This window comes from Streptococcus sp. P25B114, from assembly GCF_053010325.1.
Genome location: NZ_JBRKNW010000013.1, coordinates 1 through 56,152 on the forward strand (window position 1 = coordinate 1; position 56,152 = coordinate 56,152).

Below are 56,152 nucleotides of genomic sequence, written 5' to 3' on the forward strand. Positions count from 1 at the left end.
GTATTTAGGACGTTAAATGAGGTAATCGATAAACTTGAAGAGGTTATTCAAACCTTAACTGCTTATCAACTAAAATCAATTGTACATAGAGACTGGACTTCCGCTATTTTTGATTTTAACTGAGTATTAGTATTCTGATAGTCAGAAAATCTAATCTTGATCGCTTTTTATTCTTTATATGATTGAGACAGGCTCTTTTTCAGCCGAGGTTTGCCAATAATTATAAATTTATAATCTCTTCTTCTGGAATTCCGTAGTCTTCTAGCATCTGCAACATCTTCTCGAAGCCCAGTTGAAAATGTTCCAAGACATGTCCGTCGGAGCCCAGAGAATAGCGGTGGCAACCTAGTTCTTTGACCAATTGAAGAGCGTAACGGTACAGTTCTTCGTGGTGATAGAGGTAGATGCTCTTGGCATTGAGTTCAAAGGCTAAATCATGCGCTATCATTTTCTTGAAAATGCGGATGAGCTGAGGCTCAAAAGTCTCTAGTTCTTGAACAGTCACATCAAAGAGGCGGAAACCGTAGTCAAAATGCGCCAAGACGTCAGCTGGAACCCGTCCGACGGCATATTCCAAGCGGTCCAAATAATCGGTCATGACCGCCATCTTGTCCATATCTGCCACTTCTTCGTCTAGATAATCGTTAACTCCGTTGTGATGGACGGATAATAATTTGAGGTCGAAGTCTTTGTCTGCTAAGTAGGCTAGAATATCGGTTTCCCGCGGTTGGAAATAGCCGATTTCAATGCCTTTCTTGATGCGCTTACCATAGTCTTCATTAAGCACAGCAATTTCTTGGGAATAGGCCTCATAATCAGGAATATCATCCTGCTTGCTATAGGGATTGGACAAATCAAAATGCTCCGTCGTCACGATTTCGCCGCTGTAATGCTCGAGATAATCTTGAAATCGCGCCTTGGAATCGTAGGAGTGGTGGGTATGCAGGTGGTTGTCTCTCATGGTAATTCTCCTTTCTTTCTATTGTAACAAAATCGCTTTTGAGCGACAAGTTCGGAAATCAAGGGAAATGGAATAAAAAAATCTGATAATTCTTGCAATTTATCAAAAATTTGGTAAAATAGTACAAAATATAAAGCGATGAGAGAAACAATCCCAGACCATTTTTCAGAGAGTATCTAGTTGCTGAAAGGGTACATCGGTTTGGGTACACATTCTTGAGTGCAATTGCCAACGGTGTTGAACCTAGTAGTGATTGACGTCTGTCTACGTTACGGGCTGAAGTCTTTGACTTCCTGAGGGATATACGGCGACGTATGTCTGAATGAAGGTGGAACCACGTGTAAGCGTCCTGAAACAAGGATCTTGCGCGTGTTTTTTTTTATCGTTTGAGAGGTAATGACATGGAAATAAAAGGGCTTAGAAAGATTACACCTTATGTGGCTGGAGCGCAACCACAGGTGGCCAATATGATTAAACTCAATACCAACGAGAATGCCTATGGACCAAATCCAGCGGTAGTTGCGGCTTTGGCTGCTTTTGATGCGACAAACCTACGTCGCTATTCGAGTCTGGATCAGGCGGAACTACGTCAGGCCTTGGCGGAGCAACACGGTTTGGAGGCGGACCAATTTGTCATTGGCAATGGTTCGGATGACGTCTTGTCTATGGCTTTTCTGTCCTTCTTTCAAACGGAGCAACCGATTTTGTTTCCAGATTTGACCTACGGCTTTTACAAGGTCTGGGCTAATTTGTATCAGGTACCTTTTAAAGAGATACCGCTGGCGGAGGATTTTAGCTGGCGAGTGGCAGATTATCAGAGAGAATGTGGGGGAGTGATTTTGACCAATCCCAACGCTCCGACGGGATGCTTCCAGTCTCTGGGCGATATTGAGGAGGTTCTGAAGGCTAATCCGCAGGTCGTTGTCATCGTTGATGAGGCTTATGTCAATTTCGGCGGGCAGACAGCTATTCCGCTTTTGGACAAATACCCCAATCTCTTCATTACGCGGACCTTCTCCAAGGATGCATCACTAGCGGGTTTGCGTGTCGGATACGGCATAGGTTCCAAGGAGCTGATAGGTGTTATTCAAGCGGTGCGCAATGCCATCAATCCTTACAATGTGGATGCCATTTCGGAAGCTTTGGCTTTGGCTGCGGTCAAGGATTGGGCCTATTATGAAGAAACCTGCCGGAAGATTATGGCAACGCGCGATTGGTTTGCGGAAGAATTGACCAGACTTGGCTTTGACGTTTTGCCGTCAGCAACCAATTTCCTCCTAGTGCGACCATCTCGTGTTAGTGCGGGAGAACTGTTCAAGCACTTGGAAGAGGAGCAGATTTATGTCCGGTATTTTCCAAACCAAGAACGCATAAAAGATAGACTACGCATCTCCATCGGCACACAAGAGGAGATGGAGCAGGTCTTAGCAAGGATAAAGGAAGGGTGCCTATGAACAATCGAACATTGCCACAAGGACTGCACGACAAGCTTTTCAAACGCGCCCGTGCTACTTATGAAATTGAGCGGACGGTCAGTGACCTTTTGATAGAGCGCGGTTTTCATCGGATTGAAACGCCGACCTTGGAGCATTTTGAAGTCTTTTCAGATACTGTCGATACCAATAATTATCACCTTTTTGACAAGAGAGGCCATCTTCTGAGCTTGCGGCCGGATATTACTAGCCAAGTAGCCCGTGTCATTGCTTCAACTCGGGTGCAGACGCCTATTAAATTTTCTTATTCGGGCAAGGTCTTTCGCAGTCAAGAAGCCATGCGGGGCTTGGAAAATGAACGCACTCAAGCCGGGATTGAAATCATTGGCTACCCTGTACAGGAGGCCTATGCTGAAGCTATTTCTAGTGCCAAACAAGCTTTAGAACGTTCGGGTTTGAAAGACTACAAATTTGAGTTTTCGCATGCAGCCATCCTCAAGACGATTTTTCAGCAATTGGAACTAACTTCTGAGGTGGCGGATGATTTGTCCCTCCATATTCGGGATAAAAATATTACCAAGCTCCACGAATTTACCAAGCAGCATCCGAGTGAATTTGATGGTTTCATCAGTCGTTTGCCTTACTTGTTTGGAGAGGTAGAGGCGGTCTTGGCAGAAGCCCGGCAGGTGTCGCAGAATGCGCAATTATTGCAGGCTTTTGACCAATTAGAAGCATTTATCGCCATGGCAGAAATTGATTTGGGGCCTGTCACAGTGGATTTGGCCCAACTTCCGACGGTTCCATACTATACAGGCATGATGTTCAAGGTTTTTGACCAGCAATTGCCAGACGCCTTTTTATCGGGTGGGCGGTATGACAAGCTCTTTGAGCGGTTTGGAGCCAAGGAGCTGACAGCTATCGGTTGGGCCTTGGAAATTGATGCCATTTACCAAGCCATTCGACAGGATTTAGACTATCAAGGAGGGAAGTAAATGGGTGATCAGATTACCATTGCCTTGACCAAGGGGCGGATTGAGAAGGAAACCTTGGCTCTTCTGGAAAAGGCGGGTTTTGATATGTCTTTCATGGCCGATAAGGGGCGGAATTTGATTTTTGAAAGCCCTGATGGGCAGTTTCGCTTTTTACTGGTCAAGGCTCCGGATGTAACGACCTATGTTCGCCACGGAGTGGCAGATATGGGCGTTGTCGGCAAGGATGTCTTGATTGAGCATCCTGCAGGATTTTTGGAAATGCTGGATTTGAACTTTGGCTTGTGTAAATTCTCGGTTGCCTCTGTTCCAACTTACAATCCCAGTGATCACAAGCGGAAGCGGATTGCGACCAAGTATCCAACAGTTGCCCTGGAACATTTTAAGCAAAAGGGCGAGGATGTCGAGATTATTTCTATTCAAGGTAGTGTGGAAATTGCTCCTGTTCTGGGACTGGCCGATGCCATCGTCGATATTGTGGAGACGGGCAATACCTTGGTGGCCAATGGTTTAGTGGTCTTTGAAGATATTTGTCGGATTTCCTCGCGTTTGATTGTCAATAAAGCCAGCATCAAGAATAAGCCTCAAGTGCTATCATTTATCAAGAAATTAGAAGACATTGTCGGAAATGAGGAGGTACCTTTTAGATGAAACGCTTAAGTGGAACAAGTCATGACATTGCGGCCTTGCTCTATCAAGAACAAGTGGCGCTGAATGCAGAAACGGTCTCCGTAGAAGAGACCGTCAAGAAAATCATGGCACGGGTCGCTCGTGAAGGAGATGCAGCTCTGAAAGCCTACAATCTCCAGTTTGACGGGATCGAGCTCGATGACTTAGAAGTCAGTCAAGCGCAAATAGATGCAGCTTTTGAGCAGATTGAACCAGACACTCTCTCAGCCTTAGAAGGTGCCAAAGCCAATATCGCTTCCTACCACCAACAACAGGTGGAAGTGGGTTTTGAGGACCAACCGTCTGAAGGCGTCCTTCGTGGGCAACTCATTCGTCCCCTAGAGCGAGTGGGCGTCTATGTTCCGGGAGGAACAGCCGCCTATCCTTCTTCGGTCTTGATGAATGTCATCCCAGCAAAAATTGCTGGTGTAGAGGAAATCATCATGATTACCCCGCCACAAGAGACCTACAATCCAGCGATTTTGGTGGCGGCAAGATTGGCTGGAGTGGATAAGATTTATCAGGTTGGCGGAGCCTACGGGATTGCCGCGCTAGCTTATGGAACGCAGTCCATTCCCAAGGTGGATAAAATTACCGGTCCGGGCAATATTTATGTCGCAACGGCTAAAAAATTGGTCTACGGCTTGGTTGGAATTGATATGGTTGCCGGTCCATCTGAAATTGGCGTTATCGCAGACGAGACGGCAAATCCTGTTTTTGTAGCGGCGGATTTGTTGTCACAGGCGGAGCACGATCGCTTGGCGCGTGCGATTTTGGTGACCAATTCGGAAGTCTTGGCTGAGCAAGTCGAGCTAGAAATCGAGCGGCAATTGCAGACCTTGCCGCGTGAGGAAATTGCGCGGGCATCCATTGAGCAGAACGGACGCATTATCGTGACAGACACGGTAGAAGCCATGTTTGACTTGATGAATTTGGTGGCGCCTGAACATTTGGAAATTGCTATGGAAGATGCCTATGATTATCTTCCCTTGGTCAAGCATGCGGGGTCGATTTTCTTGGGTCATTATACCAGTGAGCCGATTGGGGATTATTATGCAGGGACCAATCATGTTCTGCCAACTTCAGGCACCAGCCGTTTCTATTCAGCGTTGGGTGTCCATGATTTTATCAAACGAATACAATACACACAATATAGTAAGAAAGCCGTGCAAGAGGCTAGTCAGGCTATTACAAATTTAGCCTATTCAGAAGGGTTGGCTGCCCATGCACGGGCCATTGAGGTGAGAAATGAAGGAAGTTAAGGGATTATTGGTCATGGATGTGGACAGCACCCTAATCATGGAAGAAGGCATTGACCTGCTGGGCGAAGAAGCTGGTCTCGGTCAGCGAGTCGCGGACATTACCGAGCGCGCCATGCGAGGGGAATTGGATTTTGAAGAAGCCTTGCGTGAACGCGTTGCCTTGCTGGCGGGCTTGCCCGAAACGGTTTTGGACCGCATTTTAGGGCGCATTCATTTCACACCGGGAGCAGAAGAATTGGTGGCAGAACTTCACAAGCGTGGCTATAAGGTAGCCGTCGTGTCGGGTGGTTTTCATCAGACGGTCAATGTGTTGGCGGAACGGCTCAATTTGGACTATGTTAAGGCTAATACGCTAGAAATTGTCAACGGAGTTTTGACAGGACGTGTGACCGGGGACATTGTGACCAAGGATGTTAAGGAAACCATGCTCAGAACTTGGGCGGCGGAAAATGGTCTCGACATGCAAGATACGATTGCAGTGGGCGATGGTGCCAACGATCTGCCCATGATTCAGGCAGCTGGTATCGGCATCGCCTTCTGCGCCAAACCCATTGTGCAGGAACAGGCTCCTTATCAAATCAATGAGAAAAATTTGTATCAGGTGATTGAGATTTTGGATAGGGTGAAGAAATAAGAGACAGTATTCACACGTCAGGTACCGATCTGCGAATACAGCTTCTAATTAGTAAAGAAAGAAGAACATCATGAGAACAGCAAGCATTGAACGCAATACCTTTGAAACAAAAATTAAGTTGGCGGTTAATTTGGATGTGCAGGATCCGGTTGAGATTGTGACAGGTGTGGGCTTTTTTGACCACATGTTGACCCTTTTTGCCCGCCACAGCCGCATGTCTCTAGTTGTCCATGTAGATGGTGATACGTGGGTGGACAGTCATCATACGGTTGAGGATGTCGGGATTGTTCTTGGACAAGCCATCAAGGAAGCTCTGGGCGACAAGGTCGGTATCAATCGTTACGGAACTTCTTTTGTGCCTATGGATGAGACGCTGGGCATGTCCAGTCTGGACTTGTCTGGACGCTCTTATTTGGTCTTTGATGCGACTTTTGACAATCCAAAATTAGGCGATTTTGATACGGAATTGGTAGAGGAATTCTTCCAAGCCTTGGCTTTCAACCTGCAGATGAACCTGCATTTGAAGATTTTGCACGGGAAAAATAGTCACCATAAGGCTGAAAGTCTCTTCAAGGCAACAGGTCGAGCTCTTCGCGAAGCCATTACCATCAACCCTGACATTAAGGGTGTCAATTCAACAAAAGGACTCTTGTAATATGATACGAGTGATTGATTATGATGCAGGAAACACAGCTAATGTCCTGCGGGCCTTGGAAAAAATCGGTGTAGCTGCGGAATTGACAGCGGATCCTGAGAAGATTTTGTCGGCTACAGGCTTGATTTTACCGGGGGTTGGTGCCTTTCCGTCTGCCATGGCTGAATTAGAAAAACGCCAACTGCTCCCAGCTATTCAGACAGCTGTGGCGGCTGGCAAGCCTTTTTTGGGTATTTGTCTAGGCATGCAGTTGCTTTTGGACCAAGGTCTGGAACACCAGCCGACCAAGGGTTTGGGCCTCATTCCCGGTGTTTGTCGTCCTATTCCAGCTAAAGACGGCTATCCTGTGCCCCACATGGGCTGGAATCAGTTGGAAGTCAAGCAGAAAAATCAACTGACAGATGGACTTGATGATCAGTCGGTTTACTTTGTTCACAGTTATTTTACCGATGTAGCGCCTGAATATATCGACGCAACAGCGGATTATAGCAGGGAAATTCCAGCAATGATTTCAAAAGGAAATGTCTTTGGGGCGCAGTTTCACCCTGAAAAATCAGGTCAGGTTGGGCTTGGTATTTTGACAAAGTTTGCGGCATTATGTCAGAAATAGTGAGGGAAGATATGCAGATTTATCCAGCGATTGATATTCGAAATGGGAAGGCAGTGCGTCTCTTTAAAGGAGACTTTAATCAGGAGACCGTTGTTAACCCAGATGTATTAGACCAAGCCAAAACATTTGCGGCTGCGGGGATTGGCTTTATTCATGTGGTGGATTTGGACGGTGCTTTAGAGGGACGAGCGACCAATAGGGATTTGATTGCCAGTTTGAAAAGAGAGACCGGTCTCCATATTCAAGTTGGGGGCGGCATTCGCACCTTAGACCAGATTGCGGATTATCTGGATGCGGGCATTGACCGTGTCATTATTGGGTCTATGGCTGTTAAAAACCCAGATTTTGTCAAGCAAGCCTTGGAGCGTTTTGGAAGTCAGGCCATTGTCGTAGGCATCGATGCCAAAAATGGCTTTGTCGCAACAGAAGGCTGGCTAGAAACCAGTCAAGTAGATTATCTGAGCTTGGCCAAGGAGATGGAAAAGATTGGTGTGCAGCTTTTTGTCTACACCGATGTGGACCGCGACGGTACCTTGACAGGTCCTAATTTTGACCATTACAGAAAATTGAAGGCGACCTTGACAGAGGCAGATGTCATTGCTTCTGGTGGTATCCATTCCATGAGCGACTTAGTGGAGCTGGCGCAAATCGGTGTTTCTGGAACCATTGTCGGCAAGGCTTATTACAGCGGCAAGGTCAGCTTGGACGAATTGCAGCAATTTGGAGGTTGAACATGTTAGCAAAACGCATTATTCCCTGTCTGGACGTCAAGAACGGTCGGGTAGTCAAGGGGGTCAATTTTGTCAACTTGACGGATGTGGGAGACCCTGTGGACACAGCAAAAGCCTACTACGAGGCAGGCTGCGATGAATTGGTTTTTCTTGATATTACTGCGACGCATGAAGAACGCGAAACGACTGTGGACATGGTGCGGCGCGTGGCAGACCAAGTCTTTATTCCTTTTACCGTTGGCGGTGGCATTCGTTCAGTCGATGATATGAATAAGATGCTCAAGGCAGGGGCTGACAAGGTATCGGTCAATTCATCGGCGGTGGCCAATCCATCCTTGATCAAAGAATGTGCTGAAAAATTCGGCAGCCAATGTGTTGTGGTCGCTATTGATGCGCGAAAGGAGGTAGATGGAACTTGGCATGTCTACGTGGCTGGCGGTCGCAAGGATACCGGTCTAGATTTATTAGATTGGGCAAAGAAGGTCGTCGAGCTCGGAGCTGGCGAAATCCTTTTGACCAGCATGGACAAAGACGGGACTAAGTCAGGCTTTGATGTGGACATGCTCAATGCTGTGGCGAGCGTGGTGACGATTCCCATCATTGCATCGGGTGGCGCTGGTAATACGAACCATATCCTTGAGGTATTTGATCAGACACCGGCGACTGGAGCATTGGCAGCATCCATCTTTCATTATGGTCAAGTCAGCATTGCAGAAACCAAATCAGCTATGCGCCAGAATGGAATTGAGGTGCGATAAAATGATTAGTATTGATTTTGCCAAGCAAGACGGATTGGTGCCTGTGATTGTCACTGACCATGAGACAGGTCTGGTCTTGATGCTGGCTTATATGAATGAAGAATCCTATCAAAAGACCTTGGAAACCAAACAGATGCATTACTGGAGCCGGTCGCGTCAGGAATTGTGGCACAAGGGTGCAACCAGTGGGCATTTTCAGACGGTTAAATCCATCAAAACAGATTGTGACCGCGACACCCTGCTCATTTCCGTCGAGCAAGTAGGGGCTGCCTGCCATACGGGCGCCTATAGTTGCTTTTTTGAAAACATACTCTAAGAAAGGAGCAGATATGCTAGAAACCTTGTACCATGAAGCCCTGAACCGTAAGCGTAATCCAAAAGAAGGGTCCTATACTAACTACTTGTACGGCAAAGGCTTGGATAAAATTCTCAAGAAAGTTGGGGAAGAGGCAACAGAAGTCGTGATTGCCGCCAAAAACGCTGACAAGGAAGAAATTGCCAATGAAACAGCTGATTTGCTCTATCATTTGGCTGTTCTGCTGGTGGAAACAGGCGTGAGCTTAGAAGAAATCGAAGTTATTCTACAGGCCCGTCAAGGAAAAGTCAGTAAGACCAGCGACCGCCGAGAAATTAGTGACTACTAAAAAAGCTCATCACGAGCTTTTTAGTTTGTGAAAAAATCCGAAAAAAGTATCTACCCCAACAAATCTCCCAGTTCTTCCACCGTTTGGACAATGTGGCTGGCACCAGCAGTTGTCAATTCCTCTCGGTCACCATAGCCATACAGGACACCGATACTGTCGAGCTGGTGTTGCTTGGCACCGATGACATCATGTTTACGGTCACCAATCATGACAGCTTTGCCATTGATTTTTTCCAGTTGGTCCAGCGCATAGGTAATAATCTGCCCCTTCTTGGTGCGCGTGTCATCCAAACTTGCGCCTGCAATGACTGTAAAATAGCGGTCCAATTCAAAATGAGCCAATATTTGTTTGGCAAAGATTTCTGGTTTTGAAGTGGCTATGAGGAGTGTTTTCCCTTGCTCTTGCAATTTGCCCAACAATTCCGGAATACCGGGATAGGGATGGTTTTCAAACATTCCCTTGCTGGTAAAATATTCCCGAAAATAATCGACTGCCTGCTGGGTTTCTGCCGCATTCAGTCCATAAAACTGGGCAAACGATTCGTAGAGAGGTGGTCCGATAAAGCGAGACAAGTGACTGGAATTGTCATCAGCAATGCCCATTTTTTCCAAGGCATAGGCAGCCGAATGGATAATGCCGGGACCAGAATCGGTCAATGTTCCGTCTAAGTCGAAGAGAAGCGTTTGGTACATAGGAACCTCCATTTTTATTGGTCCGTAAGACAAGTGTTATCCCTGTATATAGTCAGTCAATTCCTGATCCTTCAGACCTGCATTTAAGGCAATCAAGAGCTTGATTCTGGCTTTTTGAGCATTCAGCTCCTTGACAAAGAGGATACCTTCTTGCTCTAGTTGGATACCGCCTCCCTGGTAGGCGTAGACAGGCTCGGCAATACCGTTAAAGCAACGAGAAACCAGCACAATCGGAATTCCTGCTGCCAGCAAGCGGTGGATTGCTGGCAAGATAGATGGAGGCAGATTTCCAGCTCCAAGGGCCTCAATCACAAGGCCGGAAAGTTTACCAGGGTCTAGAGAATCAAGGAGAATGGTCTCCATATCTGCATAAGCTTTGATGATAGGAATGGTTCCTGCAATTTCTGACAAATCAAAGCGAACACGTGGCTCAGCAGTTTTGAAAAAGAGGATTTCCCGTTTGGTTACAAGCCCCAGAGGACCGTGGGTCGGAGTCTGGAAAGTAGAAACATTTGTCGTATGGGTCTTGGTCACATATTTTGCGGCATGGATTTCATCGTTCATGACCAGCAAAACCCCCTTATCTGCCGCCTTTTCATCTGCGGCGACACGCAGGGCTGTCAGATAATTATAGACACCATCACTACCCAAATCATTGGAAGAGCGCATGGCTCCTGTGATAACAATTGGCTTTTGAGGAATGGCCATGGTATCCAAGAAATAGGCTGTCTCTTCCAAGGTATCGGTGCCATGAGTGATGACAAAGCCGTCAAATTCATCCGCCTGTCGCTTGATTTCTTGGTAGAGCGCCATCATGTGTTCCAATCGAATATGGGGACTTGGCAGATTCAAAAAATCAACAGACACTACCTGAATAGTGTCCAAGGGAGTAGAAAGACTGGCCATAGGATTGTGGGAACTAGAAGAGACGCTCCCCTGATTGTCGGTCTGCATAGAAATGGTTCCTCCAGTGTGGAGGGCCAGAATTTTTTTCATAAGTTTTCAGTTTCTTTCAAATCTGTGATATACTAATTGTAACATAATTTCAGGGAAGTAGGTGAGCTAGATGGCGGTAAAGGCAGTGTTTTTTGATATTGACGGAACCCTTCTGACCGATAATCGAACAGTCAGCAAATCCACCATCCAGGCCATCAATGCCCTCAAGAAAAATGGCATTTTCGTGGGCTTGGCAACAGGCAGAGACCCCAACTTTGTCCTGAAATACATGGCCGGCCTATCGCTGGATCTGGCCATCACCTACAATGGCCAATATATTTTTTCAAGAGACCAAGTCCACTTTGCCCAAGCCTTGGATAGGGGAACATTGGAGACCTTTCTTGAGTTGGTGGAGAGCAATCAGTGGGACTACTCACTTGGGATGGGGACAGGAGTTGTAGGCAGTGGTATTATGAACGTAGGCACTGGTCACCTGGTCTACAGATTAACACGCATGATACCGATCTCCTGGGCTAGTGGCATCAACTTCCTGATTAACCGCCTGGTTCGCAAATTCCGTCCTAAGGACACAGACAAGATTCGTTCCTATCTGGATCAACCGGTTTATCAAGTCTTATTGTTGGCTACTGAGTCAGTGACCCAGCGCCTGGCCCTTCAATTCCCAACTCTTGGTTTTACCAGGTCCAGTGCCTATGCGGCAGATGTCATCAGCAAGGGCAATTCCAAACTGCAAGGCATCCAAAAATTGGGAGAAATCTATGGCTTTAATACGGAAGAAGTGATGGTTTTTGGGGATTCAAACAATGATTTGGAAATGTTAGCCGGTGTTCAGTATGCCATTGCCATGGGAAATGCTACCCAACAGGCCAAAGGGACGGCGACCTATGTGACAGATACCAATAATAAGGATGGTATTTATAAGGCCTTGGTGCACTTTGGTCTCGTGGAGGAGAAGAATGTTGACTAGTAAGGATGCCAATGTTAATGCTGTTCGTGACTTTCACAAGGCTATGGATGGCACACTTCAGGAAATTCCCCAGGCATTTGATGGGAATACGGCCTTTTACAGGGCTAGTTTCAAGTTGGAGGAGCTGGTCGAATTTTTACAGGCAGCCTCATCGGACCAGGCAGATTTTGACCGTAAGGTCCAGGGCCTGCACCAGCAACTCGACAAGGCAGTGGCAAAAGTTACCAGTAAAGGCAGTCCAGGTCTCTCCTTGGTTGGTCAGGTCGATGCCCTGATGGACTTGCTCTATTTTACTTACGGTTCCTTTGTTTTGGTAGGAGTTGACCCCAAACCCATTTTCGATATTGTCCACCAGGCTAATATGGGTAAGCTTTTTCCGGATGGTAAGGCCCATTACGACCCTGTTTCCCACAAAATATTGAAGCCAGAGGGCTGGGAGGAGCGTTTTGCACCAGAAGGGAAAATTCAAGACGAACTAGACAGACAAAAAGGCAGAAAATCCTAATGCGATTCTCTGCCTTTCAATTTATCTAGATGTTTATAGACTTTTTTCTGGATTGCGCACAATCAAGATGTCAATGTCTGTGTGGCGCATGATGTATTCAGAAGAAGAGCCGATGAGCAGTCGCTCGAAGGTGTTGAGACCAGTCGCTCCCAGTAGCATCAAATCGGCACCAGCCTCTTGTGGAATGTTTGTGGAGAGTAAGGTCTTGGGATTGCCAAACTCAACGATAGTGGCAATGTCTGTCAAGCCTGCATCGGTAGCCCACTTTTTATAATTTCCTAAAAGAGTTTCGGCCTCTTTTTCAAGAGATTCGTAGATGGATGCGTCAAAAGCTACGACATTATGTAGGGCTCTGGTGTCGATGACATGGGCAATGGTCATTTTTGCCTGATTGCGCTTAGCAACTTGAATGGCTTTTTGCAAAGCAACTTCGGCATTTGTTGAACCATCAACAGCAACTAAAATAGATTGATAGGTTTGTGACATGATCCTTACCTCCTTTTAGACAATTTTTGTAAGGGAATATTATACATTTATATTATAAGGTATTTTGCAAAAAATGTAAAGTATTTATTGATAGATGGAGAAAAATAATATAAGCAACCGTAATGATAGTCAGATTGCAGTGTCCAGAGACAGATAGAGTGTTCATGTCATTCTAGTAGTATCATTTCCCTACATTTCCTGCGATTTATAACATTTAGTGATAGATTTACTATGAAAATGATTGCTAAAATGACCAAATTCCATTATGATAGTAGTATTCATAGACTCAAGAAAGTTGAGGAGGTATAGTTATGAGACAATTTGAAAAGTCAACAAAGCTCGAACATGTTGCATACGATATCCGTGGTCCAGTCTTGGAGGAAGCTATGCGCATGCGGGCAAATGGTGAGAAGATTCTCCGCTTGAACACAGGAAATCCAGCTGAATTTGGTTTTACGGCGCCAGATGAGGTTATTCACGACTTGATTCACAATGCCCGTAAATCAGAAGGCTATTCCGACAGTAAGGGGATTTTTTCTGCCCGTAAGGCCATCATGCAGTATTGCCAGGTCAAGAAGTTTCCAAATGTTGACATCGATGACATTTACATCGGAAATGGAGTTAGTGAACTGATTACCATGTCTATGCAGGGCTTGCTAGACAATGGAGACCAGGTCCTGGTGCCAATGCCCGACTATCCACTTTGGACAGCGGCAGTTAGCCTGGCAGGTGGCGATGCGGTCCATTATCTCTGTGACGAGGGGGCAGATTGGTATCCAGATTTGGATGATATTCGTTCAAAAATCACCAGCCGCACCAAGGCGATTGTCCTGATTAACCCCAATAACCCAACAGGTGCTCTTTATCCTAAAGAATTATTGTTGGAGATTGTAGAGATTGCCCGCCAGCATGAGCTCATCATTTTCTCGGATGAAATCTATGACCGCATGGTTTTTGACGGCGCAGTCCATATCCCAATTGCTTCATTGGCCCCAGATGTTTTTGTCGTGACTATGAATGGTCTGTCCAAATCCCATCGTATCTGTGGCTTCCGTGTGGGCTGGATGGTCCTATCAGGTCCTAAAAAGCATGTGAAAGGCTATATCGAGGGGCTCAATATGTTGTCCAACATGCGGCTCTGTTCCAATGTCCTGGCTCAGCAAGTTGTCCAAACTTCGCTTGGAGGCTACCAATCAGTCGATGAATTGTTGATACCTGGTGGCCGACTTTATGAGCAGAGAGAATTCATCACCAAGGCTATCCAAGATATTCCAGGGCTTTCAGCTATCAAGCCTAAGGCAGGCCTCTATATCTTCCCGAAAATTGATCGTGAAATGTACCGGATTGATGATGACGAGCAGTTTGTGTTGGACTTCCTCAAGCAAGAAAAGGTTCTCTTGGTCCATGGTCGTGGATTTAACTGGAAGGATCCAGACCACTTCCGTATTGTCTACCTTCCACGTGTAGACGAACTAGCAGAAATCCAAGAAAAAATGACCCGCTTCTTGGCCCAATATCGTAGATAAAAAATAAGCTCAAACCGTTTAGGTGAGAGCTTATTTTTGTGGGATGATGTGAGAGGGATTAGGTAGAATCCTTGCGGTGACTAAAATAAATTTGATTCATACACTATCTGTTTCATTTGTATGTCCAGTATGGAACTGAAAAAATTCTTATTTACCCTCAAAAAATGCTGTGTAAAGTGCCTGTAGGGCCTGCTCTTTTTGTTCTGTTTTGACAACAAACATGACAGAAACTTCGCTGGCACCTTGTGAAATCATGGCCAGGTTGACATTCTGGTTAGATAGGGCAGTCGTTGCTGTGGCTGTTACACCGACATGGCTCTTCATGTTCTCACCAACAATCATGATGGTGGATAGGCCACGCTCGATTTCAGCCTTATCAACCTCCAGCTGCGTTTTGAGCTGGCGAAGGATTTCAGCTTCCTTGATAGGGGTCAATTCGCGGCCACGGAGTACGATGGACAGGTCGTCGATACCAGTCGGCATGTGCTCGAAACGAATATTCAAGTCTTCTAAAATTTGTAGGACCTTGCGACCAAAACCAACTTCACGGTTCATCAGGTACTTGGAAATGTTGATACTTGTGAAATCATCATCTGCTGCAATTCCGACAACAGGCAGGGTCTGGTCAGTATGCTCCAGGACGATTTGGGTGCCTGGGTGGCTAGGGTTATTCGTGTTTTTGATAACCAAAGGAATACGTCCACGGTAGGCAGGTAGGAGGGCTTCGTCATGAAGGACGGAGAAACCTGCATAGGCCAATTCACGCATCTCACGGTAAGTTAATTCCTTGATAGAATGTGGATTTTTGATGATACCAGGATGGGCAGCAAAAATGCCGTCAACATCGGTAAAGTTCTCGTAGAGGTCGGCTTTGACACCGGCCGCTACGATAGAGCCTGTAATGTCCGAACCACCACGGGAGAAGGTACAGATTTGATTGTCGATGGTCACACCGAAAAAGCCAGGGATAATCAAGACCTCATCCGCATCGCGCAATTCTTCAATCTTATCATAGCTAGACGGTAGGATACGGGCATTTCCAGGTTCTGAGCTGACAATGATACCAGCTTTCTTAGGGTGGACATAGCGGGCAGGCAGTCCTTTTTGGGTAAAATATTCTGCAATCAGCTTGGCATTGTTGTCCTCGCCGGCCGCTAGGAATGCGTCGTAAAGAAATTCATTATTTTCAATCGGCAGGGTCGCCAGAGCCTTGATGCTGTCAGCAATCTTCGCCATGCTTTTAGCTATAAAACCAAGCTCGTCAACCATAGCCTGGTAACGATTGATAATCCATTCTTGGCTGGCTGTCACATCCTTGCCGCTTGTATATTCCTTGTAGTATTTAATCAGAGCGTCTGTCACTTTCGTATCTTCGGCATTGCGTTTACCTGGTGCTGATACGACAACAAAACGGCGCTCAGGGTCCGATTGAACGATGCTAAATACTTTTTCTAATTGGCTGGCAGACGCGAGCGAGCTACCTCCAAATTTGGTTACTTTCATAAGAATCTCCTCAGATATTTTTTACTATTATAGCAGAAGATGGGGGCTTTGTCAGTATTTTCTGGGAAATTTTCAGAATTTATTGAAAATTACATTTATGAAACTTTCTGGGAATTGTGGTAAACTGGAGGAAAGAGGAGAAAGCATGGCAAAAGCAATTATTTTTGATATGGATGGAGTCCTGTTTGATACAGAGACCTTTTATTTCCAGAGACGCATCGATTTTTTAGCGACCAAGGGACTGTCGGTTGATCACCTGGACCCAAGTATTTTTGTGGGTGGCAGGGCCAGTCAAATGTGGCGTTGGATTTTGGCGAATGACTTTGACAAGTGGGATGTGCCTGCCTTGGAAAAGGAGTACCGTATATATAAGGAAAACCGGCCGACACCCTATGGTCAGCGGCTTTTTCCTGATGTCAAACAAGTCTTGCAGGCTTTGACAGACAAGAGCTTGCCTCTGGTATTGGCCTCCAATACGGACAGGGAAGAAATCGAACGTGCCTTGGAAGAAGCTGGAATTAGACCTTATTTTAAACAGGTCTTTTCAGCCATGGAATGCGGAGCGCCCAAGCCAGCTCCGGATGTCTACAATCTCGCAGCCCAGGCGACTGGGGTGGACAAATCAGAGATTGTGGTCTTTGAAGACAGCGCAAAAGGCATCGCGGCAGCAAAAGCAGCAGGCTTGACGGTCTGGGCCATCCGAGACCAGCATTATGGCATTGACCAGAGTCAAGCAGATCGCTTGGTGGACAATTTGAGCCAAGGATTGAGAGAATTGTACAAGATGTAAGAGGGTTGGCGAGAGCCAGCCTTTTTCCGATGTCACACTTCTTTTCTGGTAAGGACGTGACAAAATGATTTTCTGTGCTAGAATGGATAACAAGAAAGATGTGGTTTGCTTTTCAAACTATTTCATCTTCAAATGAAGTGGAGCAGGCGATGACCTATCAAACAATTACCTATGATGTTCGGGACGGAATAGCACTTCTGACCCTCAATCGTCCAGATGTGGCCAATGGCTTTAACATTCCCATGTGTGAGGAAATTTTGGCAGCGATTGACGCAGTTGATCGAGATGCTACTGTGAAAATCCTACAAATTCAGGCCCAGGGCTCTGTTTTCTCGGTCGGTGGCGACTTGGTCGAGATGAAGCGGGCAGTGGATGAGGATGATATTCCTTCTCTTGTAAAAATAGCAGAGCTGGTCAATGATATCTCATTCGCTATCAAGAAATTGCCAAAGATTGTCATCATGGTGACCGATGGAGCTGTCGCTGGTGCGGCGGCCAATGTGGCAGTGGCAGCTGATTTTGTGATTTCTTCGACAAAAACAAAATTCATCCAAGCCTTTGTGGGTGTTGGTTTGGCCCCAGACGCTGGAGGAATCTTCCTGCTCAGTCGTGCCATTGGAGCCAATCGTGCCAGTCACTTGGCCATGACAGGAGAAGGATTGACCGCTGAGAAAGCCTTGGAATACGGCATTGTATACAAATTGGTCGAGCCAGAAAAGTTGGAAAAGACTGTACAACAGGTTATCAAAAAACTGTTACGAGGCTCTGTTAACTCTTACGCCGCCATCAAGCAGCTGGTCTGGGAAAGTCAGTTCAAGGACTGGGAAACCTATCGCAAGTTAGAATTGCAGTTGCAGGAGGAATTGGCCTTCAAGGAAGATTTCAAGGAAGGTGTCCGAGCCCATGCCGAACGCCGAAGACCAGTATTTACCGGTCAATGAGCTAAAATTTATTACCGAATACGTCTATTTGTTTTCTTTTAGTACTAGGTAACGAGTCAAAGGCGTAACTGAAGTTAGGCGAGGTGAGCTCAAATAATATTAATTGTTTGAGGTTCGAAATTCAGAAACGAAGTTTCCTCGGTCGTCGAAACAATAAAAGAAAAACAAAATAACGAAAAATATTTGACAATCAAAGTTTTTTGCTCTATACTTTGACTATCAAAGTTAAGGAGGCCTGTTTTGGAAGATCCAAAAATCAATGAATATCTAACGGCAATTTTTAACAATGTCCTGGTCATTCAGGAAAACAGCCTTCGTAAGAGTCGTTTCAATGACATTTCCATTAAGGAAATGCACACCATCGATGAGATTGGTGACAAAAAGGGAGCGACACCGAGCGATATCGCTCGGGCTTTGATGGTCACGCTTGGAACGGTGACAACCAGTCTCAACAACTTGGAGCGCAAGGGCTATATCGAACGTGTCCGCTCTACTAAGGATAGACGAGTTGTTCATCTCTTTCTGACCAAGAAAGGTCGGCTGGTCTATCGTTTGCACCAACGGTTCCACAATGAAATGGTCAAGCAGATTACAGACGGGATGGACGAGGCAGAATATCAAGTGATGAAAAAAGGGCTCTACAAACTCTATAATTTCTTGGAGGATCTGAAATGAGAACCTTCACTAAAATCAGTCAGGTTGCCCACTATGTTCCGAAGCAGATCGTGAGCAATGATGATTTAGCACAGATTATGGACACCAGTGATGATTGGATTTCCTCACGGACAGGTATTTGTCAAAGACGCATTTCTCTGGATGAGGACACCAGTGACTTGGCCAGTCGGGTTGCCCAAGACCTGCTAGACAAGTCAGGTGTAACTGCTGATGAGATAGACTTTATCATCGTCGCAACCATTACACCGGATTCGGCTATGCCGTCAACGGCAGCTCGGGTTCAGGCGGCAGTCGGTGCTAAGAAGGCATTTGCCTATGACCTAGTCGCAGCATGTTCGGGCTTCGTTTTCGCCCTATCCACCGCAGACAAACTGATTTCCTCTGGGATTTACCAAAAGGGAATTGTGATTGGAGCAGAGGTCTTGTCCAAGACGGTTGACTGGACAGATCGTGGAACGGCAGTCTTGTTTGGAGATGGTGCTGGTGGGGTTTTGCTTGAAGCTAGTCCTGAGCAGCATTTTCTAGCGGAAATCAACCGAACAGATGGCAGTCGTGGCCTTAGTTTAACTTCTGGTCAGACAGGTCTGCATTCTCCCTTTTCGAAAGAGGGAGGCAACCAGCCTTATTTGCAGATGGACGGCAGAGCGATTTTCGAGTTTGCTGTTCGCGATGTGACCAAGACCATCGCAGAGTTGCTAGAAGGTCAAGGTTTGACTGGTGATGAGGTGGATTACTTCCTGCTTCATCAGGCAAATAGTCGGATTTTGGACAAGATGGCACGAAAGCTGGGTCTTGGCATTGAGAAATTTCCAGCCAATATGATGCACTATGGCAATACCAGTGCGGCTAGTATCCCTATTCTCTTATCAGAATGTGTCGAGGCAGGTAGTCTGCGCTTGGACGGTAGCCAAACGGTTGTATTGGCAGGATTTGGTGGCGGTCTGACTTGGGGAACGCTACTACTTAAACTTTAGTTAATTCCTTGCCTCTGGCAAGATTAAAAATATTTTTATATAAAAAGGAGCACTATCATGGCAGTATTTGAAAAAGTACAAGAAATCATCGTTGAAGAATTGGGTAAGGACGCTGAAGAAGTAACCCTTACAACAACATTTGAAGATTTGGACGCAGATTCATTGGATCTTTTCCAAGTTATCTCTGAAATCGAAGATGCGTTTGACATCCAAATCGATACAGAAGAAGGATTGACAACAGTAGCTGATTTGGTTGCGTACGTTGAAGAAAAAACAAAATAAATGTTGTTAGAAAGATGCGATAAGCATTTTTCTTAGAGTCAATACTTTGATAATCAAAACATTGAAGTGTCAAACTAATTTTCAAGTGAGGGCTTTGCCCTCTCTTGTTTAGCTAATTGTTTGATGTTCAAATGATTAGCTAAGCAAATAAAGATTGAGGGAACTATGAAAACAAAGATTACAGAATTATTGAACATTGATTATCCGATTTTCCAAGGTGGTATGGCCTGGGTGGCTGACGGTGACTTGGCTGGTGCGGTTTCAAATGCTGGTGGTTTAGGCATCATTGGTGGGGGTAATGCTCCCAAGGAAGTTGTCAAGGCAAATATTGATAAAGTCAAGTCCATCACAGACAAGCCTTTCGGTGTCAATATCATGCTCCTATCGCCGTTTGCAGATGACATTGTTGACCTAGTTATCGAAGAAGGTGTCAAGGTGGTGACAACGGGTGCGGGCAACCCTGGAAAATACATGGAACGCTTGCACGCAGCTGGTATTACGGTTATTCCAGTGGTTCCAAGTGTCGCTTTGGCTAAACGCATGGAAAAATTAGGAGTGGATGCCGTCATCGCTGAAGGGATGGAAGCAGGTGGTCACATCGGTAAATTGACAACCATGACCTTGGTTCGTCAGGTTGTGGATGCCGTATCCATTCCTGTGATTGCTGCAGGTGGTATTGCAGATGGTGCAGGTGCTGCAGCTGCCTTCATGTTGGGAGCAGAAGCAATTCAGGTGGGAACACGTTTTGTTGTTGCCAAGGAGTCAAATGCTCATCCAGCCTACAAGGAAAAGGTTCTCAAGGCTAAGGATATTGACACAACAGTATCGGCATCCGTTGTAGGTCACTCGGTGCGTGCGATTAAGAACAAGCTTTCGACAGCCTATGCGGCTGCGGAAAAAGACTTCCTTGCTGGGAAAATTTCTGCAGAATCCATTGAGGAATTAGGTGCAGGTGCCCTTCGAAATGCCGTTGTAGATGGTGATGTGGTCAATGGTTCGGTCATGGCAGGTCAGATTGCTGGTTTGGTGACCAAGGAAGAAACTTGTGAAGAAATTTTGAAAGATTTATATTTTGGAGCTGCCAAGGTGATTCGTGAAGAGGCAAATCGCTGGGCTTCCGTTGGAGAATAAGATGACAAAAACAGCCTTTCTATTTGCAGGTCAAGGGGCTCAGACACTTGGTATGGCCCGTGACCTCTATGATACCTATCCCATTGTCAAGGAAACTTACGACCAGGCTAGTCAAATTCTGGGCTATGATGTGCGGGACTTGATTGACCATCAGGAAGACAAGCTCAACCAGACCCGCTATACCCAGCCTGCGATTTTGACAACCTCCCTTGCCATTTATCGTTTATTGGCAGAAAAAGGGATTAAACCTGACATGGTGGCTGGTTTGTCCTTGGGAGAATATGCCGCTTTGGTTGCTTCTGGTGCTCTGGCCTTTGAAGAAGCCGTTGCCTTGATTGCCAAACGAGGGGAGTTTATGGAAACGGCCGCACCAGCAGGGACTGGTAAGATGGTCGCTGTCCTCAATGCAGATGTCAGCTTGATCGAAGAAGTCTGTTCGTCAGTTACCTCTGGGATTGTTTCCCCAGCCAACTATAATACACCCGCCCAAATCGTCATCGGAGGCGAGGTGGCAGCTGTGGATGAGGCGGTGGAAGCCTTGAAGGCGGCGGGTGTCAAACGCATGATTCCCCTCAACGTGTCGGGGCCTTTCCACACAGCTCTCTTGTGTCCAGCTTCGGAGCAATTGGCTCAAGCTCTGGAAGAGGTAGAGTTTGCAGACTTCCAAGTAGAATTAGTTGGCAATACGGAAGCCAAGGTCATGAGAAAAGAGGACATCAAGTCCCTCTTGACCCGTCAGGTTATGGAGCCTGTCCGTTTTTACGAGTCCATTGCAACCATGCAGGCGGCTGGTGTGACCAAGTTTATCGAAATTGGTCCAGGTAAGGTCTTAGCAGGCTTTATCAAGAAAATTGATAAGACAGCCGAGGTGGTGACAGTAGAAGATGTGGCAAGTCTAGAAGGCTTGTTGACTAGCCAATAAGGAGAAAACATGGAACTTACCAATAAAAATGTGTTTGTGACAGGTTCAAGTCGTGGAATCGGCTTGGCCATTGCCCATAAGTTTGCTAGCCTTGGTGCCAATGTGGTGCTAAATGGTCGTGGTCAGCTGGGGCAGGACTTGCTGGATAGCTTTTCAAGCTACGGTGTTAAAGTTGTGCCGATTTCAGGTGATATTTCCAGTTCGGCAGATGCCAAACGGATGGTAGCTGAGGCAGTTGAGGCTCTCGGAAGTGTTGATATCTTGGTCAACAATGCAGGGATTACAAAAGACGGTATGGCATTGCGAATGACGGAAGAGGATTTCGAGAGCGTTTTGAGTATCAATCTAACAGGGACCTTTAATATGACCCAGGCTGTTTTGAAACCGATGACCAAGGCACGTGAAGGGGCTATTATCAACCTTTCTAGTGTGGTCGGTTTGACAGGGAATGCTGGTCAGGCCAACTATGCTGCTTCTAAGGCAGGTGTTATCGGCTTTACAAAATCCATTGCCCGTGAAGCCGCTAGTCGCAATGTCCGTGTCAATGCCATCGCACCAGGCTTTATCCAGTCCGATATGACAGATGTCCTGTCTGATAAGATTAAAGAAGCTATGTTGGGACAAATTCCTATGAAACGCTTTGGACTGACGGAAGAAGTAGCGGATGTAGCTGTGTTCTTGGCCAAGCAAGAGTATCTGACAGGTCAGGTCATCGCCATTGACGGCGGTTTGACCATGCAATAAGAGAGGTTTGAAAATGACAAAATTAAATCGTGTAGTAGTGACAGGCTACGGTCTGACATCTCCAATTGGAAATACGCCAGAAGAATTCTGGGATAGCTTGGTCAATGGCAAGATTGGAATCGGAAAGATTACCAAGTTTGACACTAGCCAGTATACTGTCCATAATGCAGCGGAAATCAAGGATTTTCCTTTTGACAAATACTTTGTTAAAAAAGATACCAACCGCTACGACAACTACTCCCTCTATGCTCTTTATGCGGCTCAAGAGGCAGTAGCTAATGCCAATCTTGATACAGAAGCGGTTGACAGCGACCGTTTCGGTGTTATCTTGTCAACTGGTATCGGTGGGATTTTGGAAATCGAAGAGCAGGTTGCTCGTATGAACGAAAAAGGCCCAAAACGGATTCGTCCTATGGCACTTCCGAAGGCTTTGCCAAACATGGCGGCTGGAAATATTGCTATGCAGGTCGGTGCTAATGGTGTCTGCAAGTGTGTCATCACAGCCTGTGCTTCGTCAAACGATGCCTTGGGTGAAGCCTTCCGTGAAATCAAGTTTGGCTTCCAAGATGTTATGTTGGCAGGTGGTTCAGAAGCGGCTATTACACCTTTTGCAATCGGTGGATTCCAGGCTTTGACAGCTATGTCGACGACTGAGGATCCAAGTCGTGCCTCCATTCCTTTTGACAAGGATCGCAATGGTTTTGTAATGGGAGAAGGGGCTGCGGTCTTGGTCTTGGAAAGTTTGGAACACGCAGAAGCACGTGGGGCAACCATCTTGGCTGAAATCGTCGGCTATGGAAATACCTGCGATGCCCACCACATGACCTCTCCACACCCAGAAGGTTTGGGTGCTATTAAGGCTATGAAGTTGGCCATTTCAGAAGCAGGTTTGGAGCCAGCTGATATTGACTACATCAATGCCCATGGAACTTCGACACCGGCTAATGAAAAAGGAGAAAGCCAAGCTATCGTATCTGTCTTCGGCAAGAACACGCCAGTTTCTTCTACCAAGTCCTTCACTGGTCACTTGTTGGGTGCAGCGGGTGCCGTTGAGGCGGCAGCTGTCATTGAGGCGATGCGTCATTCTCATGCGCCTAAGACAGCGGGTACGACGGAGTTGTCTGATTACATCGAGGCAGATGTCATCTACGGTCAAGGTCGTGACATGGAAATCCGCCATGCCATTTCAAATACATTTGGCTTTGGTGGGCATAATTCAGTCATTGCTTTCAAACGTTGGGAGGCCTAAGTGAATATTACAGAAATTAAGGACCTGATGAGTCAGTTTGACCAGTCAAGTTTGCGAGAATTTTCATATAGCAATGCTGGGGAAACCTTGCATTTCAGTAAAAACCAGCAGGCGACAGTGGCTCCAAGTCCAATCGTAGAAGCTCCGCTTGCTCCAGTAGCTCCTGCAAGCCCAGCCCCTGTGCCAGCAGTTGAAACCAGTGAGCCAGCTCCAGTAGAAGCCAGCTCAGCCCTTGCGGCAGAGGGGGCGGTAGTGGAAAGTCCACTTGTTGGTGTGGCCTATTTGTCACCAGCCCCAGACAAGCCAGCCTTTGTAGCAGTTGGTGATACGGTCAAAAAGGGGCAGACCCTCATGATTATCGAAGCCATGAAGGTCATGAATGAAGTGCCTGCTGATCGTGATGGTGTGGTCACAGAGATTTTGGTGGCCAACCAGGATGTTGTAGAATTTGGACAAGGATTGGTACGCATCAAATGATTGATATTTTGAAAATTAAAGAGGCTCTTCCTCATCGCTACCCTATGCTCCTGGTCGATCGTGTCCTTGAAGTATCAGAAGATGAGATTGTCGCCCTTAAAAATGTGACCATTAACGAGCCCTTCTTCAACGGGCATTTTCCAGACTATCCTGTTATGCCAGGAGTTCTCATCATGGAGGCTTTGGCTCAAACCGCAGGTGTCTTGGAATTGTCCAAGGAAGAAAACAAGGGTAAGCTGGTCTTTTATGCCGGCATGGATAAGGTTAAATTTAAGAAGAAAGTTGTACCTGGTGACCAGTTGATCATGACAGCTAAATTTGTCAAACGCCGTGGAACCATTGCGGTTGTTGAAGCAAAGGCAGAGGTGGACGGAAAACTGGCTGCGTCGGGGGTGTTGACTTTTGCTATTGGAAACTAAATCAGTTCTCCATTTTATCTTTTATTGCGTCGTTAACTCGTTTTGCCGTACCCAAGTACTGTCTACAATTATTGATACGAATTTTATTCGTCTAATTTCCAACCTCCAAAGCTTTCCCAAACCTTTGGAGCAAGCACTAAAAGTAAAATGAAGAACTGCTATTGAAAACCATTATTTAATATTCTCACCTTGAGATTGTTATAACAATTATTCTATGTTAAAAAGGAGATAGGATTCATCATGTTTGATAAGATTTTGATTGCCAATCGTGGTGAGATTGCGGTGCGGATCATTCGTGCGGCCAGAGAGCTAGGAATTGCGACGGTGGCTGTCTATTCAGAAGCGGACAAGGAAGCTCTCCACACCATGTTGGCAGATGAGGCTGTCTGTATCGGCCCGGCCCGTTCGACAGACTCCTATCTCAATATGCAGGCGGTCATCTCGGCGGCTGTTGTGACAGGTGCCCAGGCCATTCATCCTGGCTTTGGATTTTTGAGTGAAAACTCTAAATTCGCCACCCTCTGTGAAGAGGTCGGTATCAAATTTATCGGCCCTTCTGGGACAGTCATGGATACCATGGGCGATAAAATAAATGCACGGGCAGAGATGATGAAGGCCCAAGTACCTGTCATTCCTGGGTCAGACGGAGAAGTTTTGACCAGCCAAGAAGCTCTTGAGATCGCTGAGAAGATTGGCTACCCTGTCATGCTCAAGGCATCGGCAGGTGGTGGTGGCAAGGGGATTCGTAAGGTTGAAAAAGCCGAAGACCTAGTACCAGCCTTCGAATCAGCTTCCAGCGAAGCCAAGGCAGCTTTTGGCAACGGAGCTATGTATATGGAGCGTGTTGTCTATCCAGCCCGGCATATCGAGGTGCAGATTTTAGCGGACCAACACGGCCATGTTATTCATCTGGGAGAACGGGATTGTTCCCTTCAACGCAACAACCAGAAGGTCTTAGAAGAGGCACCATCCATCGCCATTGGTCAGACCATGCGGGACCGTATCGGTCAAGCTGCAGTTCGTGCAGCCCAATCAGTTGGCTATGAAAATGCAGGAACCATTGAGTTTCTCTTGGATGAAGTCAAGGGTGAATTTTACTTCATGGAAATGAATACACGGGTGCAGGTAGAACATCCTGTTACCGAATTTGTTACCGGTGTGGATATTGTCAAGGAGCAAATCAAGATCGCGGCTGGGCAGGAACTCAGTGTCTGCCAAGAAGATGTGAAGATTACAGGTCATGCTATTGAATGCCGCATCAATGCTGAAAATCCAGCCTTTAACTTTGCTCCAAGTCCAGGTAAGATTTCCAATCTCTACCTGCCAAGCGGAGGAGTCGGTCTGCGTGTAGACTCAGCTGTTTACCCAGGCTATACCATTCCGCCTTACTATGATTCCATGATTGCCAAGGTCATCGTGCATGGGGAAAATCGTTTTGAAGCCCTGATGAAGATGCAGCGAGCCCTCTACGAATTGGAAATTGATGGAGTGGTGACCAATACAGACTTCCAGCTGGACTTGATTTCCGACAAGCGAGTGGTGGCAGGTGACTACGATACTGCCTATCTCATGGAAGAATTTTTACCCCGCTATCAGGAAGAATTAAAAAAGTAAACTAGGAGAATGCTATGGCTTTGTTTCGCAAAAAGGACAAATATATCCGCATCAATCCCAATCGTTCGCGGATAGAGTCAGCACCTCAAGCAAAGCCAGAGGTGCCAGATGAACTCTTTTCCAAATGTCCAGCTTGTAAGGTCATCCTCTACAAGAAGGATTTGGGATTAGAGAAAACCTGTCAACACTGTTCCTATAATTTTCGGATTACAGCCCAGGAACGCCTGGATTTGACAGTCGATGACGGCTCGTTTGAGGAATTGTTTACAGGGATTGAAACCAAAAATCCCTTGGACTTTCCAAATTATCTCGAAAAACTGGCAGCCACCCGTCAAAAAACAGGCTTGGATGAAGCTGTTTTGACAGGCAAGGCTATAATCGGCGGACAGCCAGTTGCCCTTGGCATCATGGATTCGCATTTTATCATGGCCTCTATGGGAACGGTAGTTGGTGAGAAAATTACCCGCCTCTTTGAGTTGGCTACTGAAGAGAAACTGCCAGTCGTCCTCTTTACCGCATCTGGTGGTGCTCGTATGCAGGAAGGCATCATGAGCCTGATGCAAATGGCTAAGATTTCGGCAGCTGTAAAACGCCATTCTAACGCTGGCCTCTTTTACCTGACGGTCTTGACAGACCCGACAACAGGAGGTGTGACGGCTAGTTTTGCTATGGAAGGCGATATTATCCTGGCTGAGCCACAGACTTTGGTTGGCTTTGCAGGCCGACGGGTGATTGAGTCAACTGTACGTGAAAATCTACCAGATAATTTCCAGAAGGCTGAATTTTTACAAGAACACGGCTTTGTCGATGCTATTGTCAAACGCCAGGACTTGCCAGCGACCATTAGTCGCTTGTTGAGAATGCATGGAGGTGTCAGATGACCAGTGATGTAGCACGTATGATCCGTTTGGCACGTGACCAGGCTCGCCTGACGACCTTGGACTATGCCACACAGCTCTTTGATGATTTTATCGAATTGCATGGCGATCGCAATTTCCGTGATGACGGTGCTGTAGTGGGTGGCATCGGCTTTCTAGCAGGTCAGCCAGTGACAGTTATCGGTATCCAAAAAGGGAAGAACCTCCAGGACAACCTCAAACGCAACTTCGGTCAGCCCCACCCAGAAGGCTACCGCAAAGCCCTTCGTCTCATGAAGCAGGCGGAGAAGTTTGGTCGTCCAGTTGTCACCTTTATCAATACCGCTGGAGCCTATCCCGGTGTCGGTGCTGAGGAGCGAGGACAGGGTGAGGCCATTGCCCGCAACCTCATGGAGATGAGCGACCTCAAGGTGCCCATTATCGCTATTATCATCGGAGAGGGGGGCTCTGGTGGAGCACTTGCCCTGGCAGTCGCAGACCAGGTCTGGATGCTGGAAAACTCCATGTACGCCGTCCTCAGCCCTGAAGGGTTCGCGTCTATCCTCTGGAAAGACGGCAGTCGGGCCATGGAGGCGGCAGAACTCATGAAGATCACGTCATATGAGTTGGAGAAGCTCCAAGTGGTCGATAAAGTTATTTTGGAAAATGGCAGAGCGACCAAGAAAGTCTTGGCTGACATCAAGGAAAACCTAGTCAGCCAGTTGGCTTCCTTACAAGCCTTGCCACTTGACCAACTACTTGAAAACCGCTATCAACGCTTTAGAAAATACTAGGAAGACCTAGTATTTTTTTGCTAGATTTGATACAATGGATAAAACAGTTTCCAGGAGGTTTTCCATGCTGGTAAAAGCAGATTTATCAAACGCAGTAGAATTGCTACCCATTCAGCACCGAGCCTTTTCAGCCCTCTAAGAAACCTATCAGGACCAGTACAACCTTGCCATTGAAACCATGGACTACTTCCAATCACGCATTGCACGACCAAATTGCACCTACTACAAGATTATCGAGGAAGAGCATACAGTCGGCTTAGTACGGACAACGGTCGCTGAAGACGCTGAACAGGGCTGGCTAGGTCTGATCGGCATTAATCCAGTCCACAGAGGAAAAGGCTATGGTCACAAGGCCATCAAAACAGAGCCTGAACAGGAAGGTATGGACATGGTCTATATGGAGAAGTGGAAAGGAGATTCAGATGCTTGAACAGTGTCGCAGATACCTGGATTATCAAGGGGTTCATTATTGCAAGCCTGAAAAAGCAGGAGCTTTGGCAGGCGATATGATAGCCTTAAGAAATGTAGCACAGGCAGCACGCAAGGAGTTTCAGACATTAAGTTTAGTCTTAGCTGAGCACGTCAGTCCCTTTGTGCCTGAGAGGGTCAGTCAATGGATGAATCAAGCCCAAATTTGCAGACCACATTTTTGGACCTATTACCGTTTGCCCTCTGCCAGTCTAACGGACTCAGCTCTAGCTATTCGTCTGTATGGTAAGGGAGTTGAGGCAGGGATTTCAGTAGAAGTCAGTTTTATTGAGCGAAAGAAAGTGGAGACCTCTCTGCTTCAGCAAAATCGCGTTCTGAACTGCTCGATTGCGGCACCGCTTTATTATTGGGTGCAAGAGGGACAGGTATTTTATCGCCTGGATGGAACGGAGGAGAATAGACAGAGCCTATTACAAGCCGTTGAAGCAGGACGGATTCGTAAAGTATTGGTCAAGTATGATGTACCGTTTAGAACCGTTGCCTCCGAGGAGGAACTGCTGGAACGCTTGATTCAGGGTTTTTCTCTACTAGAACCCTACTTGAAGATGACACACCCCGCTGGATAATCAGTGGGGTGATGGCAACAAACATCGTAAGGGTATTTGTTTTTTTAGTGTATATTGACAAATTCATTGAATTTTTGTAAAATTGCATTACAACAACAGAACAGATTGATTGACATTGCGTGAAATCCTATAATAGATTGAAGGCACTCTATATGATGGAGCGGAAGAGGAGAAGAGTATGGAGAAACTGAGTCAAGGTTTGGAATGGATTGGTCGGAAGATTTGGGTTTTGCTGCGAGTTTTTATATTTTTGGTATTTTGTGTGATTCCAGATATGATTTTGGAAGAGTCCAAGTCACAAACTGCCTTGGTAATGGCTGGACTGGTGACACTGGGTCTTCTGGTCTTCTTCTGGTGGCGGGCTGAGAAAAATAATCTACCTATCTGGGACAAAAACGTTCTTTCTTGGGACGGTCTGGCAATAGTCATACTAGCCTTTGCTACCATGCAACTGACAGACATGCTTGGTTTCTATTTGTTGGAATTGCAGGGGGCTACGACGACAGCTAACGACGCCTTCATTATCGAATCTTTGAAGGGAGTTCCTTTTGGGCTGGCACTCTTGACAACAGCATTTTTGCCAGCAATTGCAGAAGAGGTTATATTGCGGGGTTATTTCTTTAAGAAATTGTTTGGGTCGCAAGCAGTTGTTGGAATCATTGTTTCAAGCTTGCTTTTCGGAGCCCTTCATGGACCGACCGATCTTGCCTCTTGGCTGATTTATGGGGGAGGTGGCCTCATCTTTTGTATCCTCTATCATAAGACAGGCTACTTGATTTATCCTATTGCTGTTCATTTTATCAACAATGCTTGGTCGGTAGTGGCACTCTACTATTTTCAATAAGCAACAGAAAAGACGATTCCAAGTGGAGTCGTCTTTTGCAATGACCAGTACAAGCCTTGTCACGATAGAGATAGGAATGTCAACAAAGTCCTGACAGTGACCGCATAATTAAATCAACATCTTGGTTTTCTAATTCACGAATGATATGAAGATAGGTTTTCTGGGTCGTTGTTATGCTTGCATGACCAAGTCGTCTAGCAACACTTGCGATAGAAACCCCGGCAAATAATAAAATAGATGCATGGGTGTGTCGCAGGGCATGAATGGTGATGACAGGAAGGTTTGCACTTAGGCAACGCTTTTCAAGAATGGTATTGATGGTAGAGTTGTATATCCGCTCTTTCTTCACGAAAAGTAGGTCATCAGGTTGGGTGTGCTTCAATAAGTTGGCGAATTGGGTGCTGGTTTGCCAGTCGAGTTGGATTTTTCGAATTGAAGATTTATTTTTTGTAGGTAAAAATCCGCCATCTCCTTTATAATTCCATGTTTTATCAATGGTCAATAGCTGTCGGTGAAAATCAAAATCTTGAGTAGTGAGAGCAAGGGCTTCGGAGAATCGAATACCTGTTTTAGCAATCAATAAGATGAGCCAATCCCAATTCAGCTCCTCTCCGAGACGTAATTCTTGTATCAACTGATGAAGTTCAAATTGGTTGAGGTATTTTGTCTTTTTCTTTCGAGGAAGTCTTCCTTTGATAATCACCTTACGTGTCGGATCTCGTTCAATAATTCCTTCATCTACAGCATCTAAAATAGCTCCTTTCAACTGGTGATGAAAATCCATGGTTGTCTGTCGTTCATGTGTTTTAGCATAGCTGTTAATCAATTCTTGGTAACGAACCCGATTCAAATCTTCCAACAACAGACTAGGAGCTAGCCTGATAAGCCACTGCAATGTCATTCTATATTTCTTGAGAGTGACTTCTCGAATGGCTCCTTCCTTGTAAATCCGTAGCCAATTTGCATAATAGTGATGGAAAAGCAGTTTTTCTTTTGATAAGTTCATAGCAGAAGCTCCTTTTTTAATTTTTATAAATTACATAATTTATTGACATATTTCTGAGAAGATGCTATATTTAGTTTAACAAAAAATGTAATTATGAAAAATTTCAAGGAAAGGAAAATTATGAAACTAGAAGAATTAGCTCACTTTACGGGAGGTAGTTTACAGGTTCGCTTGGATACTACCAGCTGGGAAGATGCTAGAGACTATATCCTTTACAATCAGCAACATCATCAATTGGATGGTTATGAGGTGATAGAAGAAGTGATAGATAGTCGGACCGTGACGACAGATAGAGAAGTGACCTTGCTAGAGGAGGGAGACTTACTCTTTAGTTTACTATCGGGGAAGGCTGTTTTAGTGAGAGCAGAGCACGCAGGCTTACTCTATACACAAAACTATATCAAAATTGAGCCCAATGCAAAGCTGGATAAGGTCTTCTTGTTGTATCTGATCAATGAATCCTCGGCTATTAGACGGCAGTTTTACCAAAGCTTACAGGGGAGTGAGGTAATGAAATATACAGTCAAGCAACTGAAAAGTTTACAGCTAGGCTCCTTGCCTCCTTTAGATAGTCAGCAGAAACTAGGAAAGATTTATTTAGATGGATTAGCCTTACGGCAGAAGCGGCAAGCTTATGCGCAAGGAGATTTTTTACGACTAACATATTTGTTAAAGGAGGTTTACGCACATGAATGAATTAGCATTTGAAACAGAATTGATTCAATATATTACGACAGGGACTATTACACAACCGGAGCACCTAGAAGGTCTAGAATGGTCTGTTAGTGATTCTTCGACCCTGTATGCAGTCAAATCTAAACTGTGGACTTATGAGCCGGGTATCAAGACAACGGAGCAATTATGGGAAAATTTTCGTAATATTCTCTGGCAACACAACCAACATCGATTGGACAAACCCTTGAGCGATACCGAGTTTGCTCAGGTCAAGCAGATTATTTCAGATCTGAAGACACCTTATGAGGCTGGTCAGTTTTTATATGGGATTAGCGGTGTTTCCGAATTGGAAATTACGCTTGATGATGGACGGCATACATTTTTGACAGTATTCGACCAACGTAAGATAGGCGGTGGGGACACTGTCTACCAAGTGGTGAACCAAATTCGTAGGGCTCCTAAAATCCCTGGACGACGAGAATGTATATTCGATACAACCTTGCTGATTAATGGCTTACCTATTATTCAGATTGAAGAGAAAAAGGATACGGTAGATGTGGACAAGGCATTGAACCAAATGCACCAATATATCCAGGAACGGCAATATACGGATATTTTTTCTACCTTGCAGATTCTAGTCGCTATCGCCCCCAACAATGTTCGCTATATGGCCAATACCACTGCGGAGAAATTTAATAAAGACTTTGCTTTCCACTGGCAGCGTAAATCTAACGGTAGTAAGGTTCGGAATTGGAAAGAATTTGCGGATTCCATGCTCAGCATTCCTATGGCTCATCAGATGGCGACCAACTACATGATCTTAGATGGGACACCGCAGAAACAAATGCTGAAAGTCATGCGTCCCTATCAAGTTTACGCCACTCAGGCGGTCATTGAGGGGATAAAAAAAGTCGATTTTGAACTAGGCTGTAACAAGGTTGGCTACATCTGGCATACTACAGGCTCAGGGAAAACGATCACTAGTTTTAAAACAGCTTGGCTGGCAAGTCGAATGCCCAAGGTAGACAAGGTTGTCTTTCTAGTGGATCGTATCGCTTTGACCAATCAGACCAAGGATGATTATCTGTCTTATGATCCAGAAGCTGGGGAAAATAGTTTTGGCAGTATTCGAGAAACTCAAAATACCACAGCCTTGGCGCGGCAGTTGACTAGTAAGGATAGTGGGATTATCGTTACTTCTGTGCAAAAATTGGATACACTGGTGAAGAGAAAATCTTTCAAATCACCAGATAAGCATATCGTGTTTATCGTTGACGAAGCTCACCGCTCAACTGGTGGAGATAGTTTCGCAGGGATTCAAAAGGCTTTTAAGAAAGCGGCTTGGATTGGCTATACAGGAACACCCAACTTAGATGATACAGGTGCTAGTCTGCGGACGCAAGATATTTTTGGCCCTCTGCTTCATGCCTACACTATTAAAAATGCCATTAGTGACCGCAATGTACTAGGGTTTAAGGTGGATTTTGAGACAACCATCGATCAGGAAAAACTAAAAACAACTTACTTGCCAGATTTTTATCGGCAAAAATACCCGAAGTGGACAAGTGCACAGATTGAAGAAAAGATTGCCAATCTAAGTCCAGATGATATGGATGATGCGGTGACTTCTAGCGTCTATGATGAAAATCCAGAGCATGTTCGATTGGTAGTCGAAGATGTCTTCAAACACTGGGCAAATCGCTCTGGCAATGGCCGTTACAATGCCTTGTTCACCACCCACGTAGGTGGAGGCAGGGCCTCCACACCCATGGCTATGATGTATTTCCGAGAGTTTCAACGAATCAATCAACTGCATCGAGAGCAAGGAGGTCTGGTCTTGAAGGTGGGAGTGACCTTTGCCTTGAATACTCAAAATAATGATAGCATGGTCGAGTCAAATACTGGTTTGCTTGAAGCTATTACGATCTATAACACAGAATTTGGGACGTCCTTTGGCTTGTCAGATGTTGCTGCTTATACAGAGGACCTGGTTAGTCGCCTTAATAGAACAGCCAAGGACAAGAACTACTTAGATTTGGTGATTGTCGTGGATCAGTTATTGACAGGTTTCAATGCTCCTGAGCTCAATACTCTTTATGTTGACCGAACCCTTAAAGGAGCCAGTCTTATTCAGGCCTATTCTCGTACCAATCGTGTGGAGGATATGGATAAAAAACCTTTTGGACGGGTGGTCAATTACCGCTGGCCAGCTCATAATGAGAAATTGATGAATCAGGCCTTGGCCATCTATGCAGATGATAGTGCTGCCAATTTATCAGATGCGGAACAAAAAAATAACAATGAAAAAAATGGACTGGTGGCAAAGCCTTTCAAGAAAGTATTTGCTGAAGTCAAACATACGGTCGACCAATTGAGAGAGTTGACGGGTGATTTCAATGATATTCCGAAGTCTGAGAAAAAGCGTGAGGCTATGTTGGAATTGCTCCGTGCTTACAATCAAGGACTGTCTAAGCTGAAACAGTATCAGCCAGAGGAGGTTGATGGGGTGATTGAAGGATTTGATTACAATCAGCCGGACCGCTTTATTGAAAGTTTGGGAATGTCTGTAGAGGAAGAAAAACGTTTGACGACAGTCTTAGCCAACGAATTGAAACGAACCTTGGCGAAAGAGCAAAAAGTTAGCATTCACCAAATTGAACTCAAGATGACTCACATCAAGGAAGTGACAATTGACTACGATAAATTGACCGAACTGGTTGAGCTCTTGCTGAATCAGGTTCACGAAGAGAAGATGGTAGAAGCCGCAGCTACCAGGGATGAATTGGATAGATTTGCAAGCGGTTTGGAAGACCTCAACTATGCTGATCAGATCCGTCAAACAGGGGATGCAATCTATCGAGGTGATTTTCCGACACAAGATATGAACTTTGCTTATCCAGTCAAGGGGATTGATAGTCAGAAGATTATCCAAGAAGCTTCGCATGTTTACATTGACAAGAAGCTCTTTGCTTTCCGAATCCAATGGGGCTTGACGGAACATATCCGCAACCAAGAACTACGAGAGTTGTTGGCGAGACATCGATATGGTCAGAATGACTTGGATGATACCGGACACTTACGTACCTTGATAAAAGAAGCTAGTCGCGATTACCAGACCTGGGCAGAAGGTGATGCTGTTAAAGGCTTGAGCAAGATTCAGTACCGCAATCAGTTGAGACAAGCACTATATGATTTGGCCGACGACTTGGTTGGTCAATAGGTTGCGATTTTGCTGGATGATAGCGTATAATAGAATGGAAATCGTCCGAAAAATTGCAAAAATAACTTTCAAAAATAAAACAAAAAGAAAGTAGAAAAGGAGGGACTATGACAAAAGAAAAATCAACTGTACCACGATTGCGCTTCCCCGGATTCACGGACGCTTGGAAACAGCGTAAGTTGGGGGAAGTGGCGGACTTTTCCATAAAAACAAACTCACTTTCTAGAGATAAGTTATCATCGTATTTTTATGAAGTTCAAAACATTCATTATGGGGATATTTTAACAAAATATGATGCTATTTTAGATGTATGTAACAAAGAACTTCCATCAATTATTGGAAGTACGATTTCAGACTTTACAGATGCTTTACTTATTGAAGGAGATATTGTTTTCGCGGATGCGGCAGAAGACTCGACTGTTGGGAAAGCTGTTGAAGTTCGAAATTTTAAGGGTAAGAATGTTGTTTCTGGTTTACATACGATAGTTGCTAGGCCGAAAGTTTCTTATGCCCCCTACTATTTAGGTTATCTAATTAATTCAACTGCATACCATAATCAAATTTTACCTTTAATGCAGGGGACAAAAGTGAGCTCAATTAGTAAGGCTAATTTAAAATCCACGATAGTAGTGTTCCCCACCCTCCCCGAACAAGAAGCCATCGGTAACTTCTTCTCCGACCTAAATCGGCTTATTACTCTTCATCAGCGTAAATTAGATGATGTTAAAGAATTGAAGAAGGCTTTGTTACAGAAAATGTTTCCGAAAGGGAATGGAAACGATTTTCCTGAGCTAAGATTCCCAAAATTTACGGACGCTTGGAAACAGCGTAAGTTGGGGGAGGTGACGGTGGTAGTGATGGGACAATCTCCAGATTCAAAAAACTATACTAATAATCCTTTAGACAATATTTTAGTTCAAGGAAATGCCGATTTAAAAAATGGGAATGTTGAACCAAGAGTTTGGACAACGCAAATTACAAAGATTGCAGAAAAAGGAGACATCATTGTATCGGTCAGAGCCCCTGTTGGAGATGTTGCCAAAACTAGATATAAGGTTGTTCTTGGGCGTGGAGTTGCAGGTATTAAGGGAAATGATTTTATCTATCAGACTTTAATAAGAATGAAGCAGTTTGGTTATTGGATGAAGTTGAGTACTGGTTCCACCTTTGAATCAATAAATTCTGGTGATATTAAAAGTTCATTGATTCCTCTCCCCTCCCTCCCCGAACAAGAAGCCATCGGCAGCTTCTTCTCCGACCTAGATCAGCTTATTACTCTTCATCAGCGTCAGTTGGATCATCTGAAACTGTTGAAAAAAGCCTTGTTACAGCAGATGTTTATATAGAAAGAGGTCAGTATGACATATTCGCAGGATTATTTAGATGACCTTCTGGTACGAATGGCCTATCATTCCAGCGGGATTGAGGGGAATACCATTTCTCTGCCTGAGACGGTTTCGATTATTTTGGAAAGCACGCTACCTGGCAAGCACAAGAGTATCCGTGAATTTTACGAGATTGAAAATCACAAACAAGCCTTCCAAGCTCTGCTATTTGCCTTAGATAATGGGGAAGAGCTGAGTTTGGGGCTGGTTAAGGATATTCATGCCTTGTTGATGGACCGCCTTCAGCATGATCGGGGGCAGTTTAAGTCAGTGCAAAACGCTATTATTGGTGCGACCTTCAAGACTGCATCGCCAGAGGAAACACCTTTTCTCATGCAACAGTGGGTGGACAATGCCAACTATCGCTTGGGGTTGCCTTTGGAAATAGCAGAGCTGTTAGAGGTGCTGGCAGATGTGCATATTCAGTTCGAGCGTATTCACCCATTTAGTGATGGGAACGGCCGGACAGGACGGCTGATTTTGATGTTCCAAAGTATGCTCAAGTTGGGAGCGCCTGTACTGATTAGTAAGGAAGATCGAGCTCTTTATATGGAGATGTTAGCGGAACAAGATGTGACTGGATTATCCCAATTACTCAAACGCTCCTTGGAGTTTGAACAAGAACGAAAAAACCAGTTTTAAGTCGAGTTTTCAGAAAGCGACTTTCAATCGGAACTATTATTTTTGCCTGAAAATACAATGAAAGCCCTACTTTCACAACTACTTGGAAACAGCGTAAGTTGGGGGAGGTTGCGATTTCGTTTGACTATGGTTTAAATTCGGCAGCAACTGAGTATGATGGTGAAAATAAATATTTAAGAATTACTGATATAGATGATGATAGCAGAGAGTTCAATATTAGTAACTTAACTTCTCCCGAAATAAACCTATTTGGTCTTGATGAATACAGATTAAGTATTGGAGATATTCTATTTGCACGAACAGGGGCCAGTGTCGGCAAAAGCTATATTTATAGAAGTGTAGATGGAAAAGTTTATTTTGCAGGGTTCTTGATTAGAGTAAAAATCAAAGATACTTTTAATCCTGATTTTGTTTTTCAAAATACCCTTACTTCAAATTATGAGAGATTTATAAGTATCATGTCTATGCGTTCAGGACAACCTGGGGTCAATGCGCAGGAATACTCAAATTATGAAATCATGTTCCCTACCCTCTCCGAACAAGAAGCCATCGGCAGCTTCTTCTCCGACCTAGATCAGCTTATTACTCTTCATCAGCGAAAATGAGATTTTGAGTAAAAAATGAAACAACATGAAAGGATTACAAAAACATGTCAAAAACTATTCAAGCCATTACCAATCAAATTTGGTCTATGGCTAATGAATTGCGAGGAAACATGGATGCTTCGGAATATAAGAACTATATCCTAGCCTTCATGTTTTATCGCTACCTATCTGAGCATCAAGAGCGTTTCTTGGTGGAAGATGAAATTATCAGTCCTGCTCCAGGGGAAACTGTTCAGGATGCCTATGCGCGAGAAGCAGTTGGGAATGACTTGGTAGAGCATTTGGAAAATACAGCTTCTCACCTTGGGTATGCCATCGAGCCTGAAGATACATGGGCAAGACTGGTAGCCAAAATTGATAACAGTGAGATTGTAGCGAGTGATTACCAGACGATTTTCGATCATTTTAATGCCAATGTAGAACTCAATCAGGATGCTATGGAAGATTTCAGAGGCGTCTTTAATGACATCAATCTAGGGGACTCTCGTTTGGGCAATTCAACAGTTGCGCGTGCAAAATCCTTGAACAGTATTGTGAAGCTGATTGACAGCATTGAGTATAAAAATGACGAAGGAAAGGATATTCTGGGAGAAATCTACGAGTACCTTATTGGACAGTTTGCTGCTTCGGCAGGTAAAAAAGGTGGAGAATTTTATACCCCGCATCAAGTGAGTAAGATTTTAGCCAAGATTGTTACTTTAGGTTTGGAAAAATCAGATACTAGCTTCTCTGTTTACGATCCAACCATGGGTTCAGGGTCCTTGCTACTAACAGTGCGTAATGAACTACCTCAGGGCCAGCATATCAAATTCTATGGCCAAGAAATGAACACAACTACTTATAACTTGGCGCGGATGAACCTGATGATGCATCAGGTCGGCTACAGCAATATGATTTTGAATAATGCTGATACCTTAGAAAGTGACTGGCCGGACGGGGTGGATGAACTTGGAATCGATCAGCCACGTAGTTTTGATGCGGTCGTCGCAAACCCACCCTACTCTGCTAAATGGGACAATCGTGAGTCCAAATTGAAGGATCCACGGTTTATGGAATACGGTAAGTTAGCACCAGCCTCTAAAGCGGACTTTGCTTTTATCTTACACAGTCTTTATCATTTAAATAATACAGGGACCATGGCCATTGTTTTACCACACGGAGTGCTCTTTAGGGGAGCAGCAGAAGGTCATATTCGCAAACTGATTATTGAGAAAAATTACCTGGATGCAGTTATTGGCTTGCCAGCTAACCTGTTTTATGGCACAGGTATTCCAACCACTATTCTGGTCTTCAAAAAAAATCGTCAGACCAAGGATGTATTCTTTATCGATGCGAGCAAGGAGTTTGAAAAAGGGAAGAACCAGAATCACCTTTCCGATGATATGGTAGAAAAAATTGTAGAGACCTATCATAATCGTCAGTCTGTTGACAAATATGCTCATTTGGCATCAATAGAAGAAATTGTAGAAAACGACTACAATCTAAATATTCCTCGTTACGTTGATACTTTTGAGGAAGAGGAAGAAATCGATCTCGGGCAAGTAACGCAGCAACTAGAACAAGATAGACTAGAGATTCGGGCTCTAGAAGATAAGATTCGTCAACAATTAAAGACTTTGGGAGTAGATTTTTAGATAAATGAAAAGAGCGAGTAGGAATTCTACTCGCTTTTTGAATATCCACAATTGCAATACAAATCAGAAATTAGCTTACCATTCTGCTGCCGGTTTTTATATAGTCGAATGAATTAGCTTTCAGACAAGGAACTGAGGTGCAGGCAGTACTAGAGTAGAGCAATTCGAAAGTTGCAATGTTTCAAAGCTAATTCAAATGTCTATAGTTTTTTCCGAAACAAAAAAACGCATAAAATTATGTAGTTAAAACTTGCTTTTATGCGTTTTGTTATATCCATTTGTTCTTTGTTAGCTTTAGTTGAGTTCAGACTTGTCTGGTAAAAGTATGGCCAGAATGATATAGGCAGTTAGAAAGGGGAGGTTGGTGACAATGGCCAAGATAATGACCACCAAACGAACATTTTCTAATTTCCAACCGTAGTTCTCATATAGGTCAAAGTAGTCATAAAGACCTGCGATAACGCCAGCCAGTTCACCACGACTTTTGTCCTTATACCATTTCTTGTTCATCTTCCTTACTCCTAAGGTTTAATCACTTCTACCCCACCCATGTATGGACGGAGAACTTCTGGAATGGTCACTGATCCGTCTTCATTTTGGTAGTTTTCAAGGATTGCCGCCACTGTACGACCAACTGCTAGGCCAGAACCGTTAAGGGTGTGGAGCAATTTGACCTTACCGTCAACAGCATCGCGGTAGCGGATTTGGGCACGACGAGCTTGGAAATCCTCGGTATTTGAACAGCTTGAAATTTCACGGTAGGCATTTTGGGCAGGAATCCAGACTTCCAAGTCATAGGTTTTGGCAGCTGAGAAGCCCATGTCCCCTGTACAGAGGGCTAACACGCGGTATGGCAAGCCTAATTTTTGAAGGATATTTTCTGCATTTGCCGTCATTTTTTCCAATTCATCATAAGACTGTTCTGGTGTGGCAAATTTGACCATTTCAACCTTGTGGAATTGGTGGAGGCGGATAAGACCACGGGTGTCACGACCAGCAGAACCAGCTTCAGAACGGAAAGATGGGCTCATTGCTGTGAAGTAGATTGGCAGGTTTTTTTCTTCCAGAATCTCGTTACGGTAGTAGTTGGTCAATGGCACTTCCGCAGTTGGGATGAGGACGAAGTTGGTATCCGCCAACTCGAAAGTATCTTCCTTGAACTTAGGATATTGACCAGTACCAAACATAGAGTCGTGGTTGACCATGTAAGGTGTGATGATTTCCTGGTAGCCTTCTGCGATATGCTCGTCCAACATGAAGTTGTAGAGGGCACGCTCCAAGCGAGCACCCAAGTTTTTGTAGAAGAGGAAGCGGGCACCTGTTACTTTTGCCCCACGTTCCCAGTCCAGAATATCTAGGTCTTCACCCAAGTCCCAGTGTGCTTTTGGCTCGAAAGTGAATTCACGAGGTGTTCCCCAACGGCGAACCTCCACGTTTTCTTCTTCATCTGCACCAACAGGAACAGAGTCATGTGGCGTATTTGGAAGTACAGTGAGAATAGCGTTCAATTTTTCATCGATTTCCAAGAGTTGAGCGTCCAAATTTTTCACGTCCGCAGACAATTTTTGCATAGCCGCAATCTTGTCATCAGCATTTTCCTTGTTGCGTTTCGCTTGGGCAATCTCCGCAGAAACGGTGTTGCGCTCTGCTTTTAATTCTTCTACAGTAACCAAGATTTCACGGCGTTTTGCATCCAATTCCTTGATGTTTGCCAAGGTTTCAGCAGCCACACCACGAGTAGCTAATTTGGCAGCCACTCCGTCAAAATCTGTACGAATACGTTTGATATCTAGCATAGATGTCTCCTTTAGAATAAAAAACACAGAATGAGAGATGCTGGAGCGATATTTACCGCGGTTCCATCCAGCTTCACATTCTGTGCACTTTAAGTATGTCATTTTTAGCCAACGGTAGAATTTCATATCCTTTGTTTATCTGCTCACAGCGACCGCAGACTTTCTGAAAAACGCCTGATACTACTTATCCGTTTGTCTTATTATACTTGATTTTTTATTTTTTTGCAAATAGATTTGAGATTTTCTGTCCTAGAATTTGCAGGAGAGTTGGTAGTTTGACCACCTTATCATTGCCAATATGTTCACGAGCAATTTTTAGGATTTTACCAGAATCTTTAGAAGCAAAAAGGAATTTGCCGCTATCAGTATAGACTTCGAAGTGGCGACTGATTTTCTTGTTGGAAACATTGGCACCGATTTGATCGATAGATGTCCAAGGAATTTGAACATAATTTTCAACGTTGTTATCAGCATAAAATTCCAGAGCTTGATCACCTAGCAGGAACTTGCCAACCGTTCCACCTGCAAGACTGAGATAGGAAACGCCTGTTGTGGATAGTTCGACGTGTTTGTTTAATGATTGTGCCATAGTTACCTCATTTCTTGTTTAATTATACCATAAAACCCCGCATGAGCGGGGTTTCTTAATGGATTACATAATTCCAAGTAGGCGAGCTGCGATACCGAATGCGAACAAACCAACGATGATAGTGATTGGAGAAACTTTTTTCTTCAACAACCACATACATAGGAAGGTAAGAAGCAAGTGCATGAAGCCTGGGATAAGACCGTCCAAGTTTTGTTGGAAAGTAGTAACTTTAGTTGGAGTTTGTGACAAACCTTGACCAACCAATTCAAAGGCTTTTTGGATACCTTCGTAGCCTTCTGGCAATTTATCCCACTCGATGTAAGCACCTTCTGAGAGTGGAACTTCAGAAACCGTGAAGTTGAAGCCGATAGATACCCAACGTTGAGCAAGTACGGCAAGGATGAACATACCGAGGATAGAAGCCCCTTTAGTGATGTCTTGGAGGATACCACCTGACATATCTTTAGTGATTTCTTTACCTGATTTGTAACCAAACTCTTGAGTGTACCATAGGAAGCTCATACGGATAGCGTTCCAAAGACCGAAGAAGAGGATTGGGCCAAGGATGTTACCTGACACAGCAAGTGAAGCACCTAGGGCACCGAGGATAGGACGTACTGTAAACCAGAATACTGGGTCACCGATACCAGCGAGAGGTCCCATCATACCGATTTTCACACCTTGGATAGCAGCATCATCGATGTCAGCACCGTTTGCACGCTCTTCTTCAAGGGCAAGTGTTACACCGACGATAGGTGCAGCAACGTATGGGTGTGTGTTAAAGAATTCCATGTGGCGTTTAAGAGCCGCAATTTGATCTTCTTTCTTAGTGTAAAGTTTTTTGATAGCTGGAACCATTGTGTAAGCCCAACCCAAGTTTTGCATACGCTCAAAGTTCCATGATGCTTGAAGGAAGGTTGAACGCCAGCAAATCGCTTTACGATCTTTTACTGAAAGTTGAATTTTTTCTGTCATGATTGTGTTCTTCCTTTCTTCTTAGTAGTCTTCTAGGATGTCGCCGATTGGATCGTTAGAACCAGCTCCGCCACCGTTTCCACCTTTTTTAGAAAGGTTAAGGTAGATGAAGGCAAGAGATACACCGATAGCACCAAGAGCGATAAGTGTCAACTGGCTAACAGCAGCAAGAGCAAAACCGATAGCGAAGAATGGCCATACTTCACGAGTAGCCATCATGTTGATAACCATAGCGAAACCTACGGCAACAACCATACCACCACCGACGTTCATACCACCTGACAACCAAGCTGGCATAGATTCAAGAGCAGCTTGAACAGCCTCAGTTGGGATAGCAAGAAGAAGGGCAGCAGGAACAGCAATACGAAGACCTTGAAGTGAAAGAGCGATCAAGTGGTAGCGCTCAAGTGCACCGAAATCACCGCGTTCTGCAGCAGCGTCAGCACCGTGTACAAGGGCAACAGATGCAGTACGCACAAGCATTGTAAGGAAAAGACCTGCAACAGCAAGAGGGATAGCAAGACCTTGAGCAACTGAGATAGCAGTTGCTGAGAAGTCACCACCCTTAATCAAGATGATAGCGGCAGCAACAGAAGCAAGGGCAGCGTCTGGTGCAATCGCAGCACCGATGTTTGACCAGCCAAGAGCAACAAGTTGGAGAGTTCCTCCAAGCATAACACCAGCTGTTAGGTTACCGGTAACAAGACCGATGAGGGTACATGCAACGATTGGTTGATGGAATTGGAATTGGTCAAGGACACCTTCCATACCTGCAAGAAAGGCCACAAAAACGACCAAAATTGCAGAAATAATTGAAATATCTGACATAGTTATAATCCTTTCATATTTCTGATAATCACACAGTGTTAATCAGTTATTATTTAACATCTGCCTTGTTAATCAAGTCAAACAAATCTTTTGGTGAATCGTTTGGAACTTTACGGACATCGAATTTGACACCAAGTTCACGCAAGCGTTCAAAGGTTGCAACATCGTCCTTATCCATAGAAAGAACAGTGTTCACCATTGTTTTACCTGTTGAGTGAGCCATAGAACCAACGTTCAATTCCTTGATTTCTACGCCACCTTCAATTGCTTCAAGAGCTTCTTGAGGTGTTTCAAAGAGAATCAAAGCGTGTGTGTTACCGAAGCGAGGATCTTTAGAAACCTCAATCAGTTTCTTGATAGGAACAACGTTTGCTTTAACGTTTCCTGGAGCCGCTTGCTTGATCAATTGCTTACGAAGGTCGTCTTGTGCAACTGTATCTGAAGCGACGATGATACGGTCAGCCTTAGAAGCTGGAGTCCAAGCAGTAGCGACCTGACCATGCAAGAGACGAGTATCGATACGAGCTAAGTTGATTTTCAACTTACCATCACCGATAACAGTTCCTGGTGGGATTGCTCCTTTAGGTGCTTGAGCAGCACTTGCAGCTGGAGCAGCCTCAGCTGGTTGAAGTTCTTCTGGAAGAACCTTGATACCATCTTTGGCTTCCTTGATAATGTTTGCGGCAACCTTTTCAACTCCTGCAGATGCATCCATTAGACGCTCTGTGTAGGCTTGAATTAGCATTGGCAAGTTAAGTCCAGTGATGATGGCAAATTTACGGTCTGGACGTTCGCCAGCAACGCGACTTGCTTGGTTAAATGGAGAACCACTCCAAAGGTCCGCCAATACCAACACTTCATCATCAGCATCGAATGAGTCAACAGCTGCATTGAGCTTAGCATATAAATCATCTGGTCCTTCACTTGGCATAAAAGTTACAACTTGAACTTTTTCTTGTTCGCCAAAAATCATTTGACCAGACTGATGAATGCCAGCTGCAAATTCACCATGACTTGCAATAATGATTCCAATACTCATTATTGTTCCCCCTAAATTTTTTCTAGTTCCTTTGAAATGTAAAACTAATGAATGGGCTTACATTTCCTTGAACTTGTATATTATAAAACGTTTTCATGTAATTTGTCAAGCAAATTTGTGTTAAAAACAGAAAAAATTTCCGAAATTTTACATACTCTTTTCAGAAATCTGTTGCTGGCTATGCAAAACAAAAGAAAAAAACTGCAGACGCAGTTCTTTCTTATAGAAATAATTTTTCTAGTTCTTTGGCAACCCCATCTTCAACATTTGTAAATTCAGTCAAGCGGTCTGCGTGAGGACGAAGGGTATCACTACAGTTTTTCATGGCATAGCTAATGCCAGCCAGTTCCAGCATTTCGACATCATTGTGCTCATCGCCAAACGCAACTAAATCGCTAGGACTGGCCTGGAAGAGGTTTAAGACATAGCTAAGGGCGGTAGCTTTATTAACTCCTTTAGCACAAGTTTCTAGAATATTTAAGGGACCTCCCCAAGTATTGATTTCCAGTTCATCATTGAAGTAGGCCTTCATTTCCTTGGCAAGCTGATACTTATCTGTAGCACGTGTTTGCATGAGGATAGAGTGAGGGTCGCTGGTAATCAGCTCAGGTTTAATGAGTGTGTCTGGTGTAATTTGCTCAACTCCCATGAGGGAAGGGTCGATTTTATCTAAATGTTTTTGCGTAATGAAGAATTTATTTTTGTATTCTCCTGCGATAAAGTCTGCTTCAAACGGCTCCTCTTCTTTCAAAAAATCGAGTAGGTATTTTTTATCAATAAGAATATTCTTTTCCCAGGCCCATTTTTTTCCTGGGAGATGAATGAGAGAACCATTGAAGTTAATCATGGGCGTATCTAGCTCTAATTGGTTGTAAAATTGCTCTGCCATACGATAGGGACGACCTGTAGCAATCAAAACGGTATGTCCAGCCTCTTTTACTTTTTTAATAGTAGAAACTGTGTAATCACTTAGTTGGCTATCTTGATTTAGTAGGGTACCATCTAGGTCAATGGAAATAATTTTTTTCTTCATACCTTGTCTTATCCTTTTTGAAACTAATAAGTTCCAGTATAGCAAAATGCCTGTAGAAAAGCAAAAAGCTAATCGTTTTTAGGATGTGAAGAAAAATCAAGAGGGAATATTCGTGAAAAACGAACATTGTTTTAGAAAATAACGTTTTCATACACGAATTGCTTGAAGTATAAAAACGATTTGTATATAATAGCTATATCGTTCGTAAATAAAAGGAGAATAATTGAAAAATGGAACAGTTTTTTAAACTAAAAGAACATGGAACGACCGTTTCGACTGAAATCATGGCAGGTCTTACGACATTCTTCGCTATGTCTTATATCTTGTTTGTGAACCCTAGCATCCTCAGTGTTGCAGGCATGCCTTCTCAGGCAGTTTTCTTGGCAACCATTATCGCTAGTGCGGTTTCAACTTTGGTTATGGGTCTCTTTGCCAATGTACCTTATGCCTTGGCGCCAGGTATGGGTCTCAACGCCTTCTTTACTTATACTGTTGTTATTGGACTTGGTTTCACCTGGCAGGAAGCTTTGGCAATGGTATTCCTTTGCGGTCTCTTCAACGTCTTTATCACAGTGACCAAGGTTCGTAAGAGCATCATCAAGGCTATTCCAATTAGCTTGCAACATGCTATCGGTGGTGGTATCGGGGTTTTCGTAGCCTACCTTGGCTTCAAAAATTCAAACCTAATTACCTTCCTGACGTCAGCTTCGGATATCATCACAGTTAATGGTGTTGCTCCTGCTGATGCGACAGCTGAAACCTTCTCAAACGGGGTCTTCTCCGTGTTTGCAGGTGGTGGCGTTGTTCCAGCCATCTCAACCTTTACAGATCCAAGCGTTCTCTTGACTGTTTTTGGTCTTCTCTTGACTGCTGTCTTGGTCATTAAAAATGTTCGCGGTGCGATTTTGATTGGTATCATTGCTACGACTCTTGCGGGGATTCCAGCTGGTGTGGTTGATATTTCTGCTATTGATTTTGCCAACAATAATATTGGTTCTGCCTTTGCTGAGCTTGGCACAACCTTCCTAGCAGCCTTTGATGGCATGGCTTCACTCTTTGCGGACTCTAGCCGTTTGCCACTAGTATTGATGACCATTTTTGCCTTTAGCTTGTCAGATACTTTTGATACCTTGGGAACCTTCATCGGTACTGGCCGTAAGACAGGCATCTTCTCTGAGGAAGATGAGAAGGCGCTTGAAAATAGTACAGGCTTTAACTCTAAAATGGACCGTGCTCTCTTTGCAGATGCTATTGGTACGTCAATTGGTGCGATTTTTGGTACGTCAAATACGACAACTTACGTGGAGTCTGCGGCTGGTATTTCTGCAGGCGGACGTACTGGTTTGACAGCTGTGACAACTGCAGTTCTCTTCCTATTGTCTATCCTCATTTTGCCATTCGTTGGTATCGTGCCAGCAGCGGCAACTTCACCAGCTTTGATTATCGTCGGTGTGATGATGGTATCCAGCTTCCTTGATGTGGATTGGCAAAACTTTGAAGATGCGCTTCCTGCTTTCTTCGCTGCCTTCTTCATGGCCCTTTGCTTCTCTATCTCTTACGGCATTGCGGCAGCCTTTATCTTCTATTGCTTGGTAAAAGTTTCGACTGGTAAGGCAAATGAGATTCACCCAATCCTCTGGGGTTCAACAGCACTCTTTATCTTGAACTTCATTATCTTAGCGATTATCTAAAGCAACTTTGAAACTGGGGAGACCCAGTTTTTTTGTTGGGTAGGGCCATGACAAACTAGGGGAAGCTATGCTATAATGCTAGATATGTATAGTCAAAATGAACAAGAATTACAAGCTATTGGAAGAAAACTAGGAGAATTGCTTAGGGCAGGGGACGTCCTTGTTTTATCAGGTCAGCTAGGTGCTGGGAAAACGACCTTGACCAAGGGAATTGCCCTGGGACTGAATATTGAGCAAATGATAAAAAGCCCAACCTATACCATTGTAAGAGAGTATGAGGGTCGTCTGCCACTCTATCATTTAGATGTCTATCGGATTGGTGATGATCCGGATTCCATTGATCTAGATGATTTTTTGTATGGCGATGGGGTGACCGTGATTGAATGGGGAGAGTTGTTAGATGCCGACCTCTTGGACGATGTCTTGACAGTTCGTATTGCCATCGAAAAGGACGGTCGGAGGTTGGAGTTTAATGCGTCAGGACCGCGTAGTGCCCAATTGAAAGAGTTGTTAGATGATTGTTGAGAAGGAAATTTATTTTCAGGAAGCAGAACCAGCTGATGTCCAATCCTTTATTGACTTTATGAACCAGGTCGCAGGTGAAACCGATTTTCTTGTCATGGATGAGACGGGGTTTAGGCTTGGTGTCCAAGATATCGAAGATATTTTTACGGCTTGCATAGAAAATCCTCGGGAGCTGCAGTTGCTGGCCAAGTTAGACGATGAAGTCATCGGAGTAGTGTCGGTCAAGTCCTCCAGTCAGTTTCGTATTAGCCATATCGGAACTATTTTTATTGCGGTTAAAAAAGCCTACTGGGGACAGGGACTGGGTTCCATCTTGCTGGAGGAAGTGATTCATTGGGCTGAGGAAATGGATTTGCTCAAGCGTTTAGAATTGACGGTTCAGGTCCGCAACCAAAGAGCAGTGGCTTTGTATGAAAAATTGGGCTTCAAGATTGAAGGGACTCTGGCAAGGGGAGCTAGAACAGATGAGGGAGATTGGCTAGATTTGTATTCTATGGCCAAGTTAATAGGTGAATAATGAAAATAGGAACTAAAATTTTATTGATGTTCTTGTCCATCCTAGCGTTGACAATCGGGGCAGGAGCAATCTATACCGCGACTTTTTTGAATTACTCGACCGGGGAGATTGCAAAGACTTTTCGCTCTATCGGTAACCGAGAAGATGAAGGGATTATCGAGGCTACTGAGCCCTTGACCATTCTTTTGATGGGGGTGGATACCGACCAGGCAACTCGGGGTCTGGACTGGGAAGAAGGGCGGAGTGACTCCATGATTTTGGTGACGGTCAATCCTCTAACTAAGAAAACGACCATGATGAGCTTGACGCGTGACATTATGGTAGAGATAGCCAATAAGAATGGTCGTTCTAGTGATAAGATTGAGAAGTTGAATCACTCCTATGCCTATGGTCAAGCGGCCATGTCCATTGCGACCATTGAGAAGATGATGGATATTACCATCAATCGCTATGTCGAAATCAATATGGATGGCCTGGTGGAGCTGGTTGATGCCATTGGTGGTATCAAGGTCAACAATACCTTGGGCTTCCCGATTACTATCGATGAGTATGAACCTGCCTACACAGCTGTCGTTCCACCTGGGGAGCAATTGGTCAATGGAGACCAGGCCTTGGTCTATGCCCGGATGCGTTACGATGATCCGGAGGGAGATATTGGTCGGCAGAAGCGGCAGCGCGAGGTTATCCAGGCCCTGGTGACCAAGCTCTTGCAATTGGATGGATTTACGCAGTATAAAAAGATTTTGAAAGCTGTCTCTAAGCACATGCGGACGGATTTTGTGATTTCAAATTCAACCATTCCTAGTCTTCTGGGCTATAAGGATGCTCTGAATCAGGTTGAATCCTACCAATTGGGTGGTGAAGGTCACACAATTGACGAGTTGTCCTACCAGATCCCGACGGCGGCCCATGTTTTGGAAATGCAAAATGTCCTCAAGGAATCCTTGGGCTTGCCAAAAGTTTCTAAAATCAAGACCAACATCAAGGTTTTGGAATATCTCTTTGGACAATCCAGTCCAATCGAGGTCATCAATGCCTATACTAATGATATCGAAGTTGAAGCCAACGGTGAAACCTACGAACCGGAAACAGCGCCAACCTACGATATTGACTATAGCCAAACAGAGACCTCTAAGTCAAGAGATTCGGAGTCCAGTCAGGTCGAAACCTCTTCTAGCTCAGCAGAAGATGGCCAGTGATAGACAATCTCGAGTTTGTACATAGAAAGAAGCCTAGGCAAAAAGTCTAGGCTTGCTTTCTTTCGTTCGTGTCAACATATCAGCGCAGTGGTTGGTCTCTCCCCAGACTATTTTTTGATACGAACAGAGTTCGCTCAATTTCCAACCTCCAAAGGTTCCCCGAACCTTTGAAGCTATGCGGTGTGGAGTTAAAGGCTCCTGTGGAGGTTTTAAGCTCGAGCCAAGAAATAGGAACGCGAGGCGGTCTGGGGATAGACCGTTTTAGGTCAACAACAAGAAATAGAGACTTGTTGACGAACTCTTCTTAGCTTTGACGAGTTCATTCCCGCTCCCAATGTTGAGAATCTTCTGTTTTGTATTTATCAGTAAATTTTTGGATTTCAGTCAGGTTGCCTGCGATACTCTGCTGGTAAACCTTTAGTTGGTACTGTAAATCCTTGCTGAGCTCCTGGACAGGCGCCTTGAATGAATTGAGCAGGGCTAACTGGTCTGTTATTTTCTGCTTATCTGCCTGGATACGTTGGACCAGTTCTTTGGTTTCTTTAGCCTCTGCAGCGATTTCCTTGCGGTGTTTTACAGCCTGGTAGGCCAAATGAGCAGCTCCGACGGCTAGCAGTAGGTGGCGAAGTTTCATGATTATTCTCCTATGTAGAGGTCTTGGGCTAGTTGGGCTAGGGCTGGGAAATCAGGTTCATTTGTTGCAAATCGGATATCCAGGCCATCTTGTCCCTCAAATCGAGGCAGTAGGTGGATATGGGTATGAAAGACCGTTTGACCAGCAACTTCCTCATTATTATTGATAATATTGAGTCCGCTTGCTCCCAGTTTGTCTTTCAAGTGGCTAGCGATAGCTGGAATGGCTGAAAATAGTTGGCTGGCTGTTTCCTGGTCCAAGTCTAAGACATTACGAAAATGTTTTTTAGGGATGACCAAGGTATGGCCTTTAGTTACCTGGGTAATGTCCAAAAAGGCAAGAATATGTTGGTCTTCATAGACCTTGGAAGAAGGGATTTCTCCTGAGACAATTTTACAAAAAATACAATCTGACATAATACAACCTCTTTCTAGGATTTTTGGTATAATAATTATATCAAATAATAGGACGAAATGTATGTTAGAAGTAAAAAATATAACAGGTGGCTATGCCAATATTCCTGTTTTACATGATGTAGATTTTAAGGTGAAGGATGGGGAGCTAGTCGGCTTGATTGGCTTGAATGGTGCCGGGAAATCGACTACTATTAAAGAAATCATTGGTCTCCTAAGCCCTTACAAGGGAGAAATTCTAATTGATGGGCAGGGTATCAACGAAGACATGGCTACCTATCGAAAAAAAATTGGCTTTATACCTGAAACGCCTAGTCTCTATGAGGAACTGACCCTGAAAGAGCATATCGAGTTAGTGATGATGGCCTATGATTTGGAAGCTGAATCTGCCTGGGCGCGTGTTCAAGAACTATTGGCTATTTTTAGGCTGAAAGACCGTTTGGACTGGTTCCCTGTGAATTTTTCAAAAGGCATGAAACAAAAGGTCATGATTATTTGCGCCCTTATGGTTGAGCCGAGTTTGCTGATTGTCGATGAACCTTTCTTGGGTCTGGATCCGATTGCGATTGCGGATTTAATTAACTTGCTCAATCAAGCAAAGGCTCAGGGAAGCTCCATTTTGATGTCCACCCATGTTCTCGATTCCGCTGAAAAAATGTGTGATCGGTTCGTTATTCTACATAAGGGTCGGGTCAAGGCTACGGGCAATCTGACTGACCTACGCCAGGAATTTGCCATGCAGGATGCTAGCCTTAACGAGATTTATCTTAGCTTGACCCAAGAAGGAGGGCAGGGATGAAGGCGCTCTTTGGTCAACGAAAAAATCTATTTTTAAGGCAGTGTGCAACCTATCTTCGTTATGTACTGAATGACCACTTTGTTTTGGTTGTTTTGGTACTTTTTGGCTTTCTGGCGCTACAGTATCGGCAGTTGCTAGAAAACCTGCCCAGTCAGTCCTGGTTGCTGTACGTTATTTTGGCCCTGGTCAGCTTGCTGCTGTTCTTGGCAGGCAATGTTGCTACCTACGTAGAGGAGGCTGATAAGATATTCCTGCTATCAAAAGAAGCTGAAATGCCTGAAATCTTCTTTGCTGCCAATCGCAGGGCCTTTTTGGTATGGGCTAGCCTCCAACTTGTTGGTCAATTGATTCTACTCCCGCTCTACCTCAAATTAAAACTTCCTATTCTACTTTTTATTCCATTGATGTTCATGCTAACCATTGCCAAATATTTCTATTTTCGATGGAAACTCCTGGCCTTTATGGAAGAAGAAAGGGTGGACTGGGTCCGGGCTCTTCAATATGAGAGCAAGAGAAAAACGTCGATATTGAAATTTTTCTCCCTCTTTACCAATGTTAAGGGGCTGACTAGCTTTGTCAAACGTCGTTCCTATTTGGATTGGCTACTGGGTCATATCAAAAAAGAAACTGGCTTTACCTGGGACTATCTCTTCATGAGGGCCTTTTTGCGCAGTGGGGACTACCTTTCACTGGCTCTTAGACTGGTAATCTTATCCATTGTATTTTTTGTTACGGTGAGGGAATCCTGGCTCTCAGTAGGATTAGCCAGTTTATTTCATTATTTGCTCTTGTTCCAATTGCTCCCGCTCTATTACGCCTATGATTATCAACTGATGGCCGAGCTTTTGCCAGTCGGTCCAGACAAACGACTGATTAGCTTTAAACGAGTCCTGCGACAGATTTTGTATCTTTCCTTGATTTTGCAGTCTGTGCTAGGTCTATTGCTGCTGGAGGAAAAGCAGTATTTGCTGGTCTTTATTGGAATCGGAATTCTTTTAAATCAGCTCTACCTGGATAGTAAAGCGAAAAAATTGATTGACTAAATGGCCTAAAACTAGTAAAATAGTAAGGAATTTTTAAAGGAGGAATGGCATGCAGATTGATACCAGCGGGCTACAGTTGCAGTCTATTGCAGGAAACAGCGGAAAAGCATACAAAGGCTTGCGACCAGATGGTACGCCTGTTTTTGTCAAGTATGAAATGCCACCGATTGTCAATGCTCTGGCTCGGGAACAAATCACTCCGCCCATCTTAAGTAGCGATAGGGATTTGGGTGTGGGAGACCGAGCTGTTCAGGAATGGTTGAATGGTCGGACTCTTAATCGTCACGATATGTCTGGGAAACAGGTCCAGCAAATTTTGGTCAGAATGCACTTTTCACGCATTCTGCTCAATCAGGCTCTCCAACTAAGTTATACCTATTTGGAGCCGGCGGAGTTGGTGAAGAAGTGGCAAAAAGAAGCGCCCAAGCAATTAGCTGGTAATTCCTACCTGCAATCTATCTGCAGAGAATTGTTGCAGACCACACCGCGTTTCAGACAGGATTTGGCAACCTTTGTCCATGGGGATCTCCACCATAAAAACTGGGTGGAAACGACAAGTGGACTGATTTATTTGACGGACTGGGAAACAGCCTGTGTGACCGATCGGATGTTAGATGTCGCCTTTATATTGACCCATTACATTCCTAGACAGGAATGGGAAGAGTGGCTCAAGGGCTATGGCTACAAGTACAACAGTACGGTTATCAGTAAGATTTATTGGTATGGCCAACTAGGCTTCCTTAACCAAATTTCTAAACAACTTGAAAGTAACAATACCGAGGCGGCGAATCTAGAAATCTATGCCCTGCGGTTATTTAGACAGAATTTTTATAAGTATCAATGAGAGTAAGAAATCGTAAAGGTGCTAGTGAGCTCCTAGCCAATAATCCCCAGTATGTTATCTCCAATCCGGAAGAGTGCAAGGGGAAGTGGGCTGAAATTTTTGGAAACAGCAACCCTATCCACATTGAAGTTGGTTCAGGGAAAGGGCGTTTTGTAACAGGAATGGCTGCACAAAATCCAGATATTAACTACATCGGTATTGATATTCAGATGACGGTTTTGAGTTACGCCTTGGACCGAGTTTTAGAAGCAGGTTTACCAAATATCAAACTCTTGCAGGTGGATGGTTCTAGTTTGACCAATTATTTTGCCCCTGCGGAAATTGATCAGCTCTATCTAAACTTTTCTGATCCATGGCCCAAGAAACGTCATGAGAAACGCCGCTTGACCTACAAGTCTTTCTTGGATACCTATAAGGAAATTCTGCCTGAAAATGGTGAAATTCATTTCAAGACGGACAACCGTGGTCTATTTGAATATAGTTTGGCTAGCTTTTCCCAATACGGCATGGTCTTGAAGCAGGTCTGGCTAGACCTACATGCAGATGGTTTGGAAGGCAATGTTATGACAGAGTATGAGGAAAAATTCTCAAACAAGGGTCAGGTTATCTATCGTGTGGAAGCACAGTTTTAAACAATAAAAGAGGAGGCAGTTCGTACAGGCTGCCTTTTCGCATCGTTTTTCTTGCTATTTTCTCTGGCATGTGCTAGAATGATAGGAGTAAATAAGAAGTATAGGGGGTTGGCGCAAGTCAACCCTTTACCTGTACCTTAATATAACGAAGGAGGTGTCTATGTCATCGATTGTTGATTTGGTCACAGAGGCGATTGCTCCCACCATCCAGCCCCCTTATGAGCTGGTGGATGTGGAATATGGCAAGATGGGTGGAGAGTATGTCCTGTCCATTTTTGTGGATAAGGAGGGTGGCATTTCCCTGCAAGATACGGCAGACTTATCAGAGGTCATCAGCCCACTCCTGGATGGGATTAAACCAGACCCATTTCCAGACCAATACATGTTGGAAGTGACTAGTCCTGGTTTGGAGCGTCCTTTGAAAACGGCGGCAGCTGTTGAGCAGGCGGTTGGAAAATACATCAATGTCAAGCTCTATCAGGCTATTGACAAGGTAAAAGTTTTTGAGGGGACCCTCTTGTCTTTTGATGGGACTGATTTGGTTCTAGAATATATGGACAAGACCCGTAAAAAAGAAGTAACCATTCCTTATCAGACTGTTGCCAAAGCCCGTTTGGCTGTTAAGATTTAATAGATTGATTTTTTAAGAAAGGACCTTTTGAAGTCAAAAGGAAAACAAGATGAGTAAAGAAATGCTAGAAGCCTTCCGAATTTTAGAGGAAGACATGGGGATTAACAAGGTTGATATTATCGAAGCAGTGACAGAGTCGCTCCGCTCAGCCTACAAACGTCGCTATGGCCAATCAGAGTCAGCTGTTATTGAGTTTGACGAGAAGAAAGGCGATTTCCACGTATTTACGGTTCGTGAAGTCGTAGATGAAGTCTTTGATAGCCGTTTGGAAATCAGCCTCAAGGATGCCTTGGCGATTTCATCTGCCTACGAAATGGGCGATAAAATCAAATTCCCAGAAGATCCTGCTGAATTCGGTCGTGTGGCGGCCCAGTCAGCCAAACAGACCATCATGGAAAAAATGCGCAAGCAAAAGCGTGCTATTACCTACAATACCTACAAGGAACATGAAAATGAAATCATGTCTGGTACGGTGGAACGGTTCGACAACCGCTTCATCTATGTCAACTTGGGAACTATTGAGGCACAATTGTCCAAGCAGGACCAGATTCCTGGTGAGGTTTTCCAATCCCACGACCGCATTGAAGTTTATGTTTATAAGGTCGAGGACAATGGTCGCGGTGTCAACGTTTTTGTGAGCCGTAGTCATCCAGAAATGATCAAACGCCTGATGGAGCAGGAGATTCCTGAAGTCTACGATGGTACCGTTGAAATCATGAGCGTGTCTCGTGAGGCAGGTGACCGGACCAAGGTTGCTGTTCGTAGCCACAATCCAAACGTGGACGCTATCGGTACAATCGTTGGTCGTGGTGGTTCAAATATCAAGAAAATTACGAGCAAGTTTCACCCAGCTCGCTACGATGCTAAGAACGACCGTATGGTGCCTGTTGAGGAAAACATCGACGTTATCGAGTGGGTGCCAGATGAGGCAGAATTCATCTACAATGCTCTCGCGCCTGCTGAAGTAGACCAAGTTCTCTTTGACACAGAAGATGGTAAGCACGCGACAGTCGTTGTACCAGATGATAAATTGTCACTTGCAATCGGTCGTCGTGGTCAAAACGTCCGCCTGGCGGCTCACCTGACTGGTTTCCGTATTGATATCAAGTCAGCTTCAGAGTATGAAGCTATTGAAGCAGCTCAATATGCAGCGGCAGAATTTGAAACAGAAATTGTCGAAGAAACGTCCGAAGAAGTAGAATAAGATTCAAGGAGCAACCATGGCAAAAGCTAGAAAAATACCCTTGCGCAAGTCTGTGGTGTCCGGTGAAATCATCGACAAACGGGATTTGCTCCGCATTGTAAAAAATAAAGAGGGCCAGGTTTTCATTGACCCGACTGGTAAGGCAAATGGCCGTGGTGCCTACATCAAGCTGGATAATGATGAGGCGGCCCAGGCTAAGAAACGTCAGGTTTTCAACCGTTCCTTCAGTATGGAAGTGTCAGAAGAATTTTATGATGAATTGATTGCCTATGTCGACCACAAGGTCAAGAGGAGAGAGCTTGGACTCGAATAAGAAGCAAAAAATCTTAAATTTACTGGGCTTGGCCCAACGGGCAGGTCGCCTGATTTCAGGGGAAGAATTGGTCGTTGATGCCATTCGCAAGCAGCAGGCAAAATTGGTCTTTTTAGCCAATGATGCTGCCGGAAATTTAAGCAAAAAAATAACAGATAAAAGTCATACCTATCAAGTAGAAGTTGTAACCGCGTTTTCAACGCTGGAATTGAGTGCAGCTGTCGGCAAGGCTAGAAAGGTGCTTGCAGTGACAGACGCTGGATTTACAAAGAAGATGAGGTCTATTATGGAATAGAACAGGAGGACAAGGCATTGTCTAAGAAGAGATTGAATGAAATCGCCCGAGAATTGGGTGTAAGCAGTAAGGAAGTAGTGTCCAAGGCTCAAGAATTGGGTTTTGATGTCAAAAGCCATGCTTCGAGTGTTGATGAAGCAGGAGCTAAGCGAATTGCAGATAGTTTTTCAGCTAAAAAGCCGGAGGCGCCCAAACCAGCTCCCGTACAGGCTGAGAAAGTTGTAGAAAAGCCAAA

General features: G+C 44.6%; 60 protein-coding genes and 4 pseudogenes (1 of these 64 cut by a window edge). 49 read left to right on the forward strand and 15 right to left on the reverse strand.

Annotation, left to right across the window (positions count from 1 at the left end; all coding sequences use genetic code 11):
- Positions 1-220 precede the first annotated feature (220 nt).
- Positions 221-961, reverse strand: a complete 741-nt coding sequence (locus tag ACVC7T_RS07275; protein WP_105111548.1) for a PHP domain-containing protein — start codon at positions 959-961, stop codon at positions 221-223.
- A 401-nt stretch (positions 962-1,362) separates the two neighbouring features.
- On the opposite strand from ACVC7T_RS07275, the gene hisC reads away from it, so the two are divergent.
- From hisC to hisE, 11 genes are all read left to right on the forward strand, one after another.
- Positions 1,363-2,415, forward strand: a complete 1,053-nt coding sequence (gene hisC / locus ACVC7T_RS07280; RefSeq protein WP_447262718.1) for a histidinol-phosphate transaminase — start codon at positions 1,363-1,365, stop codon at positions 2,413-2,415.
- The gene (locus ACVC7T_RS07285; RefSeq protein WP_105111550.1) at positions 2,412-3,386 is read left to right on the forward strand and encodes an ATP phosphoribosyltransferase regulatory subunit; all 975 of its coding nucleotides are present in this window, start codon (positions 2,412-2,414) and stop codon (positions 3,384-3,386) included. The genes hisC and ACVC7T_RS07285 overlap by 4 nt, the downstream gene beginning before the upstream one ends.
- Positions 3,387-4,034 carry an ATP phosphoribosyltransferase gene (hisG, locus tag ACVC7T_RS07290; protein ID WP_105122918.1) on the forward strand — a complete coding sequence of 216 codons (648 nt, stop codon included), beginning with the start codon at positions 3,387-3,389 and terminating at the stop codon, positions 4,032-4,034.
- Entirely contained in the window at positions 4,031-5,314 is a 1,284-nt protein-coding gene (gene hisD, locus ACVC7T_RS07295; protein WP_447262719.1) for a histidinol dehydrogenase, read from the forward strand. Before hisG ends, hisD begins: the two co-directional genes overlap by 4 nt.
- Entirely contained in the window at positions 5,301-5,948 is a 648-nt protein-coding gene (gene serB / locus ACVC7T_RS07300; protein WP_394733605.1) for a phosphoserine phosphatase SerB, read from the forward strand. The genes hisD and serB overlap by 14 nt, the downstream gene beginning before the upstream one ends.
- A gap of 70 nt (positions 5,949-6,018) precedes the next feature.
- The gene (gene hisB, locus ACVC7T_RS07305) at positions 6,019-6,603 is read left to right on the forward strand and encodes an imidazoleglycerol-phosphate dehydratase HisB (RefSeq protein WP_394733606.1); all 585 of its coding nucleotides are present in this window, start codon (positions 6,019-6,021) and stop codon (positions 6,601-6,603) included.
- A gap of 1 nt (position 6,604) precedes the next feature.
- The gene (hisH, locus tag ACVC7T_RS07310) at positions 6,605-7,213 is read left to right on the forward strand and encodes an imidazole glycerol phosphate synthase subunit HisH (protein WP_447262720.1); all 609 of its coding nucleotides are present in this window, start codon (positions 6,605-6,607) and stop codon (positions 7,211-7,213) included.
- 11 nt (positions 7,214-7,224) lie between these two features.
- The gene (hisA, locus tag ACVC7T_RS07315; protein ID WP_447262735.1) at positions 7,225-7,944 is read left to right on the forward strand and encodes a 1-(5-phosphoribosyl)-5-[(5-phosphoribosylamino)methylideneamino]imidazole-4-carboxamide isomerase; all 720 of its coding nucleotides are present in this window, start codon (positions 7,225-7,227) and stop codon (positions 7,942-7,944) included.
- 2 nt (positions 7,945-7,946) lie between these two features.
- Positions 7,947-8,702, forward strand: coding sequence for an imidazole glycerol phosphate synthase subunit HisF (gene hisF / locus ACVC7T_RS07320; protein WP_447262721.1), 756 nt, complete (start codon positions 7,947-7,949; stop codon positions 8,700-8,702).
- A 1-nt stretch (position 8,703) separates the two neighbouring features.
- The gene (hisI, locus tag ACVC7T_RS07325) at positions 8,704-9,018 is read left to right on the forward strand and encodes a phosphoribosyl-AMP cyclohydrolase (RefSeq protein ID WP_105111558.1); all 315 of its coding nucleotides are present in this window, start codon (positions 8,704-8,706) and stop codon (positions 9,016-9,018) included.
- Positions 9,019-9,031: 13 nt separating this feature from the next.
- Positions 9,032-9,346, forward strand: a complete 315-nt coding sequence (gene hisE, locus ACVC7T_RS07330) for a phosphoribosyl-ATP diphosphatase (RefSeq protein ID WP_105160824.1) — start codon at positions 9,032-9,034, stop codon at positions 9,344-9,346.
- Between the two features lie 50 nt (positions 9,347-9,396).
- Here hisE and ACVC7T_RS07335 read toward each other — a convergent pair whose 3' ends face one another.
- Positions 9,397-10,038, reverse strand: coding sequence for an HAD family hydrolase (locus ACVC7T_RS07335; protein ID WP_105160823.1), 642 nt, complete (start codon positions 10,036-10,038; stop codon positions 9,397-9,399).
- A gap of 36 nt (positions 10,039-10,074) precedes the next feature.
- Positions 10,075-11,034, reverse strand: coding sequence for an asparaginase (locus tag ACVC7T_RS07340; protein ID WP_105160822.1), 960 nt, complete (start codon positions 11,032-11,034; stop codon positions 10,075-10,077).
- A gap of 70 nt (positions 11,035-11,104) precedes the next feature.
- On the opposite strand from ACVC7T_RS07340, the pseudogene ACVC7T_RS07345 reads away from it, so the two are divergent.
- Positions 11,105-12,467 (forward strand): annotated as a pseudogene (locus ACVC7T_RS07345) (HAD-IIB family hydrolase).
- A 33-nt stretch (positions 12,468-12,500) separates the two neighbouring features.
- On the opposite strand, the gene ACVC7T_RS07350 reads toward ACVC7T_RS07345, so the two are convergent.
- Positions 12,501-12,953, reverse strand: coding sequence for a universal stress protein (locus tag ACVC7T_RS07350; protein WP_257104870.1), 453 nt, complete (start codon positions 12,951-12,953; stop codon positions 12,501-12,503).
- Between the two features lie 311 nt (positions 12,954-13,264).
- Between ACVC7T_RS07350 and ACVC7T_RS07355 the strand changes: the two genes are divergently transcribed.
- Complete coding sequence (locus ACVC7T_RS07355) at positions 13,265-14,479, forward strand: pyridoxal phosphate-dependent aminotransferase (RefSeq protein WP_105122930.1); 1,215 nt, start codon at positions 13,265-13,267, stop codon at positions 14,477-14,479.
- 147 nt (positions 14,480-14,626) lie between these two features.
- On the opposite strand, the gene ACVC7T_RS07360 is transcribed toward ACVC7T_RS07355, so the two are convergent.
- Positions 14,627-15,982, reverse strand: coding sequence for an aspartate kinase (locus ACVC7T_RS07360; protein WP_172009884.1), 1,356 nt, complete (start codon positions 15,980-15,982; stop codon positions 14,627-14,629).
- A gap of 145 nt (positions 15,983-16,127) precedes the next feature.
- Here ACVC7T_RS07360 and ACVC7T_RS07365 point away from each other — a divergent pair, with 145 nt between their 5' ends.
- From ACVC7T_RS07365 to ACVC7T_RS07445, 17 genes and pseudogenes are all read left to right on the forward strand, one after another.
- Positions 16,128-16,772 (forward strand): HAD family hydrolase, encoded by a 645-nt coding sequence (locus ACVC7T_RS07365; protein ID WP_394733610.1) that lies wholly within the window; start codon positions 16,128-16,130, stop codon positions 16,770-16,772.
- Positions 16,773-16,921: 149 nt separating this feature from the next.
- Positions 16,922-17,713, forward strand: coding sequence for an enoyl-CoA hydratase (locus ACVC7T_RS07370; protein WP_447262722.1), 792 nt, complete (start codon positions 16,922-16,924; stop codon positions 17,711-17,713).
- A 240-nt stretch (positions 17,714-17,953) separates the two neighbouring features.
- A complete protein-coding gene (fabT, locus tag ACVC7T_RS07375) occupies positions 17,954-18,388 on the forward strand; it encodes a fatty acid biosynthesis transcriptional regulator FabT (RefSeq protein ID WP_105160817.1) in 435 nt (144 codons plus the stop codon).
- Entirely contained in the window at positions 18,385-19,362 is a 978-nt protein-coding gene (locus ACVC7T_RS07380; protein ID WP_447262723.1) for a beta-ketoacyl-ACP synthase III, read from the forward strand. Before fabT ends, ACVC7T_RS07380 begins: the two co-directional genes overlap by 4 nt.
- 57 nt (positions 19,363-19,419) lie before the next feature.
- The gene (locus ACVC7T_RS07385; protein ID WP_105111570.1) at positions 19,420-19,644 is read left to right on the forward strand and encodes an acyl carrier protein; all 225 of its coding nucleotides are present in this window, start codon (positions 19,420-19,422) and stop codon (positions 19,642-19,644) included.
- A gap of 165 nt (positions 19,645-19,809) precedes the next feature.
- Positions 19,810-20,775, forward strand: a complete 966-nt coding sequence (gene fabK / locus ACVC7T_RS07390; protein WP_172053297.1) for an enoyl-[acyl-carrier-protein] reductase FabK — start codon at positions 19,810-19,812, stop codon at positions 20,773-20,775.
- A gap of 1 nt (position 20,776) precedes the next feature.
- A complete protein-coding gene (gene fabD / locus ACVC7T_RS07395; RefSeq protein ID WP_447262724.1) occupies positions 20,777-21,697 on the forward strand; it encodes an ACP S-malonyltransferase in 921 nt (306 codons plus the stop codon).
- Between the two features lie 9 nt (positions 21,698-21,706).
- Entirely contained in the window at positions 21,707-22,441 is a 735-nt protein-coding gene (gene fabG, locus ACVC7T_RS07400; RefSeq protein WP_394731663.1) for a 3-oxoacyl-[acyl-carrier-protein] reductase, read from the forward strand.
- A gap of 13 nt (positions 22,442-22,454) precedes the next feature.
- Positions 22,455-23,690, forward strand: a complete 1,236-nt coding sequence (gene fabF / locus ACVC7T_RS07405) for a beta-ketoacyl-ACP synthase II (protein WP_105111574.1) — start codon at positions 22,455-22,457, stop codon at positions 23,688-23,690.
- A complete protein-coding gene (accB, locus tag ACVC7T_RS07410) occupies positions 23,691-24,167 on the forward strand; it encodes an acetyl-CoA carboxylase biotin carboxyl carrier protein (protein WP_105122938.1) in 477 nt (158 codons plus the stop codon).
- The gene (gene fabZ, locus ACVC7T_RS07415; protein WP_447262725.1) at positions 24,164-24,586 is read left to right on the forward strand and encodes a 3-hydroxyacyl-ACP dehydratase FabZ; all 423 of its coding nucleotides are present in this window, start codon (positions 24,164-24,166) and stop codon (positions 24,584-24,586) included. The genes accB and fabZ overlap by 4 nt, the downstream gene beginning before the upstream one ends.
- Before the next feature lie 240 nt (positions 24,587-24,826).
- Positions 24,827-26,200: an acetyl-CoA carboxylase biotin carboxylase subunit gene (locus ACVC7T_RS07420; protein WP_447262726.1), complete on the forward strand. Its 1,374-nt coding sequence runs from the start codon at positions 24,827-24,829 to the stop codon at positions 26,198-26,200.
- 14 nt (positions 26,201-26,214) lie between these two features.
- The gene (gene accD / locus ACVC7T_RS07425) at positions 26,215-27,081 is read left to right on the forward strand and encodes an acetyl-CoA carboxylase, carboxyltransferase subunit beta (RefSeq protein WP_105122940.1); all 867 of its coding nucleotides are present in this window, start codon (positions 26,215-26,217) and stop codon (positions 27,079-27,081) included.
- Complete coding sequence (locus ACVC7T_RS07430; RefSeq protein WP_105122941.1) at positions 27,078-27,851, forward strand: acetyl-CoA carboxylase carboxyl transferase subunit alpha; 774 nt, start codon at positions 27,078-27,080, stop codon at positions 27,849-27,851. The genes accD and ACVC7T_RS07430 overlap by 4 nt, the downstream gene beginning before the upstream one ends.
- Before the next feature lie 64 nt (positions 27,852-27,915).
- Positions 27,916-28,281: pseudogene (locus ACVC7T_RS07435) on the forward strand (GNAT family N-acetyltransferase).
- Complete coding sequence (locus ACVC7T_RS07440) at positions 28,274-28,906, forward strand: hypothetical protein (RefSeq protein ID WP_170238701.1); 633 nt, start codon at positions 28,274-28,276, stop codon at positions 28,904-28,906. Before ACVC7T_RS07435 ends, ACVC7T_RS07440 begins: the two are co-directional and overlap by 8 nt.
- Positions 28,907-29,084: 178 nt before the next feature.
- Positions 29,085-29,750 carry a CPBP family intramembrane glutamic endopeptidase gene (locus ACVC7T_RS07445; protein ID WP_238140746.1) on the forward strand — a complete coding sequence of 222 codons (666 nt, stop codon included), beginning with the start codon at positions 29,085-29,087 and terminating at the stop codon, positions 29,748-29,750.
- A 79-nt stretch (positions 29,751-29,829) separates the two neighbouring features.
- Here the strand turns inward: ACVC7T_RS07445 and ACVC7T_RS07450 are convergent, their stop codons facing one another.
- Positions 29,830-30,756 (reverse strand): site-specific integrase, encoded by a 927-nt coding sequence (locus tag ACVC7T_RS07450; RefSeq protein WP_447262727.1) that lies wholly within the window; start codon positions 30,754-30,756, stop codon positions 29,830-29,832.
- A 120-nt stretch (positions 30,757-30,876) separates the two neighbouring features.
- On the opposite strand from ACVC7T_RS07450, the gene ACVC7T_RS07455 reads away from it, so the two are divergent.
- From ACVC7T_RS07455 to ACVC7T_RS07480, 6 genes and pseudogenes are all read left to right on the forward strand, one after another.
- Entirely contained in the window at positions 30,877-31,452 is a 576-nt protein-coding gene (locus ACVC7T_RS07455; RefSeq protein ID WP_105122943.1) for a restriction endonuclease subunit S, read from the forward strand.
- The gene (locus ACVC7T_RS07460; RefSeq protein ID WP_447262728.1) at positions 31,445-34,651 is read left to right on the forward strand and encodes a type I restriction endonuclease subunit R; all 3,207 of its coding nucleotides are present in this window, start codon (positions 31,445-31,447) and stop codon (positions 34,649-34,651) included. Before ACVC7T_RS07455 ends, ACVC7T_RS07460 begins: the two co-directional genes overlap by 8 nt.
- Before the next feature lie 107 nt (positions 34,652-34,758).
- Positions 34,759-35,997 (forward strand): restriction endonuclease subunit S, encoded by a 1,239-nt coding sequence (locus ACVC7T_RS07465; RefSeq protein ID WP_447262729.1) that lies wholly within the window; start codon positions 34,759-34,761, stop codon positions 35,995-35,997.
- A gap of 12 nt (positions 35,998-36,009) precedes the next feature.
- A complete protein-coding gene (locus ACVC7T_RS07470; RefSeq protein ID WP_394731671.1) occupies positions 36,010-36,678 on the forward strand; it encodes a Fic family protein in 669 nt (222 codons plus the stop codon).
- Between the two features lie 92 nt (positions 36,679-36,770).
- A pseudogene (locus ACVC7T_RS07475) lies at positions 36,771-37,283 on the forward strand (restriction endonuclease subunit S); the annotation flags it as partial.
- 44 nt (positions 37,284-37,327) lie between these two features.
- A complete protein-coding gene (locus tag ACVC7T_RS07480) occupies positions 37,328-38,917 on the forward strand; it encodes a type I restriction-modification system subunit M (RefSeq protein ID WP_172026683.1) in 1,590 nt (529 codons plus the stop codon).
- Between the two features lie 294 nt (positions 38,918-39,211).
- On the opposite strand, the gene ACVC7T_RS07485 is transcribed toward ACVC7T_RS07480, so the two are convergent.
- From ACVC7T_RS07485 to ACVC7T_RS07515, 7 genes are all read right to left on the reverse strand, one after another.
- Positions 39,212-39,427, reverse strand: a complete 216-nt coding sequence (locus ACVC7T_RS07485; protein ID WP_105122949.1) for a PspC domain-containing protein — start codon at positions 39,425-39,427, stop codon at positions 39,212-39,214.
- An 11-nt stretch (positions 39,428-39,438) separates the two neighbouring features.
- On the reverse strand, positions 39,439-40,713 hold the full coding sequence (gene serS / locus ACVC7T_RS07490; RefSeq protein ID WP_394731672.1) for a serine--tRNA ligase: 1,275 nt from the start codon (positions 40,711-40,713) through the stop codon (positions 39,439-39,441).
- A 214-nt stretch (positions 40,714-40,927) separates the two neighbouring features.
- Complete coding sequence (locus ACVC7T_RS07495) at positions 40,928-41,302, reverse strand: DUF956 family protein (RefSeq protein ID WP_105160027.1); 375 nt, start codon at positions 41,300-41,302, stop codon at positions 40,928-40,930.
- Between the two features lie 63 nt (positions 41,303-41,365).
- Positions 41,366-42,277: a PTS system mannose/fructose/sorbose family transporter subunit IID gene (locus tag ACVC7T_RS07500; RefSeq protein WP_105118524.1), complete on the reverse strand. Its 912-nt coding sequence runs from the start codon at positions 42,275-42,277 to the stop codon at positions 41,366-41,368.
- A gap of 21 nt (positions 42,278-42,298) precedes the next feature.
- A complete protein-coding gene (locus tag ACVC7T_RS07505) occupies positions 42,299-43,105 on the reverse strand; it encodes a PTS mannose/fructose/sorbose transporter subunit IIC (RefSeq protein WP_105118523.1) in 807 nt (268 codons plus the stop codon).
- A 49-nt stretch (positions 43,106-43,154) separates the two neighbouring features.
- Positions 43,155-44,144 carry a PTS sugar transporter subunit IIB gene (locus ACVC7T_RS07510; protein WP_105118522.1) on the reverse strand — a complete coding sequence of 330 codons (990 nt, stop codon included), beginning with the start codon at positions 44,142-44,144 and terminating at the stop codon, positions 43,155-43,157.
- Between the two features lie 220 nt (positions 44,145-44,364).
- Entirely contained in the window at positions 44,365-45,177 is an 813-nt protein-coding gene (locus tag ACVC7T_RS07515) for a Cof-type HAD-IIB family hydrolase (RefSeq protein WP_447262730.1), read from the reverse strand.
- A gap of 230 nt (positions 45,178-45,407) precedes the next feature.
- On the opposite strand from ACVC7T_RS07515, the gene ACVC7T_RS07520 reads away from it, so the two are divergent.
- The 4 genes from ACVC7T_RS07520 (at position 45,408) to ACVC7T_RS07535 (ending at position 49,109) form a co-directional block, all read left to right on the forward strand.
- Positions 45,408-46,868, forward strand: a complete 1,461-nt coding sequence (locus tag ACVC7T_RS07520) for an NCS2 family permease (RefSeq protein WP_105160225.1) — start codon at positions 45,408-45,410, stop codon at positions 46,866-46,868.
- A gap of 84 nt (positions 46,869-46,952) precedes the next feature.
- Positions 46,953-47,393 (forward strand): tRNA (adenosine(37)-N6)-threonylcarbamoyltransferase complex ATPase subunit type 1 TsaE, encoded by a 441-nt coding sequence (tsaE, locus tag ACVC7T_RS07525; RefSeq protein ID WP_105111600.1) that lies wholly within the window; start codon positions 46,953-46,955, stop codon positions 47,391-47,393.
- Positions 47,386-47,910, forward strand: coding sequence for a GNAT family N-acetyltransferase (locus ACVC7T_RS07530; protein WP_394731676.1), 525 nt, complete (start codon positions 47,386-47,388; stop codon positions 47,908-47,910). The genes tsaE and ACVC7T_RS07530 overlap by 8 nt, the downstream gene beginning before the upstream one ends.
- Entirely contained in the window at positions 47,910-49,109 is a 1,200-nt protein-coding gene (locus ACVC7T_RS07535) for an LCP family protein (RefSeq protein ID WP_394719427.1), read from the forward strand. The genes ACVC7T_RS07530 and ACVC7T_RS07535 overlap by 1 nt, the downstream gene beginning before the upstream one ends.
- Positions 49,110-49,428: 319 nt before the next feature.
- On the opposite strand, the gene ACVC7T_RS07540 is transcribed toward ACVC7T_RS07535, so the two are convergent.
- Positions 49,429-49,743, reverse strand: a complete 315-nt coding sequence (locus tag ACVC7T_RS07540) for a chemotaxis protein (RefSeq protein ID WP_105111603.1) — start codon at positions 49,741-49,743, stop codon at positions 49,429-49,431.
- 2 nt (positions 49,744-49,745) lie between these two features.
- Entirely contained in the window at positions 49,746-50,159 is a 414-nt protein-coding gene (locus ACVC7T_RS07545) for an HIT family protein (protein WP_105122956.1), read from the reverse strand.
- A gap of 61 nt (positions 50,160-50,220) precedes the next feature.
- Here ACVC7T_RS07545 and ACVC7T_RS07550 point away from each other — a divergent pair, with 61 nt between their 5' ends.
- The 9 genes and pseudogenes from ACVC7T_RS07550 to ACVC7T_RS07590 all read left to right on the forward strand — a co-directional run.
- Positions 50,221-50,955, forward strand: a complete 735-nt coding sequence (locus tag ACVC7T_RS07550) for an ABC transporter ATP-binding protein (RefSeq protein WP_105122957.1) — start codon at positions 50,221-50,223, stop codon at positions 50,953-50,955.
- Positions 50,952-51,998, forward strand: coding sequence for an ABC transporter permease (locus ACVC7T_RS07555; protein ID WP_105122958.1), 1,047 nt, complete (start codon positions 50,952-50,954; stop codon positions 51,996-51,998). The genes ACVC7T_RS07550 and ACVC7T_RS07555 overlap by 4 nt, the downstream gene beginning before the upstream one ends.
- A 49-nt stretch (positions 51,999-52,047) precedes the next feature.
- Positions 52,048-52,842, forward strand: coding sequence for a phosphotransferase family protein (locus tag ACVC7T_RS07560; RefSeq protein WP_105111607.1), 795 nt, complete (start codon positions 52,048-52,050; stop codon positions 52,840-52,842).
- Complete coding sequence (trmB, locus tag ACVC7T_RS07565; RefSeq protein ID WP_105122960.1) at positions 52,839-53,474, forward strand: tRNA (guanosine(46)-N7)-methyltransferase TrmB; 636 nt, start codon at positions 52,839-52,841, stop codon at positions 53,472-53,474. Before ACVC7T_RS07560 ends, trmB begins: the two co-directional genes overlap by 4 nt.
- Positions 53,475-53,634: 160 nt before the next feature.
- The gene (gene rimP, locus ACVC7T_RS07570; RefSeq protein ID WP_105122961.1) at positions 53,635-54,105 is read left to right on the forward strand and encodes a ribosome maturation factor RimP; all 471 of its coding nucleotides are present in this window, start codon (positions 53,635-53,637) and stop codon (positions 54,103-54,105) included.
- Positions 54,106-54,154: 49 nt separating this feature from the next.
- The gene (nusA, locus tag ACVC7T_RS07575; protein WP_105122962.1) at positions 54,155-55,309 is read left to right on the forward strand and encodes a transcription termination factor NusA; all 1,155 of its coding nucleotides are present in this window, start codon (positions 54,155-54,157) and stop codon (positions 55,307-55,309) included.
- A gap of 16 nt (positions 55,310-55,325) precedes the next feature.
- A complete protein-coding gene (rnpM, locus tag ACVC7T_RS07580) occupies positions 55,326-55,622 on the forward strand; it encodes an RNase P modulator RnpM (RefSeq protein WP_105111611.1) in 297 nt (98 codons plus the stop codon).
- On the forward strand, positions 55,579-55,917 hold the full coding sequence (locus ACVC7T_RS07585) for a YlxQ-related RNA-binding protein (RefSeq protein WP_105122963.1): 339 nt from the start codon (positions 55,579-55,581) through the stop codon (positions 55,915-55,917). Before rnpM ends, ACVC7T_RS07585 begins: the two co-directional genes overlap by 44 nt.
- A 17-nt stretch (positions 55,918-55,934) precedes the next feature.
- A pseudogene (locus ACVC7T_RS07590) lies at positions 55,935-56,152 on the forward strand (translation initiation factor IF-2 N-terminal domain-containing protein) (its annotated part continues 509 nt past the right edge of the window); the annotation flags it as partial.

Excerpts from the sequence above, each read along its gene's own strand:
- hisH (WP_447262720.1), top strand. The coding sequence starts at position 6,605 with ATGATACGAGTGATTGATTATGATGCAGGAAACACAGCTAATGTCCTG.
- trmB (WP_105122960.1), top strand. The coding sequence starts at position 52,839 with ATGAGAGTAAGAAATCGTAAAGGTGCTAGTGAGCTCCTAGCCAATAAT.
- ACVC7T_RS07585 (WP_105122963.1), top strand. The coding sequence starts at position 55,579 with ATGTCGACCACAAGGTCAAGAGGAGAGAGCTTGGACTCGAATAAGAAG.
- ACVC7T_RS07515 (WP_447262730.1), bottom strand. The coding sequence starts at position 45,177 with ATGAAGAAAAAAATTATTTCCATTGACCTAGATGGTACCCTACTAAAT.
- accD (WP_105122940.1), top strand. The coding sequence starts at position 26,215 with ATGGCTTTGTTTCGCAAAAAGGACAAATATATCCGCATCAATCCCAAT.
- ACVC7T_RS07520 (WP_105160225.1), top strand. The coding sequence starts at position 45,408 with ATGGAACAGTTTTTTAAACTAAAAGAACATGGAACGACCGTTTCGACT.
- ACVC7T_RS07350 (WP_257104870.1), bottom strand. The coding sequence starts at position 12,953 with ATGTCACAAACCTATCAATCTATTTTAGTTGCTGTTGATGGTTCAACA.
- rimP (WP_105122961.1), top strand. The coding sequence starts at position 53,635 with ATGTCATCGATTGTTGATTTGGTCACAGAGGCGATTGCTCCCACCATC.
- ACVC7T_RS07370 (WP_447262722.1), top strand. The coding sequence starts at position 16,922 with ATGACCTATCAAACAATTACCTATGATGTTCGGGACGGAATAGCACTT.
- ACVC7T_RS07470 (WP_394731671.1), top strand. The coding sequence starts at position 36,010 with ATGACATATTCGCAGGATTATTTAGATGACCTTCTGGTACGAATGGCC.
- hisG (WP_105122918.1), top strand. The coding sequence starts at position 3,387 with ATGGGTGATCAGATTACCATTGCCTTGACCAAGGGGCGGATTGAGAAG.
- ACVC7T_RS07465 (WP_447262729.1), top strand. The coding sequence starts at position 34,759 with ATGACAAAAGAAAAATCAACTGTACCACGATTGCGCTTCCCCGGATTC.
- ACVC7T_RS07495 (WP_105160027.1), bottom strand. The coding sequence starts at position 41,302 with ATGGCACAATCATTAAACAAACACGTCGAACTATCCACAACAGGCGTT.
- ACVC7T_RS07535 (WP_394719427.1), top strand. The coding sequence starts at position 47,910 with ATGAAAATAGGAACTAAAATTTTATTGATGTTCTTGTCCATCCTAGCG.
- hisD (WP_447262719.1), top strand. The coding sequence starts at position 4,031 with ATGAAACGCTTAAGTGGAACAAGTCATGACATTGCGGCCTTGCTCTAT.
- ACVC7T_RS07275 (WP_105111548.1), bottom strand. The coding sequence starts at position 961 with ATGAGAGACAACCACCTGCATACCCACCACTCCTACGATTCCAAGGCG.
- ACVC7T_RS07485 (WP_105122949.1), bottom strand. The coding sequence starts at position 39,427 with ATGAACAAGAAATGGTATAAGGACAAAAGTCGTGGTGAACTGGCTGGC.
- hisE (WP_105160824.1), top strand. The coding sequence starts at position 9,032 with ATGCTAGAAACCTTGTACCATGAAGCCCTGAACCGTAAGCGTAATCCA.
- ACVC7T_RS07445 (WP_238140746.1), top strand. The coding sequence starts at position 29,085 with ATGGAGAAACTGAGTCAAGGTTTGGAATGGATTGGTCGGAAGATTTGG.
- ACVC7T_RS07505 (WP_105118523.1), bottom strand. The coding sequence starts at position 43,105 with ATGTCAGATATTTCAATTATTTCTGCAATTTTGGTCGTTTTTGTGGCC.
- hisA (WP_447262735.1), top strand. The coding sequence starts at position 7,225 with ATGCAGATTTATCCAGCGATTGATATTCGAAATGGGAAGGCAGTGCGT.
- hisB (WP_394733606.1), top strand. The coding sequence starts at position 6,019 with ATGAGAACAGCAAGCATTGAACGCAATACCTTTGAAACAAAAATTAAG.
- rnpM (WP_105111611.1), top strand. The coding sequence starts at position 55,326 with ATGGCAAAAGCTAGAAAAATACCCTTGCGCAAGTCTGTGGTGTCCGGT.
- fabG (WP_394731663.1), top strand. The coding sequence starts at position 21,707 with ATGGAACTTACCAATAAAAATGTGTTTGTGACAGGTTCAAGTCGTGGA.
- nusA (WP_105122962.1), top strand. The coding sequence starts at position 54,155 with ATGAGTAAAGAAATGCTAGAAGCCTTCCGAATTTTAGAGGAAGACATG.
- ACVC7T_RS07550 (WP_105122957.1), top strand. The coding sequence starts at position 50,221 with ATGTTAGAAGTAAAAAATATAACAGGTGGCTATGCCAATATTCCTGTT.
- hisC (WP_447262718.1), top strand. The coding sequence starts at position 1,363 with ATGGAAATAAAAGGGCTTAGAAAGATTACACCTTATGTGGCTGGAGCG.
- ACVC7T_RS07455 (WP_105122943.1), top strand. The coding sequence starts at position 30,877 with ATGAAACTAGAAGAATTAGCTCACTTTACGGGAGGTAGTTTACAGGTT.
- ACVC7T_RS07480 (WP_172026683.1), top strand. The coding sequence starts at position 37,328 with ATGTCAAAAACTATTCAAGCCATTACCAATCAAATTTGGTCTATGGCT.
- ACVC7T_RS07380 (WP_447262723.1), top strand. The coding sequence starts at position 18,385 with ATGAGAACCTTCACTAAAATCAGTCAGGTTGCCCACTATGTTCCGAAG.
- hisI (WP_105111558.1), top strand. The coding sequence starts at position 8,704 with ATGATTAGTATTGATTTTGCCAAGCAAGACGGATTGGTGCCTGTGATT.
- fabK (WP_172053297.1), top strand. The coding sequence starts at position 19,810 with ATGAAAACAAAGATTACAGAATTATTGAACATTGATTATCCGATTTTC.
- ACVC7T_RS07540 (WP_105111603.1), bottom strand. The coding sequence starts at position 49,743 with ATGAAACTTCGCCACCTACTGCTAGCCGTCGGAGCTGCTCATTTGGCC.
- hisF (WP_447262721.1), top strand. The coding sequence starts at position 7,947 with ATGTTAGCAAAACGCATTATTCCCTGTCTGGACGTCAAGAACGGTCGG.
- ACVC7T_RS07450 (WP_447262727.1), bottom strand. The coding sequence starts at position 30,756 with ATGAACTTATCAAAAGAAAAACTGCTTTTCCATCACTATTATGCAAAT.
- ACVC7T_RS07420 (WP_447262726.1), top strand. The coding sequence starts at position 24,827 with ATGTTTGATAAGATTTTGATTGCCAATCGTGGTGAGATTGCGGTGCGG.
- ACVC7T_RS07285 (WP_105111550.1), top strand. The coding sequence starts at position 2,412 with ATGAACAATCGAACATTGCCACAAGGACTGCACGACAAGCTTTTCAAA.
- ACVC7T_RS07365 (WP_394733610.1), top strand. The coding sequence starts at position 16,128 with ATGGCAAAAGCAATTATTTTTGATATGGATGGAGTCCTGTTTGATACA.
- tsaE (WP_105111600.1), top strand. The coding sequence starts at position 46,953 with ATGTATAGTCAAAATGAACAAGAATTACAAGCTATTGGAAGAAAACTA.
- ACVC7T_RS07560 (WP_105111607.1), top strand. The coding sequence starts at position 52,048 with ATGCAGATTGATACCAGCGGGCTACAGTTGCAGTCTATTGCAGGAAAC.
- ACVC7T_RS07460 (WP_447262728.1), top strand. The coding sequence starts at position 31,445 with ATGAATGAATTAGCATTTGAAACAGAATTGATTCAATATATTACGACA.
- ACVC7T_RS07335 (WP_105160823.1), bottom strand. The coding sequence starts at position 10,038 with ATGTACCAAACGCTTCTCTTCGACTTAGACGGAACATTGACCGATTCT.
- ACVC7T_RS07430 (WP_105122941.1), top strand. The coding sequence starts at position 27,078 with ATGACCAGTGATGTAGCACGTATGATCCGTTTGGCACGTGACCAGGCT.
- ACVC7T_RS07360 (WP_172009884.1), bottom strand. The coding sequence starts at position 15,982 with ATGAAAGTAACCAAATTTGGAGGTAGCTCGCTCGCGTCTGCCAGCCAA.
- serB (WP_394733605.1), top strand. The coding sequence starts at position 5,301 with ATGAAGGAAGTTAAGGGATTATTGGTCATGGATGTGGACAGCACCCTA.
- ACVC7T_RS07545 (WP_105122956.1), bottom strand. The coding sequence starts at position 50,159 with ATGTCAGATTGTATTTTTTGTAAAATTGTCTCAGGAGAAATCCCTTCT.
- ACVC7T_RS07385 (WP_105111570.1), top strand. The coding sequence starts at position 19,420 with ATGGCAGTATTTGAAAAAGTACAAGAAATCATCGTTGAAGAATTGGGT.
- fabD (WP_447262724.1), top strand. The coding sequence starts at position 20,777 with ATGACAAAAACAGCCTTTCTATTTGCAGGTCAAGGGGCTCAGACACTT.
- serS (WP_394731672.1), bottom strand. The coding sequence starts at position 40,713 with ATGCTAGATATCAAACGTATTCGTACAGATTTTGACGGAGTGGCTGCC.
- ACVC7T_RS07500 (WP_105118524.1), bottom strand. The coding sequence starts at position 42,277 with ATGACAGAAAAAATTCAACTTTCAGTAAAAGATCGTAAAGCGATTTGC.
- ACVC7T_RS07555 (WP_105122958.1), top strand. The coding sequence starts at position 50,952 with ATGAAGGCGCTCTTTGGTCAACGAAAAAATCTATTTTTAAGGCAGTGT.
- ACVC7T_RS07340 (WP_105160822.1), bottom strand. The coding sequence starts at position 11,034 with ATGAAAAAAATTCTGGCCCTCCACACTGGAGGAACCATTTCTATGCAG.
- ACVC7T_RS07510 (WP_105118522.1), bottom strand. The coding sequence starts at position 44,144 with ATGAGTATTGGAATCATTATTGCAAGTCATGGTGAATTTGCAGCTGGC.
- ACVC7T_RS07355 (WP_105122930.1), top strand. The coding sequence starts at position 13,265 with ATGAGACAATTTGAAAAGTCAACAAAGCTCGAACATGTTGCATACGAT.
- ACVC7T_RS07440 (WP_170238701.1), top strand. The coding sequence starts at position 28,274 with ATGCTTGAACAGTGTCGCAGATACCTGGATTATCAAGGGGTTCATTAT.
- fabZ (WP_447262725.1), top strand. The coding sequence starts at position 24,164 with ATGATTGATATTTTGAAAATTAAAGAGGCTCTTCCTCATCGCTACCCT.
- fabF (WP_105111574.1), top strand. The coding sequence starts at position 22,455 with ATGACAAAATTAAATCGTGTAGTAGTGACAGGCTACGGTCTGACATCT.